Raw genomic sequence first — 57,671 nt, forward strand, 5'->3', positions numbered from 1 at the left:
TAGCACTCGCGTCAGCAACCAAGGTTACTTTGCCTGCTAAACGCTGTGTTAGCTTAGCAAGGAAAGCCTCAGCAACCGCTTCATGCACTAGCAGCGTATCCAATGAATTACACGCTGATGGACGTTGAACTTTCGAGTTTTCAACCACATCAACAGACTTCTCAAGATCAGCGCTCTCATCAACAAAGATATGGCTGATACCGAAACCACCGATGATAACTGGAATAGTACTATTCTCTTTACACATCTTGTGCAGACCAGCACCACCACGAGGAATGATCATATCCACGTAGTCATCCAGTTTAAGCAGTTGAGAGACAAGCTCACGATCGGGTTTCTCGATATACTGAACAGAAGCCGCAGGAAGTTCCGCTTTTTCTAATGCAGACTGGATTACTTTAACCAGCTCCATGTTTGAGAAGAATGTCTCTTTGCCGCCACGTAGGATGCTTGCGTTACCAGTTTTCAGACACAGTGCTGCAATATCGATAGTTACGTTTGGACGCGCTTCGTAGATAACACCCACCACACCAAGTGGTACGCGGCGGCGAGAGAGTGACATACCGTTTTCAAGTACCTTACTGTCAATTTCGCTGCCAACTGGGTCATTCAGGCTAATCACGTTACGCACATCGTTAGCGATACCGGTTAAGCGCTCTTCGTTAAGAAGTAGACGATCAAGCAGTGCATCAGTCAGACCCGCTTCACGGCCAAGTTCGATATCTTTCGCGTTCGCTTCTAAAATCGTTGCTGCGTTGGCTTCTAGCTCATCAGCGATAATCGCCAATGCTTTATTCTTTTGCGCCGTAGATGCGGTCGCTAGGTGGAAAGCAGCGTCTTTTGCTGCGATACCCATGTTAGTTAAATCCATGTTTAACTCTCCCTAAATTCTGTCTGTCTTTGGATGCAAAAAGGCGATTCGCCTTATCATCACGAGCTATTCTTGGATTACAACCATGTCGTCACGGTGAATGACTTCTGACCCGTAATCGTATCCAAGAATATCGCCAATATCTTTACTGTGCTTGCCTGCAATTTTTGCTAGGTCTTGGCTTGAATAACTGGCGATACCACGCGCCACTACCTTGCCTTTGCTGTCTGTGACTTGGGTAACTTCACCACGAGAGAACTCGCCTTTAACTCGAACAACCCCTTTCGCCAACAAGCTGCTGCCTTTAGTGTTGACTGCGTTTACTGCGCCGTCGTCGACCACAATGTCACCAGCTGAAGCAGGGCCCGCTAGAATCCAGCGTTTACGGTTTTCAAGCGCTTCCGCTAAAGGTAAGAAACGTGTGCCTTGTGGGTTGTCACTCAGTGAGTCAAACACCACATTTTCAGCACTGCCCGCAGCAATAATTACTTCGATGCCAGCGCGACGAGCAATATCAGCCGCCTGCAGTTTTGTCGCCATGCCGCCAGTACCTAACGTAGTACCACTGCCGCCTGCGATCTTGCGCAGTGTGTCATCAATAGTTTTCACTTCTTTGATGAGCTCAGCATTTGGATCTTTACGAGGGTCAGCCGTAAACAGGCCTTTTTGGTCCGTTAATAGCAAAAGCTTATCAGCACCGCACAAAATACCCACTAAGGCCGACAAGTTATCATTGTCGCCCACTTTAATTTCGTTGGTTGCTACTGCATCGTTTTCGTTTACTACCGGAATAATATCGTGCTCAACAAGCGCATTGATCGTGTCACGTGCATTAAGAAAACGCTCCCGATCATCGAGATCAGCACGAGTCAGTAGCATCTGGCCAATCTTAAGGCCATAGATAGCAAACAAAGACTCCCAAACTTGAATCAACTGACTTTGCCCAACTGCCGCAAGCAATTGTTTGCTTGCCATAGAGTTGGGAAGTGCGGGGTAACCAAGGTGCTCCCGTCCGGCTGCAATTGCGCCAGACGAAACCATAACCACAGAGTGGCCTTGTTTTTTTAATTCAGCACATTGACGAACCAGCTCAACCATATGAGCGCGGTCTAATGCCAATGTTCCACCAGTTAAGACACTGGTACCCAGTTTAACAACGACAGTTTTACGCTGTGTTGTTGTCCCGCTTTGATGATTTGTTGTCATGAAGTCTTTTATGGATAAAACAAATAAGAGGTGATGTTTTAGCAATCAAAAGGGGAATTCACAAGCAGAAAAGGTGCGAAATCGCACCTTTTTGCTTTATATAGAAGAGTAACCTTTAAAATCAGACGAATTCGACAGACTCTTCGTCTAACTGAACGCCGATTTCAAATTTCTTTTGAAGTTCATCAACCAGCTTTTGGTGAAAGGCTTCTTGAGTTCGAGAGACCTCAGCGATCGCCTTTTTAGGTAATGGCAAAGGATCCCAGTTACCATCGATGTTGTATTTACCCGTGTTGTACTTCGCCGAAAATCCTTCTTCCGACTTATCCAACTCCAACCACCAGCCCCAAAACTCACGTTCTTCTGGCGATTTTTTATCGTTCACACACACAGACAAGCAATCAAAAATATAGTGGCCTTCTTCTGATTGCGGCTCCCTTAAGTAAGGGCCTATAGCCTTTAAAACATTTAACAAGCGATAATGCGTAGGTTGTTGTGTCACTTCTGACATATTGAATCTCCATTTCAATGTTAAGAATGACGTTAATCAGAATGTTATACGTAGAAACTACGCAATTGGATTTTATAAATTATTTCTGAGTATCAGGTACTTACTTTGTACACTTTTCATGCTTAACTAATTTAGGAGAAATGTCATCTAAATAATTCATCCTCAAGCCACTTTATCGCCAATTCGAGGGATTGCTCATAACCTTGTGTAATTGATTTAGCTTTGATTTTCTTCGCTTTACCGTAATCACTGTAAATAGCAACAAGTTGGTTATCCATTGGAGGTGATACTGGGTCGCCCTCTAACGCTAATGCCAAGATAGGCACACTGGTTTTACTGTTTGACAGCAAACCTTGCACCTTGAGTGACCACGCCATCAATTGCCCAGAAAGACTATTGATATCAACAGCCCCTTTACCAAGACGCGAAGCTAACACATCTAAATGCATTTTAGGCATCTGTTTCAATTTGTCGGCATGAACAAAGATATCGTGAATTGGCGCGCCTAAAGAGATACACGCTTTAAGCTTATGCTGCTCAAGGAAAGATAATCTCACCATCGCATTGCCACCAAAGCGGAAGCCAAACAAGCCAACCTTGTGGTGATCGACCCACGGGATATTAGGCAGTTCATTCAAGACAGCTTGGTGAAGACAAGATGAGTCTTCTGTTAACGGCCAATGTGCACTGTGCCCTATCGATGGCATGTCTACCGTTAGCATGGCAATGTTCTTTGGTGCTAAGTAATCCCTAAACAAGCGCCACATATCGGTTTGCAAGCTATCTAGACCCGCGCTGACAATCACAACCGGTTGTGGTTTGTCTGTTTTGGTTAGATGCAAGTTCGCTTTGATCTTCTTGTTTTGGTATGGAATATCAATCTGTTTGACGATCAACTTCGTATGCTTAATTGCTTCAGAATAAGCTGCGTTGGCCAACACTTGAGCCTGAGCCGCCAAATTGTCGTTCTTGAGATGTGGGTAGCCCGCTATGCTGAAGCACAACGATGCTGAAAACAGCTCTTCAGCCATTTCTTCACCCTTCTTCTCGTTCGAGCGATTTTGATGCTGCATACCCAGTTTGGTCCATTCGTATGCCCAGTTACCACTTCGGTAACCCATGACCGTATCAAGCCACTCATCGGTTGTACGAGAGTTATCTGATGACGCGATGCGAGCCAATACCGCTTCTTGCTCAATGGGGTTAACGCCTTGCCATACCCACTGAAGACGTCTTAGGTTTCGGTACCATGATGAGTTTTGCTGTTCACGCTTCTCATCCAATAACGCTTCAGAGCTTGGCATGTATTGTGTAAGCATTGAGGTCTCTTTAGCCTGCTTGTGCTTTACAAACAAGGTTTCCGAAAGGTTTGAGCTCGTTTCTTCTGATTCAGACATTGGGATACTTAATAAGAAATGGTTGTTACTAATCATATAAAAAAAAATGACCCTATAAAGGGTCATTTCTCAAAAAACTAAGTTTACGCTTATTTTGACTTGCGATTTACCGGCTCAACGTAGCTTAGGCTAGTATCCCAAGGTTGCTCAATCCATGTGTCTTGAGCGATATCAACGATGTACTCGTCTAGCAAATCAGCACCAGATGGCTTTGCACACACAGCGATCAGTTTCGCTTTCGGGTACATTTCGCGAAGCTTGCGTGCAGTGTCACCACTATCAACAAGATCTTCAACGATTAGGAAGCCTTCGCCGTCACCTTCAGGTGCTTTAACGACTGTCATATCACGTTGGTGATCGTGGTCGTAGCTAGAAATACAAATCGTATCTACGTGACGAATACCTAGCTCACGAGCCAAGATTGCACCAGGAACCAAACCACCACGGCTCACTGCCCAGATGCCTTTCCACTGCTCTGCTGGCATTTGCTTTTCAGCAAGTTGACGGCAGTAAGTCTGCATGTTGTCCCAAGTGATAACGAATTTGTTGCTCATAGTATAAAACCTAATAATTTTGTCATGTTATTAGAGGCTATTTCAAACATAGCCTCTTCAGCGATTAAGCAGAAATCTAGACGATTAAGCGAAAGTATATTTAAGAATAAAGATAGCCGACATTACCCACACAGCAGGTGAAACATCGCGACCTTTACCACTTAGCAGCTTAATTGCAGCGTAAGCGATGAAGCCTAGTGAGATACCCTCAGCGATAGAGTATGTCAACGGCATAAGCAGACATGTTACCACGACTGGGGCTGCTTCCGTAAGATCACGCCAATCAATACCAACTAGGCCAGACATCATCAAAATTGCTACATAGAACAACGCACCTGATGTTGCGTAGGCTGGAATCATACCTGCAAGCGGTGAGAAGAAAAGAGCCAGTAGGAACAAGATACCAACAACAACCGCTGTTAGACCGGTACGGCCGCCTTCAGCGACACCCGCAACACTCTCAACGTAAGAGGTTGTATTTGATGTACCTAGCAGTGCACCAATTGATGTTGCTGTTGAGTCAGCAAGCAGTGCCTTGTTCAGACGAGGCAGTTTACCGTCTTCTTTGATTAGGTTTGCTTTCGTTGCAACACCAACCAGAGTGCCCGCTGTATCGAATAAATCGACGAACAAGAAAGCGAATACTACTGAAATCATACCGATTTCAAATACAGCAGAGAAATCAAGCTGCATGAATGTTGGTGCAAGACTTGGTGGCGTCGACATGATGCCGCCGTATTGAACGTCACCAATAGCAATACCGACAGCTGTGATAGCTAGAATCGCAATCATTACTGCGCCTTTCACGCCACGGTGAACAAGAGCAATCGTAAGGAAGAAACCAAGCGCACCTAGGATAGGAGCAATCGCGGTAATGTCACCCAGTGAAACTTTCGTTGCAGGGTTAGAAACAACGATGCCAGCATTGCTAAGAGCAATAAACGCTAGGAAAAGACCGATACCTGCAGAGATACCAACACGCAGAGACATTGGGATCGAGTTGATAATCCATTCACGGATCTTAAAGATGCTTAAGAAGATGAAGATCACGCCCGATACGAAAACCGCTGCCAGAGCAACTTGCCACGTATAACCCATCCCCATTACAACAGCGTAGGTAAAGAATGCATTCAAACCCATGCCTGGAGCTTGAGCAATTGGGTAGTTAGCAACAAAGCCCATGATGAAACAGCCAATAGCAGCTGCTAAACAGGTTGCTACAAATACAGCGCCATGGTCCATACCAGCATCAGCTAGAATCATTGGGTTTACAAAAATGATGTAAGCCATTGTTAGGAAGGTTGTTAGACCTGCGATGATTTCAGTGCGCACATTGGTGCCATTTTCACTGAGTTTGAATAGCTTTTCGAACATTATCGAATCCTATAAGGGTAAAAGTAAACGGTTGCGTAATCGATTGGCTGTGGATTATAAAGTTATCAAATAACAAATTCCAGATAGAATTAAGGCTCTAATCGATCTTTATCAGAATGCCGTATGAAACAGAGCGATTAAAAATAAAAGCATGAATGGGAAATTATTATTAAAAACAAGCAATTAAAATAAAAATGCTCAATATGATTAGTTGGTTGCTTTTTCTACCATCGGCTATTTTCATTGAGAATCTAGCTAATAAATTCCGAATTCAAACCCACAATAGTTATGTATTTTTCAACAGGATCAGTAATAAGGCGCAAATTGATATTTCGGCGTTTAAAAAACAACCACGCAGAACAGCAGGAAAAGTGATAAGCGAAAGCGGTTTGGAAAAGTAGCAGGCAAAAAAAACGCCACTCAAAACTGAGTGGCGGTAGAATCTGTCAACCAAAAGGGCTGTAAAATAATTCCAATATATAGGGGTGAACAAAACTGTTCGAGTTACATGCTTACGATATTAGTAACCAAAGCTTGTAGGGTATGCAAAGTTGCTAGTGTAAACAGAGCTGTTAATCCAGAACATTGCAGATGGTAAACCTTTCATAACTATCACCTTAATAAATCAATAAAAAACGAATTTGATTTCTCGGTTCCTTGGAGGCGATAAAACGGACTCATCCTTTGAGCATTTACTCTTCACTTCAGAAGTTGGTTATTAATATACCCCAAAGAAAAAAGATTACAAGTATTTTTTGCTATTCGTCACACTTTTAGCCACTTGCGGTTATTTTACAAACTTATTTCTGTAATTAAATTACAAAATAGAATTAAACAAACGTTTGCCCGCACCACTTATAAGCATCAATGCGCTTATTTATGATCAGATAGACAAGATCGCTTTCAAAATTTGAGCTATTTGAGGTTTAGAACCGCTACTCGTCAAAACGCTCAAGTGGTATGCTGTTGCCATCAAAACAGACCCATATTTTAGATTTTTGTTCTAGTTTTTTGCCATTACAAAACCTAAATATATGGTTATCAAATAAAAAAGGAGTCATCCGTGTCTGAATTCCATTCTGAGATCAGTAAATTGCCCCCTGCCCCTATTTGGCAGTTTTTCGATAAAATTTGTTCAATCCCGCACCCTTCGAAACATGAAGAAGAACTTGCTCAATACATTATTGCTTGGGCAACAGAGCAAGGCCTAGATGTACGTCGTGACCCAACGGGTAACGTATTCATCAAAAAGCCTGCAACGGCGGGTATGGAAAACAAAAAAGGTGTCGTGCTGCAAGCTCACATCGATATGGTTCCACAAAAGAACGAAGACACAGTTCATGACTTCGCTAAAGATCCAATCCAACCATACATTGATGGTGAGTGGGTTACAGCGAAAGGCACAACGCTTGGCGCTGATAACGGCATGGGCATGGCTTCTTGCCTAGCGGTTCTGGCTTCGAACGAAATCCAACACGGCCCTATCGAAGTTCTACTTACCGTAGATGAAGAAGCAGGCATGACTGGTGCTTTCGGTCTTGAAGCGGGTTGGTTAGAAGGCGATATCCTTCTTAACACAGATTCAGAGCAAGAAGGCGAAGTGTACATGGGTTGTGCTGGCGGTATCGACGGCGCAATGACATTTGAAATTGCACGTAACGCGATTCCAGCTGACTTCGTAACACGTAAGCTAACGCTAAAAGGCCTAAAAGGCGGTCACTCTGGTTGCGACATCCACACAGGTCGTGCAAACGCAAACAAACTGCTTGCTCGTTTCCTAGCGGGTCACGCAAAAGAGCTAGACCTTCGCATCGTCGAATTCAAAGGTGGTAGCCTTCGTAACGCTATTCCTCGTGAAGGTTTCGTAACGGTTGCTGTTCCTGCTGAAAACCAAGAGAAACTGGCTTCGCTATACAACTACTACACAGAGCTGCTTTCAACAGAGCTAGGTAAAGTAGAAGACAGCATCGTGACTTTCAACGAAGAAGCTTCTGTAGAAATGGGCGCACTTGCGTCAGCAGACCAAGCTCGCTTTATCGCGGCACTTAACGCATGTCCAAACGGCGTGATTCGTATGAGTGACGAGATTGAAGGTGTTGTTGAAACATCTCTAAACGTAGGTGTTATCACAACAGAAGAGAACTCAATCACAGTGCTTTGCCTGATCCGTTCTCTTATCGATTCAGGTCGTAGCCAAGTAGAAAGCATGCTTCACTCTGTTGCTGAACTAGCAGGCGCTAACATCGCGTTCTCTGGTGCTTACCCAGGTTGGAAGCCAGATGCAGATTCAGAAATCATGCACATCTTCCGCGACATGTACGAAGGTATCTACGGTCACAAACCAAACATCATGGTTATCCACGCTGGTCTTGAGTGTGGTCTATTCAAAGAACCTTACCCGAACATGGATATGGTTTCTTTCGGCCCAACCATCAAGTTCCCTCACTCTCCTGATGAGAAAGTGAAGATCGATACGGTTGAGCTATTCTGGAATCAAATGGTTGCACTGCTTGCAGCTATCCCAGAAAAAGCATAATTCGATAAACTATGTATGTTCAATAAATGGTGTTTCCAATAAATAGGGCTCTTCACTAAATAGCACTTTCAGTAAACACCGTTTATAGACACAAAATAAAACAGGTACTCAATGAGTACCTGTTTTTGTATCCAATCTTTGTAGCTATGTACTTGTGACTAAATAAACAATTAAGCGCGTGAAGCCGCGTAGCTTTCTAACTCATCAATTGAAGTTTGTGCCACTACTTCGCCGTCGATGAAGTATGTCACCATCTCACCATCACGAACTCCGATCAATGTCGCACGCTCACCAGACTGGTAAGTGATGTCCATTTGGATCGTGTTTTCGTCGATCTGCTGCATTTGACCTTTCTCAATCATATCAGCACTCGTAATCGGACCCACTGGTGCTTCAGTCAGTGACTTATCAAGCTGATGGTTGATATCAAGGTAAGTATCAATCTTAGTATCAAATATATGCGGTGCACCTGTTAGTGGGTTGCTGCCCGTCCAGAACTCTAGTGAGTTGAATACCAAGTAATCAGCTGCAACTGTTAGACCGTAAGCCGGTGCAAGCAATATGTTCAAACCACCACGAGCGTAACGGTTATCAACGGCTTTAAGGTTGAACTTCATTAGGTAACCCGTTACTGCATTGCTACCAACACAGCCAGATAAAGCAACAGATACCACCGCTAGTGCTACAACTTTTGAAATTGTTTTTTTCATTTTCATCTCGATATTTGAATTTGGCCGCCAAAAAATGGCGGTGGATAATAGCAACCAACCAAATGACAAATATCAGTGTACTGTCAGGAAAACCACAATTTGAAACACCCTATAATGAGTCAAATTAAAACTGGAAACTTATTTATAGACAGCTCCATAGAAAACTTTTGTCGTCACCGTAAACCGATTGATTCGTACTAAAAATCAACGATTGGTACATTCCGTGTTAACGAATTATCACCATGTTGAGAACAACCTAAATGGCAAGACTAAAACCTAATCAACCATTCGAATTACTTGGTTATACTGTTCAGCCAGGACAGCGAATGGAGATTGAACTGCAAGCGGCTCAGCTTTACACGCACTCTCCACTTTCGATTCCGATTGAAATTATTCACGGTCGCCAAGCAGGCCCAACACTGATGGTAAATGCGGCTATCCACGGCGATGAGCTAAACGGTGTTGAGATTGCACGACAACTGACCAATGCGATTGATCCAAAGAAACTGAAAGGTACCTTGATTGTTGTGCCTATCGTTAACGTGTTTGGCTTTATCCATAAATCTCGTTACCTACCAGACCGTCGTGACCTAAACCGTTGCTTCCCTGGCAGTGAGAAAGGATCGCTAACATCACGCATCGCTTACACTTTCTTTGAGAATGTGGCGAAGCACTGTGATTTTATTTTGGATCTACACACAGGTGCGATTCACCGTACTAACTTGCCCCAGATCCGTGCAAACCTGTCGAACCCAGAAACATTGCGCATTGCAAAAGCGTTCGCAACACCAGTGATCATTGATTCTCCACTGCGTGATGGGTCACTTCGTAGCGAAGCGGAAAAATTGGGTATCCCTGTATTAACTTACGAAGGTGGTGAAGCGTTGCGTTTTGATCACCTAGCGATTCGTGCGGGTTACCTTGGCGTGCATCAAGTGATGAAAGAAATCGGCATGCTGCGCCCAAACCGTAAAAAGTTGCCAGAGCCAGTGTTGAGCAAATCCACCAGCTGGATCCGCGCTGAGTCAGACGGTATTTTGCGTAACATGGTGAGACTTGGCGAACAAGTTGAAGCAGGACAAACTCTCGCTTACATAAGCTCTCCGTTAGGTCACCAAGAAGGCCAAGTGATCACAACCAAAGGCGGTATCGTGATTGGCCAACAAACTCTACCGTTGGTAAACGAAGGTGACGCAGTATTCCACATTGCTTACTTCAAACAAGATGACGATGAAGTGGGACAATCCGTTGAGAGCTATATTGAAGAAGTAGCGGAAGATGATTGGCTAACGGCGCTTAACAACTAATCAATGAATGACATGTAGTCACTAGCAAGAAGTGGCTACATTTTCGAAAATAAACTCCACAAACTAAAAAGCCCCAATACACTTTTGACTAGAAAGAAAAAAGTTATATTGGGGCTTTTTTTACTTGTCCCTTATCTTAAAATTAAGGAACCTGTAAATTAATTAAGCGCTAAATTACTCAGCGTCTTCTTGCTCTTCTTCACGAGCTTTTGCGCGTGCTTCACGTGCTTGCTCAGCTTTAAGTTCTTTAGTATGACGTAGTTCGTCACGCTCTTTACGCTGCTCTGATTTACGCTCGTTACGTTCAGCTTGGTTTGCGATGAAAGATGCTAGCTCTTTCTCTGCCCACTCTTGTGCTAGAGCTTCAGTTTCAAAACCAGACTCACGCTTAGATACTGTTGTGCTGCGAGACGTTACTTGACGAGTAATCTCGGCACACCAACCGTTGCGTTTTTCTGTAAGGCGGATATCAAATTTTTTGTTCTTAGACATGTTCTATTTTTTCCTAAGGGAGATCATTAAGGGATCGGTCAACTTTGATAACTCCATCTAAGTGAGCATCTTTTAACACCATCCCTTGGTAAGCGCGGTATTAGAGCACAAATCAATGAATATTGCTGCAAATATTTGCAGCGGATCACACTCCATTGCTGCAAATCGTTTGTGCCGGATTTCAATGGGTTCGTAACCCTCCGATTCACCATCAACTTCTATGCTATTTTATCGACAACAATGAAATGAACGGTTCTCAAACAGAGATAAATTAAAGCGATAACTAGCTGCGTTCAAAAAGAGAAGCTCATTGCTTCCCTTTAAAAATGTGTTAGAAAATCAATACGCTTACCCCGGATGACCATCCACTCTTGGTGTTAACAGCATCATGCCAAACTTCCAGATAAACAGACCAAACGCCAACGTCCATAAACCCGCGCTGATGTTGACCATCTCAAATAAGTAAGCAGGGAAGAAAGTGACACCTAAGCTACGAACTAATGCCGCGATAAAGATAGCCGAGAACGCCAGCGCCACACTTGGCCCTTTATAGATAGCACGGCCAGTGTGTCCCATGGTGACACGTGTGATCATCGCAAGAATGAGCCCACTCAAACCACCAATCGCAAACAGGTGCAGCATGTTATGGCTTGCAAATGGATTATCTAATAAGCCTCTTAGCAACAAACTCAAAGGAATACACAAATAAGCCGCATGCAGTGACCACACCAAAGGCTCAGACAACGTTGTCCAAGGCTTCCAACGAACAAAGCGAACCAACTGAGTCACACCTGCAAACACCATCAACTCATTGCCCACTTGAGCAAAGGTCAACGGGAAGAAGCTCAGCACAAACAATCCAACCAAAGGCAGGTTCGCTAGCCATTCCAACCAAACCAGTGGTTGTGCTTTTTCAAAGTCAAAACGACGGGCCGTGAAGAACGGGATAACTCGTCCACCCATTACGGATAATAGCAAGGTAAACCACCATAACATTGCGTGCCATACTGCAGACGATGGGAATGGAGGCATGCCTTTAATCGTCGCGTAACTAGCAAAGTTGGCGACGATAGCCAATATAAACAGCGGCACAAAAAACAAGTTCTTCCAGCCTTTCGATTTCACGACACGGAAACCAATCTCGTAAGCGGCAAAGATCAAGAACAACGCTTCAACCGATGAGATTAACCACAATGGCGCCGGTGTCCAAAATAGAATACGAGGTGCGAGCCACAAACCAACGAGCGCTGCTAATCGATAATGTTTAGTTCCGTTGACTCCCGTCCACGTTTGCACCGCAGTCAGAACAAAACCAACCACAATCGCCATAGAAAAACCAAACAGCATTTCATGTACATGCCACCAAAGCGCGGGGACTTTTAACACTTCAGGCTGACCATTTTGGAACATGACAACCCAAGCGACGATAGCAATCACGGCATAGAGACTGCCAAGAAAGAAGAAAGGTCTAAAACCTAAACGAAGATAAGCTGGAATCGCATCTTCTACGCTTTTATCTGTGATATTTAACAAACTCATTCCTCATTTCAGATAACAAGCCAAGTGTGGCTTATATTGAATTGCTACCAATAGCCAAATTCAAGGTGCAGTAATCATCACCGCAATATTGCCTAACACAATGCATGAAACGCGCCAAAGATATAAAACCAATAAAAACAAGCAACAAGGTGTATTTAGAGAACAAAAAAGTGTCAATTAAACACACCACAAAAAGTTATTTAGACTCGAATATGTGTAAAATAAAAACTACTGACATTTGATGAAGCCAAACATATAGTAAGACTAGTCTCAAATACAAAAGAACAGACAGGGAACGCGATGTATATTTTTGGTTATGGTAGCTTGATCAACTCCTCTTCTCGTCAACTCACAGGTCAAACAGGACAAGCTATTCCTGCGATAGTGCACGGCCTAGTGCGTCACTGGAGTAAAATCGACGACAGCTATGTTTTGTCACCGTTGATCGTCAATCTTGGTGAGGGACAAGTGAATGGTGTTTTGCTTGAGGTCGATGATGTTGCGTTGGCTGAATTTGATCGTCGTGAGCGTGGTTATCATCGAGTTGAGTTAAGAAACGATCAGATAGAGAGCCAAACCGAGTTTAAAGCGGATCAATCGATCTGGGTATACATCAGAGACGAAATCGAAGCGCCTTGTGAAAACAGCCCTATCGTTCAAACCTATGTTGATACTGTCATGGCAGGATGTTTAGAGGTGTCTGAAAGCTTTGCGGCGCACTTTGTGGAACATACACAAGGTTGGCACCATCCATTAGAAAATGATCGCCACCAGCCGAAATACGGCAACCTTGCTGGGGTTTCTGATCACCACCACAGTGTGATTGATGGCTTGATACTGACCGTTCGTAGCTAGTTGATACTCATAATTTGTCGGTCTACATAGCTTGTTGCACTTAGTCAGTGAGCTCGACCGTTAACTGTTCTAAATCGAGATTAAACAACTCAAACCTGTAAACACTTAAGGGGTTAGAGCTAACTTCGAACAAAAGAAAAAGCGCTAGGGGGAGCTAGCGCTTTTAAGACCAACTAAGTCCGTTTAGCCTGGTAGTTTTTTAAGCTATATCATTAGGATATAACCCATTTTTTTACTTAGGTAAATCAAAAAGCCTATTCTTTACGACTACTTTTAGTCGTAAATTAAGTATAGTCGGGTTGTGAAAAATAGAAGGTTTTATTTCGTTTATTTTTACCTTAGACACAAGGTTGAAAAGTAGAAAACCAGCTCAAATGAACTAACCTTTAATCATGATAGGAAATCTTGATGAAGGGCTATATGGATTCAGAGACGACCACCGCCAAATCCACTCCTCAAAAAGAACAATCAAACTTGTTATCGTCTTTACTTCATGAATTCAGAAGAAACAAACTGATTCTGTATTATGTTGCATTCATTGCCCCGTTTACCTTAATCATCAACATATTTGTTCCCGAGAATATGAAATATGACATCTATAGCTATATCGATGTTTTGATTACAATTTGCTCTGTCACTTTTACTGTTTGGGCTACGTATTACTATTGCTATTTAATGTTTAAACGAGAAAAAAAACCAACGATACGGTTAATAAAAAAAGTGAAATCGCTGCTATTTCCTATATCCAAGCCTATTTATTTTGTTTTGTTAATGCTCGTTTTAAACATCTCATTCTCGAGCTATACGTTTATAAAATCACTGATACCTCACTTCAATCCATACAATCTAGATCTTACCTTTTATCATTTAGATAAGTGGCTGCACTTCGGTGTATCCCCATGGGAAATAACACATTTTTTCCTGCCGAATGCGGCTTCAACTCTAGTGATTAATTTTCTATACAATTTATGGTTTTTTCTTATGTGGGGGATGTTACTTTTTTTCATTGTCTATCGGAAAAATGACCACCTGCGTAACCAATTTATCCTCACCTTTTTGATATCTTGGTTTCTCCTAGGTAACGTCATAGCGACGCTGTTGTCGTCTGCGGGACCCGCCTACTTTCACCACTTCTATGAACAAGATCTCTATCTTAGGTTAATGGAACGTCTACAAGCGCAAGACCTCCAGTTAAAGCAAGCGAATCTATTCCCACTTTGGATGCTATCCGCGCAGGATATGCTTTGGGATAGCTATGTGACAGGAATAAGAGGCAGAGGAACGGGCATATCCGCCATGCCAAGTTTGCATGTAACAATCGCAGTGTTAATGGCTATGACCACATTCCGGTTAAACAAAAACTGGGGATATATTGCGTGGGTTTACGCTTTCTTTGTCCAAGTTGGGTCCGTTCACTTAGCGTGGCACTACGCAATAGATGGGTATATAGGCGCTCTAATGGTAGTTGCTCTTTGGCACTTAATTGGTTATTTGCTAAAAAGAAACGCGTCATCAATCACTCAGCCGCAATGACAATCTCAACCGCTTGAGAGATCACTTTCCTCAAGTGAGTGTTTTTGTCATCTAATTGCTTTCCCTTACGATAAACCAGCTGTATATCAAAATCAGGAACATCTATCGGCGGAGCAACGGCTATCAGTGAACTGTCGACATTAGGGGCATTTCTAGCGACTAACTTAGGCACAATGCACAATAGCTTTCTGCCACTGATCAATCGTTTTACCGTTAAGAAGTTGCTTGAAGATATCGCCACTTTTCTGGTGTAGCCCAATTCAGACAATTTAGTATCAACTGCCGTTTTTAAGGCACCATTAGGAGACACTAAGGCGTGCTCCACAGAGACAAATGATTGTAATGACATAGGCAACTCAACATCCAAAACGGATGCATCAAGCAAGCAAACATGTTGCTCGGTATAGAGATGTTCAATGCCATATAGCTTAGGCACTTCACCAAAACTGCCTATCGCAATGTCTAGCTTAGCCTCTTCAAATACCTGCTGGTAATTGTTTCGATTAACGTTAAGAAATGCGACTTGAGAGTTTGGCGAAGCTTGTTTAATAAAATCGAAGATCATTGGGCCAAACATCTGTTCCGCGTAATCGGTAAGTCCGATCTTCCAGCTGCCTTTATAACTATCAACTTCGAACATTTTGGACAACAGAACTTCAGATTGAATAGTATTAAGCAACGCATCGACGGTGCTCGATAATTCAATGGCTCGGTCGGTCGCCTCCATCTTGCTACCGACACGCTCAAACAGAGGATCATCAAACAACTTTCGCAGTCTTTGTAAGCTATGACTCATCGCTGATTGGCTGACATAACAACGCTCAGCCGCTTTGCTCACACTGTTCGTTTTATACAGTGCCTGTAGTGCAATCAATAAGTTAAGATCAATTCCTTTCCAGTTAAAGTCAGCCACAAACCAATCCCATATCATTCATAATTATAATTAAAACAATTAATTTGAATCATAGTACAACTCCACCTAAATTACGCTAAACATTTATCTGGAATCGATCATGCTTTCAATTTTTAAAACCTTTTTCTGGCTTGGCTGGATTAGCTTTGGTGGACCAGCGGCACATATTGGCTACTTCCGTAAAACCTTTGTTGAGAAACTGAATTGGTTATCCGACGAAGAGTACGGGCAAATTGTCGCCCTCAGTCAATTTCTGCCGGGTCCAGGCTCAAGTCAGGTTGGCTTTGCGGTTGGTTACAAAAAAGGTGGCTTAACCGGTGCGATTGCCGCATTTGTAGGCTTCACCTCCCCTTCTGTCATCCTAATGTTGATATTGGCCTTAGTGAGCAACCAGTTGTTGGAAGCACCGCTTTTCATTTCAATCATCCACGGACTTAAGCTACTCGCAGTCGTGGTTGTAGCTGACGCCACTTTCGGCATGTACAAAAACTTTTGCCAATCAAAGGTAGCAACAGCACTGTGTGTAATCACCGCGATTGTTCTACTTTTGATTCCTGGGATCTGGCCTCAAGTCTTAGTGCTCCTATTTGCAGCGATGGTTGGCAGTAAGTTCTTAACCTCGCAAGACTCAAAAACAACGCCTTCGACACATAAGATATCCATAACACCGCTAGTGATTTTTGTAGCACTACTGATTGGTTTACCTCTGTTCAGTGCATACTCTCAAGGCATTGAAGTATTTGGTTTATTTTACCAAGCAGGTAGTTTGGTATTCGGTGGCGGGCACGTGGTTCTTCCATTGCTACAAAATGGTATTGGCGACCAACTGTCTCAAGATACCTTCCTAACAGGCTATGCCGCTGCGCAAGCTGTACCTGGCCCAATGTTTACATTAGCCACTTATCTAGGCTATGTGTTGATGCCATCGGCACCGATTACAGGTGCACTGCTCGCAACAGTTGCGGTGTTCTTACCGGGTTTCTTATTGCTACTGGCTGTACTGAAGAATTGGCAGGCGATTGCAAGCAAGCCTTTGGTGGCAGGTGCTCTTACCGGTGTGAATGCAGCAGTTGTTGGTCTATTGCTTGCGGCTCTATACCAACCCATCTTCACAAGCGCAGTGAGCAGCGGCATAGACTTCGCTCTGATCATTGTTGGTGTGTGGTTATTAAAAACCGTAAAGGTCCCGATTGTAGGGTTAGTGGGTGTGTTTATGTTGTTTGGCGCAATTACAGGTTTGGCGATCTAAGCTATCAATTAATAGACAGACAAATAAGAAGTGAGAGGTTTGATCGCTTACTTCTTGTTTTCCCGCTCTTCTTTCAAAAACTAAAAGCATCTTTCACTTCCTATAGTGGTTTAACCCCGTGGAAGTTGAAGAACAAATTGCAATCAATAAGCGGCACAAAGCTCAGCGGCCAAAATGATTTTTGGTGTTCAGGAAGGTAATACCTTAAGAAAGCGATTAAGTTATTGCATGGATTGACATGCTCTCTCGCCATAATGTAATCGTAATGCCACCCCTTCAGTAAGGCGTGTTTTCTTGTCGTCATATAGCGACCGATTTTCCAAGCGACCCCAGGATCGGTAGGAATCAAAATAGACAGAGTGCCTCCAGGCTTTAACACTCTTAACCACTCTTTAATCACCAAGTGAGGCTCGTATAAATGCTCCAATATATGGGTCGCGATAACACGATCGAAGCTATTAGTTTCAAAGTCTAATTGCCGAGCATTGGCCAAATTGAAAACAAGCTTACCGTTAGAACCAATATGATTGAGTTGCTCTTTTGCCACCTCAAGCGCCGCAGCATCGCCATCACTCACGATATACTCGTCAAAGGTGTGTTTGACGTGCAGCAAGTGTTCACCTGTACCGGAGCCCACTTCTAACACTCTCGAAAAGTGTTCACTTTCACCAAATGGCTTTTCACATGCTATATGACCAGCTCTCATCACATAACCCGTTGTATTGCCGTTATAAACTCGCTCATCATATTCGTCACTGAAACGAGATAAATAATCGATCCACTCTTTGTCTTCATCCTTGCTTGTTCTCATGCTTGATTCCTATTCAGATAGCGTTTTATCACTCGTTCGTAATATAGAAAGGATCCTCATCTCTCGCCTACCTCGTGATACGTTGTCGAGTATCAACCCACAGAAAAAAGACATCACCGCTATCAATGCAATTGAACTAGACAAAATAGCAGTAGGCACCCTTTCGACGAGCCCAGTATCGATGAAGTCGATGATAACGGGGATTCCTAAAACCAATGAAATGAAGCAAAGCAACATAGACAATACGCCAAAGAAGAACATTGGCTTTACATCTCTCAATAAGAACAAAATGAAATTGAGAATTTTGAGCCCATCACTAAAGGTATTCAATTTGCTGGCTGTGCCTTCAGGCCTTGATTGATATTGCGTCGAAACTTCTTTGATTGGCATATTATGATGTAGCGCATGAACGGTAAGCTCTGTTTCTATTTGGAAGCCATCACTGAAAATGGGTACGGTTTTGACAAATCGATGGCTCATAATTCGATAACCAGAAAACACATCACTCAATTGAGCATTGAATGCTAAATTAATCAGCGATGAAAACAGCTTATTTCCTAGGATATGCCCTTTGGGATAAGCCATTGAAGCTCGCTCTCGACTTCCAATAATCATATCGAGTTTTTCATTATCCAATTGTTCGATCAGCGCAGGGCATATTGACGCATCGTAAGTGTCATCACCATCAGCCATCACATAGATATCAGCATCAATATCAGAGAACATTCGCCTGACAACCTCTCCTTTACCTTGGCGAGGCTCATGTCGAACAATAGCCCCAGCTTGCAAGGCCTCGTTTACCGTGTTGTCGGTTGAGTTATTGTCATAAACATAAATAGATGCATCAGGTAAAGCCTGCTTAAAAGACATAACTGTCTTCCCAATAGCACCCGCTTCATTAAAACATGGGAGCAATACTGCTAATTTCTGCTTATTCATTCTCACCCCTCACTTTAAAAACTCGGTAACCATCCTTAACTCCGTCGTATGTCACCTCTAGCCAATCTGGAACATTATCCCCATGAAGCCTTTTAACTAGAGAATTATCGCTTCCCGACGCCTCCAGAAGAGATAAATGAGGGTCATTACCAATCAATATATAATCAACCCTTTTGTCTATTATTTCTTTTCTTGCTAAGAGCATGTCCTCTTCTAGCATCACTTCAATTAGGAATTGGTTGCCAGCAATATTTCGATGGTAAGGCGCTGCAATGATACTGTTGTTGGTTTTTGCTAGTACAGGAGCGCCGGTTTCTATCCCAGAAAGAATTGTATGTGAATTAATACCGTTATCTTTTAATACTTTAAATATATCTGGTGGGTTTTCTATATTATCAAAAACAGTGGTTACTTTTTCTTCTGGTGACAAAATAACAATAAAAAGTGCTAAAGCTAAAGGAGCACCAGAGAAGATAACAATAATTTTTAAAACTGAATATCTAACAACATCGGACAATTTTATAATAAAGTATGCTTGAAAAGGTGCAGCTAAAACAAAGCACAGCCTCATTATTCTAATCTGCCAAAATAGCGCAAGAAATAAATTAAACATAAAGATGATGTACAATATTATTGCATGGTGGTTTTTTAACTTAAATATCGGGGATAGAATTGCGGGAACCAATAGCAACGCATAGTTTTCAACAGAAAATAAACCATGGGTTGATATATAACTAGCAACAGATTTAGCTTCCGTGACTTGATCAAGCCAATACATCTTAAGTATTGGAGGGTAATCAATTAATAAAGCACTAGTAAGTGATGGGTAAACAATAAAAACAGGAAGTAAACACAACAAACCAAGAGTAATAAACAGGAAAGTCCTTTCAATTACACTCTTATCATTACTCGCCAACCTGTGATAAAAATGAACAAACAACCAACCACTAAAGAATAATATTATAATAATAAATGATACTTCATCATATTTTAAAACAAAAAACTCATCGTAAGGCCTATTCAATAAAACAGTAATAGATGACAAAAACGTACAAGTAGCGTATAGCTTGGAGATATAACTAAAGTATCCGTTATTAAAAAAACTGAAATAGACCGTATAAAGAAAAAAGAACGGAAAAAACAACAATAGATTATCCACACCCGTCCACAAAGATAAAGATAGGAAAGTGGATTGTATATAAACACGCCATGATTGATTGAGATTGCGAGTAGTAAGAGGTGTAACTGAAAGAAACAGTGCTGCTAATATAAGTTGAATATTATGGTGATCAATAGAACCTGGCAGGAAATGAATAATTGAAGGAGAGGAAATAGCAAACATCATACTTATGAAACGATATTTGCTCCCAAAGTATTGGTCACATAAATAGAAACATGATAATGCGTAAAGTAACAAGTAAAACAATGGCACAACAGAAATCGAGATTGAATAAGCAAGACTATCATCAATTATAAATAGCAATGGGAAAGCGACTATAGATAACATTAGATCAGGAAACCGAGACCAATGAATAATAATGCCATCGAGAGCATTGAAATTACTCATCGGTTCTAAGTACCAATGACCACTTTTCATCCACGCTTGGAACTGAACATAACGCATATAATCATCGTTATCATTTAGATTGAGTGCGGATACTGCTTCCCACTTGTAAAACAGTATCACTGATGCGCAGGCAAACCAAAAAATAGAGATTACAATGACATCTTTATTAAAACTTTCACGGTTAGGCAATATAAAGATCCTTTTCATTGCACTAAAACTGGCGCTAAGTAGTTATTGCTTCATCTCTCTTACCTCTGATAGCGCTCTATTCAGATTTTCATTGGCGATTTTGTAATAAGAGGGTTTCTTATCAATAGCTTGTTGAAGGTAAGGAACGGCTTCATCTGGTCGACCTTGAATAATTAAAAAATACCCTACATTGTTCAGAGCTTCAGGTGCATCCATATGACGCATAAACACATTTATCGCTTTTTTCACATCACCTGATGCCAAATAAATGAGCGCAAGGTTGTTTTGAGCCTTTTCATTGTTCGGTTCTATCTCTAAAGCCGAACGAGTATATTGATACGCTTCTTTGTAGTTACCGTACATGTAATGGGAATACCCCATATTCAGTAGAGCTTTCACTGATGTCTTATCGATAGTCAGCGATTTTTTAAAGTATTCTTGTGCGATTTGATGTTTTCCATCGACATCTTCCAGCACGCCAATACCCATAAAGGCTGATGCAGGAGACATACTGTCAACCTTCAAAGCGGCTACTTCACTTTGACTTAAGGCTTGGTAATTTGTAATCGTTTCACTACTTTTTAAACGAACTTGGTCTGCATTGATCGCCTTAAAGAAATAGCTTCTTCCCTCATCTGTACGACGCTGTTTGGTATATAAAACGCCTAACTGCTCCAGCACTTCCGTATGCGCCGGGTTAAAATCTAATGCCGCCAAATACGCTTTTTCTGCCAGTGCATAATTGCCTCTAGATGAATGAATCCGGCCGATAGTAAACAACGTTTTATCGTGAAACTCTTGCTCAGGAAAAGACAGAGAACGAATGTATTCGTAAAGAGCTAAATCGATATTGTTATCCCTTAAAGCTACATCACCGCGCATAATGGCTTCTTTTTCACTGACAGGGGGATCGTCACTGGTTAAGGTGTCAATTGGCTTCCCCGAATACAACTCGGCATCAAACTGATTGGTTGGTTCATCAGAAGAGGCACACCCTAAAATTAATAACGGCAGTAAAAGTAAAACCATTCTATTCATTAGCATCATAAACCGACTCCTGGCGCACTCAATGCGTCCATAACAATCATCATCCCAGGTCCTAGGGCAACAATAAAAAAACAAGGCCAAATAAATAACAACATAGGAAATAACATCTTAGTGGGTATTTTTGCTGCAATTTCTTCCGCAGCTTGTTGCCGCTTATCTCGAAAATCTTCGGTATAGTCTCGTAAAGTTTGCGCCAAGCTCCCCCCCATTCTTGAGGCATGAGACAGCAAGGATACGAGTCCGTCTAACTCATGAAGTCCCGTTCGTTCAACGAGCTGACTCAAAGCATCTGGCATGGTGACACCTGCTTGTATCTTGGCAAAAACAGTATCCAACTCATCGGCAAGTTCGGGCTGTGAAATGTATAGTTCGTTAGCAACTCGTCCTAGCGCAGCATTAAAACCAAGACCGGACTCTGTACAAACCACCAGCAGATCAAGAGCATCTGGTACACCATTCTTGATCTTTCTCTGTCTATCTTTTTGCATTTTACTCAATATAAAATTGGGTAAAAACGTACCGACAAAGATACAAGTCACGATCAATAAGTTGTTGTAACTGCCCCCTATCGCTAAATAAAACACCATAAATGCACAAACAAACCCGACAAGGGCTGACAGTACTTTGAAAGCATAAAAGACAGAAAGCGCACTTTTTTCATGGTATCCGGCATGCATGAGTTTTTCTGAGTAAGTTTCGTTGTCTTTTTTATTCCCTCGTCCAATAAATGGCGTTAACGACTCTAACGTATTGGTAAAATCGTAAGGTTTTCGACTACTCGTATGACGACCACTGGATATCTGCTTTAGCTTTTTATCCAACGGGGAGCGAGTGCCTACAAAAAGAAAACCAAGCGTGAGGGTCAGTAACATAGTGGTCAGCAAGATCATCCCGTACAGTAAGGCTTGGCTACTGATCCCGAACTCAGAGAGTGCTTGCTTCCATACATCTAAATCAAAGAATTCCATAATCTATATCTCGATATTTATTATTTTTCTTATCCACAACGCCCCAATAGCCAACAAAATAACCCCAATACTGACCATCGATATTCCTCTAGGGTCGGTATACAAAGGTTCTATGTATTCTGGGTTTACGAATTTAAGGCCGAAAAACAGAACAAAGGGAGAAAGAGTCAGTATCCAGGCAGAAAGCCGACTCTCAGCAGAGAGAGTTTTGATTTTTCTTTCTAGTTTAAAACGCGCTCTCAGTACTTCAGATACTTTTTGCAGATTCTCAGAGAGATTCCCCCCAGTCTCTTTCTGCAGCATGACTGCACTAGAAAAAGCCAACATCGAAACCGTGGGTGCTCTTTCTGTCATTTGCATAATAGCGAGCCTCAAATCGTAACCGTAGTTCAACAAGTTGTAGGTGTTCTTAAATTCAACGCCAATAGGTTCAGGCATCTCCTCACCCACCTCATTGAAAGACTGAACCAATGGCTGACCTGCTTGTAAAGCTCTCCTGATAATATCCAAAGCTTCTGGTAACTGTTCTTCGAATCGTGCCATTCTGTATGTCACTCTGTTTTGAACAAACAAGTAAGCAACAACCCAAGCAAAGACAAAAGCCGCTACACAAATGAACCACACTTGATTTGATACTAAAGCAACCAAAGCCAACAAAGTGGCGCACAAGAACACAATCAATAAGAAGCGACTTAAAGTGATCTTCAGCCCCGCTAATTCCAGCATACGTTTTAGGTCTGCAAAGAAAGGAATGACAATCAACTTCCGGTCAAGTGGTGATAGTTCTTTGTTGTAGTGATCTTTTAAGAGCGACAAACTCTCTTCATCAATATTTCTTTGTGTCTCTTTTAAGCGACGAGTCAACTCTTTGTGCTTAGCTTTTTTTCCGGCAGCTGGCAATAATAAGGCTTGTGAAATAAACAACACCGCAACAAACAATAGAACCAATGAAACTGTTACGCTATCCATAATCCGCTCCTCAGCTATGTGATTCGGTAAAGAGCTCAAACGGCAAATCAAGACCACGCTTCACCAATTGGTCATGAGACTGAGGCACCACACCGGTTGCTGTGTAATAACCTAAAATATTGCCATGCTCATCGACACCTTGACGCTGAAAGTGGAAGATCTCAGACATCGTGATGACCTCTCCTTCCATACCATTTATCTCTTGAATGCTCACCATACGGCGCTTACCATCTTCCTGCCGCTCCATCTGCACAACTAAATGGATAGCAGAAGCAATCTGCGCTCTGAGGTTTTTGGTAGAAATGTTCCAACCAGCCATCGAAAACATATTCTCAACACGGCTTAGAGCATCACGGGGGGTATTGGCGTGAATAGTGGCAAGAGATCCATCATGACCAGTATTCATAGCCGCTAACATATCGACAGCTTCGCTACCACGCACCTCACCAACCACAATTCGATCCGGTCGCATACGTAAGGTGTTTTTTACCAATTCTCTTTGACTAATCTCCCCTTTCCCTTCTAAATTAGCAGGGCGGGTTTCTAGGCGAATAACATGGGGTTGTTGAAGTTGTAACTCGGCAGAGTCTTCTATAGTAATGATTCGTTGGTCTCGAGGAATGAAACCAGAAAAGATATTCAGTGTGGTTGTTTTCCCTGACCCCGTCCCTCCTGAAATCAAGATATTAAGCTCACCTTTCACTGCAGCCTCCACAAACTTAGCCATTTGTGGAGAGGCTGATTTATACTCCAGTAAATTATCCATAGTTAAGCTATCCACAGCGAAACGTCGTATGGATACCGATGGGCCATCTAAAGCAAGAGGTGGGATAATCGCATTCACACGAGAACCGTCGGCCAATCGAGCATCCACCATTGGAGAAGCCTCATCAATTCGACGCCCCACTTGGCTAACAATACGGTCAATGATGTTTCTAAGGTGTCGGTCATCTAAGAAAGTATAGGGTGTCTTTTCTAATTTCCCCCCTCGCTCAACGAACACACTCTTAGGTCCATTCACGAGAATATCGGATACCGTTTTATCTGCTAATAACGGTTCTAACGGCCCCAGTCCAAACACTTCATCCTCGATTTGCTTGATAACTCTTTTTCGACCTTCAGCACTCAGGGCATGACTTTGATCGTCAGCCATTAGCTGAACAATCGCTTCATGGAGGTCGACTTTAGCACGCTCTTTATCAAGGCTAGAAAGCAAACCAAGGTCGAGTGTTTCTAAGAGCTGCTTATGGAAATAGTGTTTAATTGATAATTCTTGTTCTAAGACTTTTTTTGCTTCATTAACCGATTTTTCTTGTTCTTCTCTGGCATCTAGCCCTTTTAAAGCAACTGAATCACTAGCATCACCTTGAGGAAAGGCAGCAACGTTTTCGCTCTCCTGCTGCGAAAATTGTTCTGCTTTTTTTTCAAACTCCGGATTTATATTTTTTCGTTTAAAGAACATAACGATCCCTCATCTATATGCTTAGAACAAACAATCTATGAAAATATCTTTTTGAGCCAACTCTTCTCTTCTTGTTCCGGAGGAGAAAGGATGTGAGATAAATCGATGATCGACCGTGTAATCGAACTCTTCTTTTTTGACTCAACCAAAGGCTGACCTAAATTGGCACTCTCTAGTGCCACTTTAAAATCGTTAGGCATTAAATGGATATCATGCTTTCCAACGGTCTGTTCTATATCCGATAATTTAATGGTTTGTCGTTTCTCATAACGATTTACGATGATCTCTATTGCATCTTGTTGTAATCCGTACTCAAACTTCAGCGTTCTTACTAAACGGTTACTGTTTTTAACAGACACTAAGGTTTGTTGAGCAACAAGTAGCACCTTAGTCGCAGGGGAGATAGCCGAAGCAAAGATATGATCCAAGCCTCGAGAGAAATCAATGATAATGTAGCGATAGAAACGGCGTAGTACAGGTAATAACTTTCCAATTTTCTGGGCGTGCTCATAATCATCCGCGTTGTTTTCATGCTTGAAACTTAAAACATGCAACCCAGATGTATGCTTGTTCACTAAACTTCCTAACGACATTTCATCCAAATCATTAGAACTGTCGATGGCATCCGAAATACTGTAGGACGGCGTGATATTCAAATATTCTGGAATAACACCAAACTGGAGATCAATATCAAGCAACAGCACCTCATTCGGGTGATAACTTGCTATTTCTACGGCTGTATTGAGCGCTAAGGTTGTCGCCCCCATACCACCTTTAGTATTGATAAATAAAAACACTTCACCATAACTAGAGTTTTCAATTTTCTCCGCTGCAGTTTTCTTAAGTAGCGGTAAAAGACCTGAAATTGAAATGTCATGAGATAGAAAATCAGAAGCACCAAGTCTTAGCGCTATTTTCAATGAGCCGTTATCACTCTCATCACCAAACACAACTAAAGATAAATCATGCTCTTCTAACTGTAGGTTGTAGCTTTGAAGATCCACCATTTTCTGAGCCCAACCACCACTTGCTTCAACAAAAATAAGATCGGGAGCATCTATATTTTTCACATACTCTTCAGTCATACCTAGCAAAGAAAAAGAGTCGATATGAACATTTCGACAGCGTTTTAATTGCTGTCTCATATGTGCATGAAATTTTTCGTTGCTATAGATAAGCCATACATTCAAGTTGGTTTTAAGGCGAATCGCATCGTCTTCACTTGGTAAAATATCAATTGCTTCGCCCATACTACCCACCCTGTACTGGTTCCGGACACCTTGTCCTAGTATTTGTTTCAGCCTTTATCACACCCAAATTCTCAGCTGGTAAAATTGTCTCAAACGCAGGGGCAGTAAGAAAACCATTGGCCCCTAAAAAGCTTAGGTTACTGATCAGTTGAATGCCATAACCTATAGCTCTTGCTCTAACAAACTTGATCGCACTCAGGTTCGCTTCGAAATCAGAAGTAATTTCAACGCCAGAAGCATCTAAGTACGCGACCTCCAAATTACTATCACTAAAGCCTAGTAGTGGTATGTCTTCTACGACAACCCCCGCAATGTTATCGCGATCTAGCACGTAACAAACGGTCGCTAACCTAGCTGCTTTTCTGGTCGCCTCATTAACAATCTGCAATGAAAATACGTAAGCCCCTAAAGCTAGAATCAGAAAAATCAGCAAAAACACCAACCAAGAAACAATCGTAAATTCGATGATGGCTAAACCGCTATGTTTCTTGATTGACTCCATCAAAAAACCCTCATCACGGACGACACACTCAAGGGAATTGATAAACTTTCAGATGAAAATGGGACAGATAAGAAATGAGGAACATACTCATAATTCACCGTTATTCTCACATAACTGTCCGCAGTGGGAGGAGTAACAACCACATCAGAAGTTGCAAGACTAGAAAGTATGGCTGTACCTACCGTGTTTTTCCCGTAAACCACGATGTTTTGAATTTCCGCAGTCGGCGCCAATGCTCCACCTTGTGTTCCATAAACTTCGCTAACTGCGTATCGAGCCCCATTTTGAACCGATTTAGATATCACATTGTAATGAATTAGAATGTTTCCCAACTCAAGAACCAACACTAAGAAAAACAATAAAACTGGTGTTGCAATCATCATTTCAATAGCTGCGAGACCTTGCTGCTTGTTTAATTTCCTATTCATAACTAAGAGCCTCCCCCATCAGGGTCTTTATACAAAACAATTTTGTATGGACCTTCAGTTGATGATTCAGAACCACCAGAGCCACCAGCGACACTACAAGAATGTATAAACTCACCAAATACTGCTGGGGTTCCTGAATTGTTACTTGGTGCCTTTTGCAATAAGAAGAAACACCCTATTTTCTGCACGGTAAAACTGGTTACTCCACCACTTTTACCCGAACAATCGACCATCGGAATTGGAAGAATGCGTCGCCATGCTGTACCACCAGAAACACAACCCGAACCATTGTTTGTAATACATGCGTTTGTGTCTGACTCATATTGAGCATAGGTATAAGAGCCATCAAAATTAATGTCGCCCGTTTTTTTATCTATCTTAATTTGGGAGTTAGGCTCGGTAGTGACATAATCAGAAGGATAAGCTGAACTTGATAAACCACCACCATAATCACCAAAGCGAGTGTTCAACCCATCAGCAGTGGGGCCGACAGTTCCCCCGGGCTTGGTAGTGACACTATCGCCAATAGCTACGGAGTAGTCGTAATAACCAGCCAACGCCTCTTTTACTGTTTTTCCCCCAGACCCAAAGTCCAGCAAGTGATAGTTACCATTCCCCATTTGTGACAGTTTTTTATCACCCACTTTTAGAGCATGAACGGTTCCTACTTCATAGCCAAATACATTGGTAATTGCTTCACCGGTCGCATCATCATAGCCGTCTTCATTGATGTCATTATCTGAAGTTCCATCACCAATACATACTCCAATAGGTACAATGTTGTTGACGACTTGCAGTCCAGAACTAGGCCCAGCAACCGCTGTTGCCGATACATCTTTAGCTAAACCAAACATCTGAATGAAAAATTCATCCATATCCAGTGAACTAACATTAACGCGAACATAAACATCATCATCAGCACCAAACGTAGTTGTCCCCGCAAAACTTTGAGGGTCATTGGAGTATTCAACACTTACCACTGCTGTAGAAAAATTAAATTCATGATTACCAGAAGCTCCCGCCATAGCATTCAATGTTGATGTAACTTCTGCAGATACCGCAGCCTGGTCTTTGCTGTTATCCAATATAGTGGCTGCAGCCAATGCAGCGGAGTCAACCGCATTCTGTAAGCGCGTTTTATTCACTAGCATATGGTTGATGTCCACCGCCAAAGCAGACACCGCAAGGAATACGAGTAACGCAATGGTCACAAAGATGACCACCAAACCTCCCTGCTTCTTGGGACTATTTGATACTTGATACGACATAAAGTACCTCCACGCTAATTAAAGCTTTGTAAAACCTGGCTATTATTTCCGGAAAGATCCTCATCACCTTTGCCCACATAGCTGTCATAACTAGCTTGCATACGCTCACCAGTCCCATCAGGTAAAACTTCCAAGTTCTCTTGAGTCGCGTTCGGGTTGTACGTTTGTTCCACTTTCAACTGAACAACCGACTGCCCTAAAGGCGCGTCATTCGCACAACCAACTAATACCAGTGCGAGAAAGACCATCATTGTTCTAATCATATCTATCTCCTTACAAATCATGACCGAATGAACCTTCACTACCACCATCAGTTGGTGTGATAGGTTTAGAAGAACTTACATTACTGTTGTCTTCAGAATCAGAAGGCTCAGCAATATAAGCGCTTCTACCTAACAAGTAATATTCCAGGTCATTCGGGTCAACAAAGGCATCAGTTGGCAGTGTGACTTTGCTTCTGTCTACGGGTTTAGCGAGCCTAGGCGTAACAAGAATGACAAGCTCTGTTTCGCCAGATACATACTCTTGACTATTGAAGAGCTGACCTAAAATTGGCACATCCCCAATACCTGGCATTTTGTTACTGACGTCCCGCACGTTTTCACTCAGAAGCCCCGCAATACCAATAGTTTGTCCATCCGCAAGTTCAAGCGTAGAAGAGGCACTTCGACGTGTGATTGGAGGGATGAAATACGTCGCATTCGTCGAACCAGGGTCGATAGTCAATGAACTGCTGTTCGCAATTTCACTCACATCCACAGCCAAGTTTAGATTGATCTTTTTATCACTCAGAACCGTTGGGATAAATTTCAGACCGACCCCATACTCTTTATATTCAATCGTAATACCATCTTCATCTGGCACAGGGATAGGGAATTCACCACCCGCTAAAAACTCAGCCTTAGATCCACTTAATGCGGTTAAGTTAGGTTCAGCTAATACTTTCGCTACACCATTCTGTTTTGCTACATCCAGGGCGAATGTAAACAGGGTATTACTATCAATGAACGAGCCTAAAATCCCGTAATCAGTAGAGGTTGGAATATCAAAGACAGGCGTAGCCCCTAATACACCAGCAGGAACCGATGATGCACCCCATGAAAAGTTAGAGCCACTGGTCTGGAAGAAGTGGAAATTGGCATCGAACTTTCTCACTAAGCTTCGCTGAACCTCGGCGACCGTCACTTCTAACATGACTTGTTGAGCGCCACCAATCGACATTAAATTGATGACTCCGGTGGCAGCAACTTGCTCACTACCACTCTCTTTAGAGTCGTCTGCAGCTTGCCCTGCTGCGTAAGTTTCAGCAATTCGCATGGCAACATTCATCTTCTGTTGGTTGCTAATTTGCCCACTCAGTAACAAACGATTCTGCGCGCTGTGAACCTCTATAGTCTCATCAGGAAGAAACTCATACAGCTTGGACTTCAAACTATTTAAGTCATGAGTGACCTCGATATTAATCGACTCAATCAACTGTCCTCGTGAATCCCAAGCCATCAGATTTGTCGCACCTAACTTTTTACCAATCAAAAACACTTCGTTAGATTTTAAAATTACGATATCCAAAACATCAGGATCACCAAGTGAAACCTTGCTCGCTTTGCCGGATAACACCACATGTGTAGATTTATGGTGTGGAACCGTCACTGTTTTTCCCGTTTGCAATGCAGCAACACTTGCGGTCGAAAAACAAATCAGGCTCAAAAATAACGCTAATATAATTCTCATATCTCACCTCAATCCTTGACGCGCACACTGGATGTTTCCGTACCCTTGATAATGGTGACACTGGGTCTAGGCACGTATCGACGAACGACTTTTTTATCAACCTCATGAGGGTTTCTTAAGGTAAGCTGAATACTGCCTTTGCTCTTCGCCGTAAGAAGCTTCTCTGCATCTTTTGGGGTCACCTCAAGTGTTACCGCTCGAACTATGATAGGGCTGTTTTCTTTGGTTCTTGCTGTTTGGTCTACTGCTAACACTTTAATATCTTTCAACACTGTTCGAGTCGCCGCAGAGTTTTTGCCATAGGAAACGGTATTAAGAATATCGACCTTGTTTCCTGGTAATAGAAACCCTGCCACACCAATAACATCATCGACTCGAATAGTTACTGCTCGCTTATTTTCAGGAATCAACGCAGCGAGTGTTGAACCTTCACCAGGAACGGTAAAGCGCAACTTATGAAGCACCTCTCCTGCGTAGATAGTATTGGCGACAACTTTTCCAATTAGCTCGTTTTGATCTGAGTAATTATTTTCATTGATCCAATCCACTTCCATCAGCTTCGTCGTTAAGTACTGATCTTCAATTACGGTTCCAGCTTCAATTTCTTGAGATGCGACTACAACCGGGTGACGTTCAACCTCTTCAACTTCGATCGTCGGTTGAACTTGGTTATCCATCCATTGCTTAGCAAAAAATACAGCCGCTAAGCCGAATACTACGGACAGTAAAAACAATAGGAATACCTGACTCTTATTCATTATTTTCTTCCTCGTGTCCATCAGAGGTAAAATAGACTTCCCATGCCATGGAAAGAATATCGAAAGTAATAACGGGCGGGAGTTGCTCAAATGAAAGAATATCTTTGCTAATACCAGCGAGATCTTTAGGTAAGCAAGGGAAAAGCGGCACTTTGTATAGCGTGTGCATTTGAGACAATCGCTCAAAAAAACCATCTTGAAGTTCTACCCCTTTATCAGAAACGACACTCATCCATAAAGCTTCATAGTCTCGTTGGCAAAGAGGTTTAAATTCAATTTTATAACCCAACCGACGCAAGAACGCTGGGTCACTGATCTTATCCGGGTTTAAGTTGGTAGAGAAAGCGAGTGTGAGCACAAATGGCATCGTAACTTGCTGTCCATTCGGTAACGATAAGTAATCGAAGTAGTGCTCCATAGGTACAATCCAGCGATTAAGGAGGTTGTCCACTGGCATTGGTTGACGCCCGAGGTCATCAATAACCAAAATCCCATTATTTGCCATCACTTGTAAAGGCGCTAGCCAAACTCGGCTGTTCTCAGAATGATTAACTTCGAGCATATCCATGGTCAACTCTCCACCCACCTGGATATTGGGTCTTTCACAATTGAGCCAACGCTTGTCGTACTGATCTTTGAGAGAAACCAATGTTTCACTACCGTTACTGTCTAGCGGTTTATGATGTTGCGTAGAAAAAACTTTAATAATATTACCGAAGGCGTAAACGGCATAAGGGATAAACACCGAAGTATGCAAAGCATTGACGATACGTGTTGCTACAAACGTTTTCCCCGTACCAGCATGCCCATAAAGAAGTAGAGCCCTGCCGGAATTAATTGCAGGTCCCAACACTGATATCATTCTGTCGACTCCGTAGACGTCACTAAGAGCCGCTTCAACATGCGGTCGAGTAACCAATTCAGAGCGCAAATCTTGTTGATTCACAATATTGCTATATTGAGAGAGAGATACAGGAACAGGTCCTAAGTAAGCATCTCGAGTGAAAGCTAAATCCGCTTCTTCTATGCCTTTTTCAGACAGTGAATAACGGACATGGCTGTGTGAAGATGAGTCTAACGTTAAAGCTGAAGTTGGTTGAAAAACTTCAATGAATGATTTTTGTCTAAGTACCGCAAGTCCATTTTCTACAATATGTGTAACCACACATAAATAGTTAGATAGATCCAATACATCTGACTTAGGGTAAGCGGACAGGTGTTTGAGTAATAAATTTTCAATCACAACCTCAGGTACACCAAGCATTTCAATGGATGTAGGAACCACAGGAGCTGATATTTGAGGCTTTAAATTACTCGGGGACGGTATCCCACTAATATCCATATGTTCTCTCCAACACATCGAATAATGATTCAATTTAAATTACGTAAAATAGCTATACATCGCTAAGCCTATAACAACTGAAGGTGCGAAAGGCATCGTCACCTTATTTGAATACCGAGAATGAACCGTAGACACATTCTTTGTTCTGGTTGACATTCCACTAACTAACATTAGTTTTTCTTCAAAATAGTTTCTAACGGTCAGAGATTCACTGTTTGCACTATTATAGAGCAAGTAAAATGTAGCGATTATCCCTGCGGCAATGAGAATATAATAAGAAATATCAAGCAAATTACCCCAACCGACATACAGGCCTATCACACCCAATAGCTTTACATCACCAGCAGACATTGCTCGTAAAAAATATAAACAAAGCCCTGAAAAGAAAAAGGTTGCAGCGCCAACTAAAGAAGTCGTAAGTGAATCCCAAGAAATTCCGCCATTAATCAATAAAATAAAGTACAGTAATACAAATAAAATCAGAGCTTTATTTGGTATCCGATTTTCTTTCACATCGAAGACTGAAACAACAATTAATAGCACCCAAAAAACCAGAGATTCACTTATCATTCATTTATATACCTGACACAATTATTATGAATTTACTGAATAAGGCTGTAGCTATACCAGAGAATATGGCCCAAGCAAAAATGACAAGTAAAGCAGCACCGATAACGTACTCGACAATAGTTAGTCCTTTCTGCTTTCTAATTCCCTTTTTATTCATAGTGTCTACGGGGCTGTTGTCGTACTAATAGCATTAACAATAGCACTGAGTTTCGCTGACAATACATTACCAATTCCACTGAATATGGTTGTCAACCCTAACACGAGCATAGCAGCACCGATCACATATTCGATGACCGTTAAACCTTCTTCATCATTCATAAATTCTTTAATGTTTTTCAATAGGTTATTCATAAGAATCTCTCCTTGATTTACGTATCAGGTTTTATTTACCTGTAAACTAAATCTAGAGCTGAACGATATATTAGGTTAGGATTATTTTGCCATTTACTTGCACTTTCTTGTGGTACTTCTAATCTAATTACTATTACTTGTTATTCGGTTGTTTTTAGACAAAAAAACCGATATGAAACGAAGATTATATTAATATGAAAATAGTAACTCCGTTATTGTCGGACAAAGATAGTGATTTCAACTCCGTTATTATTAATAAAATAGGCCACTATTTTTCTATTAAAAACTTCAAACAAGACATATCTATAATCAGTAACTTAGATGTAAGATTGGTATTTTTCATATTGAATAGCGCAGATAAAATCCAACTACTTACCATGGCTTTATCTATTTGCGAAAATTTGAACAAAAGAATTGTCATTATTTGCTCTGACCCGTTACCTAATATCGTTCGAAATCATAAGAATATATTTTTCATCATAGAAACAAACAGTAATCATCTGACCAGTCAATTCGAAGAGCTTAAGGCCAAGACACAGCATATGTTCGAGTCCCACTTCGATATCGACAGAGACACAAACAACAACAACCAACTGCCTGTAAAGGTCTTCACATCCGAAGTTATTAACTTTGTGATGGACAACATCAACAAAGAAATCAGAGAAACAGAGATCGCCGAGAAATGTCACTGTTCAACCACCTATTTTTCTAAGAAGTTTCATCTACACTTTGGAGTAAGCTTTAGAGACTTCGTGTGCGATAAACGCATTCTACTTGCCAAAAAGTTAATCGAGGCAGATACCGAATCAAAAATTGCTGTCATTGCCTATCAATGTGGATACAAGGATGTGTCATATTTCTCGAGAATTTTTAAGAAACGGACTGGAGTAACGCCTGCAAGTTACAGGCGAGCCTGCACAGATAACGGAAAACAAAGAACATAAACGCTAATTTTACTCCCTAAAAGAAAAAACCATGGTACATTTAACATGATTTTAACAAAAATAACTTAGCGAAAAACATGGAGTTAGACAATGATTCAGCCTAACGAGTTTAGCCAAGAACAAGCAACAGCTCTCTCTACACCCAATGACATGATTTTAAAATGGGCAGAAGAACGCCCCGATGAGGTCTATTTAAAACAAATTATTAATCGCCAATTTGTCGAATTTACTTTTAAAGAAGTGGCCGACAAAGCACTGAAACTGGCGTCAGCATTAGAAGGACTCGGAGCCCAACCCGGTGATCGAGTCGCTCTCGTATCGAAAAACTGTGCGGAGTGGTTTATCTGCGATCTTGCCATGATGTTAGGAGATTTTGTCAGCGTCCCAATCTTTCCAACAGCGGGTGCCGATACCATACAGTACTGTATTGAACACAGTGAAAGTAAAATTGTGATTGCGGGTAAACTCGACGACCCTAAGGCCACTCAAAAAGTACTGGATGATAATCCAAACTTGGTGAGTATCTCACTTCCCTACGATAGCGCAGCGAAGTGCCAACATACTTTCGAACAACTCATCGATACCCATGAACCCTCAACCAAGCGTCCTCAGCATCACGATGATAAAGTAATGTCGCTTGTTTATACTTCGGGTACATCAGGGCTACCAAAAGGCGCGATGCTCACATACGGCGCCTTTACGTGGTCAGTTCAACGGTTGATCGATCATATTGGTATCCAACCCGGCGATCGCTTGTTCTCTTATCTACCGCTTGCCCATATTACAGAACGCGTTTACATCTTTGGCTCATCGGTAATGGGCGGTATAGTCACTGCTTTCCCGGAGTCTTTAGATACCTTTATTGATGATGTGAAAATGCATCGCCCTACTCTATTTATTTCAGTTCCTCGCTTATGGACTCTGTTCCAGCAACGAATCCAAGATAAGCTTCCGCAGAAGAAACTGAATTTATTACTTAAGATTCCGTTTATCAACAACATCATTAAGAAGAAACTGGCTGATGGCCTAGGGTTAGATCAAGCCCGCGTTTTGGGATGTGGTTCAGCTCCGGTATCACCGGCTCTACTCGCATGGTATGAGAGTGTTGGTCTACACATTACCGAGGCTTGGGGAATGACAGAGTCTTTCGCCTACAGCACGATTAATCACCCGTTTAGAGCCGACAAAATTGGTACTGTGGGTAATGCTGGTCCGGGCATCGAACTCAAAATTGCAGAAGATGAAGAAATTTTGGTTCGAAGCAAAGGTATGTTCTCTGGCTATTACAAAAATGACATAGCCACCCAAGAGTCTTTTAACTCTGAGGGATGGCTTCATACTGGCGATATTGGTGATATCGACAGCGAGGGCTACCTAACGATCCGGGGACGTAAAAAAGACACCTTTAAAACTGCGAAAGGTAAGTTTGTGGCTCCAGTGCCAATCGAAAACAAACTGTTTGAATACAGCCGCGTAGAAATGATGTGTTTGATCGGCTTAGGCTTACCTGGTCCTATCCTACTAGTGGTACCGCATGACTTCCCTAATTTTGATCGAGCTCGTTATGAAAGAACAAGTAAACGTGTCATTGAAAAAATGAACGAACTGTTAGCCTCGCATGAGAAGATCAAAGGGGTACTGATGATTAAGGAACCGTGGAGCATCGACAACGGTGTACTTACCCCGACTCTCAAGATAAAGCGACATATCCTTGAGCAGAAATACCATGAAATCGGTCATAACTGGCCGAAAGATAAATTGGTGGTTTGGGAAGAATAACCATTACTTGCACCTAACACTGAATAAAGAGTGCTACTAAACTGAAATTGGCACTAAGAGGGAGCTTAAGAGCTCCCTCTTTTTATGTAATTCTACTTCCTAATGACTGTTCTTCTTACTGACAGTCTTAACGCAAGCAATAACCCGCAGACAAGTATTACAAGGTTAACCTGATAATTACGTCTAACATCTCATCAAAACAAGGGCCTAATGCCTCTTCATCGATGGCATGGCAATACACCCCTTCAAGCTGAGCAGGATCATAGTCGGAACTCAGGTCCGGATCATCTAAAAGCGCGCTAGAGTTTGCCATTCGTAACAATAAGTCCTCACCAAACTCACTATCAGGTCCAGTTGCCGATGTTAGTGATGAGCCTAAACCCAACGTAAATACATATATGTCTTCCGTTCTAGCCTTTTCCGCGATGTCTTCAACTAGATTACGAGCAACCCGATTAACTCTGGTATACAGATCATTTGCTGAATGACTATCAGGGGCATATTGCGCTACTGGGCGCACCGCATGAGTCGGGTTCAAAATGTTGAACTCGGTGGCACTAGCATCATGAGTTGTATAATACTGAGGAATTTCGCTGATATAGTCATCAATATCTCTTCCCTCGTAACCGCCCGGTAACCTGGTAGCAATCGTATCATGTCTCCAAAGACCTCTAGGTCTGCCACTACTACCGTCGCTCGATCTTATAGCCCCTGTGTGAGTTCCACCACCTTCAAAATCAAACGTCGTAGCAAAAGTATTTGGCGCTCCATCAGTAAAGAATACAATCACTTTCAAGTTGGCAGGATCAGTCACAGTTCTGAGTTCATTCAGAGCTCGATACATCCCTTCTGATGCATTGGTATATTGGGCATTTGAAGTGCTACCAAAGTTAAAGCTATCAATTTCAGATTTTATGGTACTCCGGCTATGTCCACGGGTCGCATTGAACCCCACAGGGACTTCAGATCCAAAAGCAAACTTAACCAATGAAATTCGATCAAATCCCTCATGAAAATTTTCAATGAACGACTTAGACCGATCAATCACGTCTTGTGTCACGTCGCCAATACTCCCTAGTCTCAAGGAAGTAGTGTTATCAATCACTAACACCAAATCTACGGGGCGACGGATAGATTGTGCTGAAACTCCTGGGTTGAATGTATCTAACCCTATCAAGGGCAAAAAGATAGTAGGTACTTGCGCTGTAGCCGAAATATCTATGGAAATATTACCAAAAGAATCATATGCGAAGTTCACCGCACCTAAGCTCGGCGTTGCTGAATAAAAGTCGGCGGGGATATTAGCTGAAAAATATTTTTGAGCTGCAGCACGCCCTGCATCTTCGCCATTAGCGACCGCTCTTGCGGCTGCAATACTCGCAGCATCAACCGCCGCAAATAATTTAGACTTAACAATGTAAGCGCGTCCAGCATCCACTGAAAGTCCAACAACTAACAAAATAAAAGGCAGTGCGATGATTGACATCAAAGCCACTAACCCCCGACTGTAACGATATTTGATTGGGGTTCCCTTATCCATTTTAACCTCCCTACATATATGTTGTGTCACTCAAAATATATTGCTCGTCGAATACTCGACTAAAGATGGGTGAGTAGTCATAGAATACCTCTACGCTGTAAACGATCTCCCCGTCATCAAGTGCAACTGCGAGATTATTGATGAGCGGGGGATCATCTGAATCCACATCAGAACACTCCCCATCACTTGCCCAGTTACTGCAACTCGACCAAATAGCACTATTTTTACTTAATCCGTGTTGGTTCCATCGATATTGACTTTTAATGTAGGGGGAAGCACCTTCTTGACCAACCACCTCGGTAATGTAAATGACACCGTCTTGCGTCAAGTCCAATGTTCCCGATGTCGTCGCTATGATGTCCATCACTTCTTGAGGGGTATCAGTATTACTCCGAGAAATAATGTTCCCACCTTCTCGACTGATACTGATAATGATGTGATTGGCTTGAATGAGGTGCGTGATATCGACAGCAGCAACAATAAGCAACATGAACAATGGTGCTATTAAGGTCATTTCGATTGCCGCAAACCCTTTCTCTGCGGCTCTTTTGATCTTCAAAGGAAACATCCTGTTCCTCCTTAAAAAGCTTCGTTTTTCATTGCCGCACTAACGGTAAATTTAAACTTCCCGTCATCAAGCAAAACATACATATAAGGGTTTACAGATGGCCACTCACAATCAAGATGAATAGAAATAATGTCCCCTGAGCCACCAAAACCAGCGACGGCATTACCATAGACATCTTCAACACGTATGTTTTGAACATCCATCACTTTGTCGAGTAGACCACTCGAAGATTGGGAAATTTTTTCTAAGATTGCCGCTTCTCGATTACTCGATGCATCGGGATCGAGATCAGAACGACCTGTGATGGCATATCTTGCGCCCTCTCTTGCCGAATGTTGCATGGTCAATTTAACAAACCCATATATACCAAGATCAACAACCGTCAAAAAAAGCGCAAAAAACAGGCTCACCACGATCGTAAACTCGATAATAGCGATGCCTTTTATTTTGGATTTTAGACCGCTTCGATAGCGGTTACGTTCTGAACCTCTTGAAATAGATCTCATACAGCCCCCACCCTTTCGCCTTTCTATTCCCCATATATAGCCCAATAGAAAACCTAGGAGATACAGAAAAGCTCAACATTACAGATATAGAATTGATAAATGAGTTGTTCAAGTTTTATACGCGAGGGGTATTTGAAGGTAATACGATTGCTACCGCTATCAATATCGATAGTAATTAAAATATATTATTTTCAGTTGGTTAAATACGAAAATAACGTCCAATATAAAATAGAATCTAACTCCCAATTTATTCAGCACCCAAATAACTGTCTGTTTTATATCCATTAGATAAAGTAAGGATATAAATCAGACTGCTGTTGTTTCTATATAAATCACCACCACAGTCTCAAATATAAGACAACAAAAGTTCAAATTAAGCATTTAGTTTAGTAGCGAATAAAATAGAAATACTCTCAGTGTTTATTATGGAATAGTTAGATAGAGCTACCCCAAAGAGACCTTCCTCACAAAGAACCCTTGCGACTCCTTTAAGATAACAAAAGGTTATAAATATTTGGTGTAGTCTGAATCATTGTTGTTCTCGCTACTTAATCCTAAATCCTCTTTTACTCGATGACTTAACTGTTCTACACATAACACCTTATTAGATTTAGTCTCGTCAATCTTGACTCCCATTACCTTGTTTTTAAAGATTTTATAACCGAAAAAACTCTTCAAATTGATTAATAACTCCATAATTTCTCTCTTGTGCTCGCCATCGTTCTATCGCTATTATGAAAACAACCTGTTCGATAATCGAACAACCATTATTAACAAGAACTATAAGCTGAGATTATGGACAATAGACTGCGTCACCTTTCAGGTCTCCGTTACTTTGAAGTTGCGGCTCGCTTGAGCAATTACAGCAAAGCGGCTGAAGAGCTGTTCGTCACTCAAGCAGCCGTCAGCCAGAAGATTCGACAGTTAGAAGAACAGCTTGGATGTAAGCTCTTTATTCGTAAGGGGCGTGCAATGACTTTGACGCATGAAGGGCACACACTTTTTAGACATGTCTCTGATGGATTTCAAGAGGTTCTGCTGGGGTTAAACAAGATCCAATCAGAACCTATTCAAGGGCTGCTTGTTGTTAGAAGTCCCCCTTCTTTTGCTTCTCGTTGGTTACTACCTAGGCTGTGGAAGTTCTCGGTAAAGCACCCAGAGATCCCAATTAAGATACTAACAGGGTGTGATACCCCAAATTTAAAACATGGCGAGATTGATGTTGCTATTCGACAAGGCGAAGATCTATGCGTTGAAGAAGGCTTGACTCTTGAGATGCTAATCAACGAACCGGTTTACCCTTTTTGTTCCCCTGAACTCGCAAACTCTTTGAACTTCACATCACCTGAACAACTCCTCAAATGTTGGCTGATTCAGTTTGATAGCGGTTGTTTCCCGTGGGAGGAATGGTTTAGGCAAGCAAACATATCGACTCAAAGCAGCACCATTCAGTGGATGGAAGTCGGTACCTTTGATATGGGGTTAACGACTGTCATGGCGGGACATGGGGTTTGCTTGGCAACAGACAGCTTAGCTGGTGACTTCATCGAACGCGGCTTGCTAGTGAAGCCCTTTGATATAGGCATGACACCTGGGGTTCAAGTCAACCTATGCTTTGACCCTAACTCCCCGAGAGAAGAGCGTATTACCGCGTTCACCAATTGGTTGCACGAAGAAGTAAACGAGCTATTGGAGAGTTAAATATCATCTCCCACTTCTTTATATAAACCATAAACCTAACTCAACATAGAACGGTAACGTAAACCTCCCGACACCGACAAAACTATGTTGAGTTAAAGCAACGTCGAGTTAAAAGCTACGTTGCCTCGAATCACTCCCAAAATGACTTCTTCAGTTCTTTCTCGACTTGTTCCGACGTAATCCCGACATCTCTCAATAAATAATCGGGTAGCTCAGACAGCTGCTTTCTAGTTCTACGATTTTGAAAGTACAGGCCTAATTTAGAATAGAATTTCTTAATTGACAATGATGAAAAAAATGAATGGTTGGTATTTGCTGTTGCTGTGATCGTATTCATAGCCTTTCTCCTGTTGATCTTTTGTTTTGTTATGGTCGATAATTAATCAACAGAGCAACATCGACAAACGATAGATACTGGCATTCAGTTAAGGAAAACTAATGTGAGAGAACGAGCCCCACCATTCCAAGGGATCTACTATTTTTACACGGCGGCTGAAACTGGCAGTTTTAAAGTCGCCGCACAGAAACTATTTGTCACGGCAGCTGCCGTCAGCCAACAGATTCGCCAACTTGAAGAGTGGTTAGCTGCAGATCTGTTTATTCGCCAACACCGAAAAATAGTACTCACTCATGAAGGTGAAGTGCTTTACCTGCAAGCGAAGAAAGGCTTTGCTCATATTCAAGATGGGGTGAGACGAATCAACCAAGATCCTAACCCTACTCAACTGTCGATCTCTACCGTGCCTTCCTTTGCTCAGCATTGGCTCGTACCAAGAATTGGCGACTTTCGCGGTCGCCACCCTGATCTATCCATGCTAATTGAGCCGACCAATAAGCTAGTCACATTTGAAGATTCTAATGTCGATATCTGCGTTAGATACGGTCATGGAGACTACCCAAACATCGAATCACGTTGGTTGATGGACGAGGTCATTTACCCGGTTTGCCACCCTATTTATCAAGAGAAACATGGTATCTATGACATCGACGATCTGCATAAAGCGGAACTCATTGAAGACCGTTGGCCTGATATGGATTGGAATCTCTGGTTACAAGTCGCAGGAGTAAAAGCTGGCCGCACATCATTGCAATTTGATGGCTCTCATTTTGTGTTAGAAGGTGCACTATCCGTTCAAGGTGTCGCGCTTGTTAAGCACAGCTTGGTGTATCGCTATTTACAGGAAAAGAAATTGGTGCGAATCGGAAACATCGCGCTGAAGCCTAAATACAATTACTTTTTATGCGCGCCTCCAGGTTACTTCCATCGAGAAAAGATAAAACGTTTCGAAGAATGGATGCAGAATCAGGTTAAATTATTTGGTAATACAGGTAGAGAAGAGCTTTCGATTATCCACACCGACTACGAACTCAAATGGTCGGATAATTCATAAGGCGAAACTGGTATACTTAACTCAAATAAATGGCGAGAACATCTCATGACACAAGACAACAACCCACTTCACGGTATCACTCTACAGAAGCTGCTGACTGAATTGGTTGAACATTACGGTTGGGAAGAGTTGAGTTACATGGTAAATATCAACTGCTTCAAAAAAGATCCAAGCATTAAATCAAGTTTAAAATTTTTGCGTAAAACAGATTGGGCTCGTACCAAAGTAGAGCAAATCTATATCGATTTGAAACGCTAGTCCCTTCCTTTAACAAACGCACCATTTACGGTACTAAAGTATGAAACCATTGGTGCGCATTTTATTTTACCCCCTTATATTACTCGTAAAATCAATGATTAAAACGAATATCACATCAATTGCATTGAATAATACTTAATCAATACTAATATTATTTAACTAGACTCTGTGGGATAACTCCTCATTAACCTACCGATTATTAAAGATTTTTTGTATGAGTAAATAGAGAGGTCAATCATGGAAGTTGATTCTGAACTCGCGTTAGACATTCATGTTCTTACCCGCAATAATTCATACTATAGGGTGATAAAAGACCTACTTGCGGTATCTATTCCTAGTGCGCAAATCTCTCACTCCCAATGCTTTATGCAAGTACCGAAACTCGAACCTGAAACGGTTGTTTTATTTGATATTCAAACAATGCCATGCCCCAAAAGATACGGATTTATCCTACATGAAAGAAATGAATTTTGGTTAGCTGTCAATGTGAATGACAATACATCTACAGTATGGCTAGAAAAAGGTTTTTCGGGGCAAGTAGATCAGCACTTTGAGTTTATATCGAAAGCAATTTTATCTGTTTATCAAGAAGAGATATGGTTTCCAAGGTCAGTGTTAAATAAACTGGTTTCTTCTTATCAAAGCAATGAAACCAACTATGAATCAGCCTGTGAAAATATAGTTAATTATAAAGAGTTAACAAAAAAAGAAAGGGATACTTGCTCATTGATACTAAAAGGGCTGTCGAACTCTCAGATAGCATCTCAGCAACACGTCAGTATCAACACAGTGAAGACTCACTCATCAAACTTACTTCGTAAATTAAACTTACGATCCAGGTATGAACTTCTTGCTCAGGTAAAAAGCTTTAATTAGATTCGATATATAGCAAGGTCACAAGAAAATAGTAAGATCACAAGAAAATTGGAATATAACAAAACTCATTCTAAACTCACCCTATGTAAGCGATATTTTTCACTCTATGTGATGAGGTTTGGCACTTTGTTCCCTCGTAACCTTTAAAAGTGATGCACGGGTATGCATCTTAACTAACGAGGGATTGAACGATGAAAAAGTTACTTCTTGCTACCGCTGTAGCAGCCGCTTCACTTTCTTTTGGCGCTTCTGCGGTTCAGTTTAATAATGCTGTGGACTTTACAACACTGAGCAAAACGGACCAAAAGACGATTCGAATCGAAGGTCGAGTTCCAAAACGCTGTCTATTGCGAATCGGTAAAAAAGACGTGAAGAATAACGTTCTACGTAAAGCGAACAAAGTTCATACTGATTCGTGGAGCAATGGCTTCAACAACAAGAAAGTTTTAGTAGGTAACTTACGTGCTTGGTGTAATTACGGTGCTGATTTGGAATTTTCAGTTACAGCTTACCAATTAAACGGTGTAACCAAGCACAATATGGGTGAAAAAATTAACTATAAAGTAAGAATTGGTTCAGACATGGTGGCGAACACTGAAAACGACCATGCCATAGAAGTAACGGCACCACCAATTCCATCATTGGGCGAACACTTGGTGAACAAAATCAACAAGCATCCCATTTATGTGAAACCTGAAGATTCAGGATTTGCACGAGCAGGTAAATATAAAGGTAAAATCAAAGTGAGTCTTGCAGCAGCAGGTCCAGCAAGCTAATCACCGAACAACACTTTATGGACATTGTCTTATAGACAAACAAAACTTGGCTCGGTTATCGAGCCAAGTTATTTTATGGAGAAATATCTATGGTTAGGATTACCACTCTTCTATCTTCTTTGTTGTTTAGTTCTATTCTTTTCGCATACGAGGTAAGCCCCATCTATTTAGAACTTGATGATGTGGGCCGGAATTCTCAAGGTTTGTATAAAGTGACTAATGTTGAAGAAGAGCCGATTCTCCTAGAAGTAAACGTCTATCAAACTGATTTTTCTACTGGTGAAGAAATCTTAACCCCGTCAGAAGATGAATTTCTCATCCTACCACCTCAAGCAAAAATTGACGGCCAAAAGTCTCAGACTTTCCGCGTACGTTACATGCCAACAGGGCCAATAAAACAAACCGACACCTACCGTATTGTCTTTACGCAAATTGAGCTAGAAAATCAGATTGAGGAAAATGACGACAGTTCTATTTCCATGTTACTAGAGTTTGCAACTTTGGTTTTTGTATCTCCCACATCCAGTAAATCAATTCCAACCACTACACTTCAAAACCGCCAAGTTACTATCCGAAACGATGGTAAGCGAGTACTGAACATGAATGGTATGGAGTTTAATTTCTCTGGCGATAAAACAAACAAAACGGTCGATTGGGAAGTCCTAAGCAAAAAAACAAGCGCTTACTTGATGCCAGGAACGACCGTCAAATACACCTTACCAAGTGAACTGGGACAGCCAGAGAAAGTTTCTGTTAAAACAATAGACTAATGATGCTTTCATGAAGAGTCTCATTTTATACCTCACTCTAATAATGACTATACCAGCCGCGTTCGCTCAAAGTTGGTTATTCCCATTTCCTGTCACTTGGGGTGAAAACACAATCGGTGAAGTAAATGCATACTCTGACGGTATAAGTGTTGGATCTGTCAACGTAGATCAGATAGCTCAGTCGACTAAAAAATTGATTAACCCTGATACATTGGCTGCACTACGAGATTTTTCCGAAGAGTACATCACAGTCGAACAGTTGGATCGTATGGGTATCAATGCAACTTTTAACTCCTCCGAACAAAGCATAAATTTAGTGATTGATGAAACGGCTGCAGCTGAATTTTTGCTTTCGTTTGGTAGCAAATATGAACCCGCCCAATATTCAGAAAGCGCGTTTTGGACAGTACAAAATACACTGAATGCCAGTACGGATTACTCCTTATTCAACGACTCTAATGCAGAAGACACCCAAACTTGGCTTGGTGAATGGTTATTGAAATCCAATATTGGTGGCGTCCGAGGCGCTAATGTTGAAATATCTGGCTTTGTAACTGGTGGTAGCGATCTCAATTCCGACGTGTATCGAGGTGAAGCTCGCCTGTTCTTCGATGAACCAAATACCCCTTTTCGTCTAACCTTTGGTGATGTCACCCAAGCAAGTGCAGGGCACCTTCCTAGTACACCTCTCGGTGGCCTTGCTTTTGAACGTTTGTATCAAGACTTACAACCTACCCGAAACATCCAGAACGGAGGAACTCAACCGCTGGTATTGAATGAGAGTGCCGATGTGGAAATCTATATCAACGATGTTTTTCTCACCGAGATTCGATTACCCCCAGGTCGATATACACTTGATGATTTGCCTCTCGTTTCTGGTACCAATGACGTTCAGTTAGACATTAGTTATCAATCAGGCAGAACCGATACCATCGTTTATAGCCAGTTCTTTAACTCACGCTTATTAAGAGAAGGCATTTCTGATTTTGGCTTTTACTCTGGTTTAACGTCGACAATTGAAGATAACAACTTTAAGTATGACAACGAGCAATGGGTAACTTCTGGATATTACGACTATGGCATCAGCGATACCTTAACAGTCGGTGTAAATAGTTTGTACCACCCAGAAGGACAACAACTCGGTATGATTGCTACCGTTGGTTCCGATTGGGGTAATTTGGGGATTCGAGCCTCGGCACAAAACAACAAGCCCAATAATGAGACAGGTAGTATCTACAGCTTAGATTACTCTCATCAATTATGGGGAACTGACAGTTACGGCTCCCCAAACTTCCGTCTTGGTAGTGAATATCAAGAGAATTATTTCGCATTACCTTGGCAGATTACGGATGCGAATACTGGCCTCCGCGTCTTTTCAAACTACGTTTTCAGTATTACGGATAACCTGAGCTTAATCCTGAGCGGTGACTATCGTGATTTTGAAGAGGCAGAAGTACAATGGCAGGCCTCGACTGAAATTGCTTGGCAATTTTATAACGTGTCACTCTCTGCAGGTATCGAAAAAGAAGAAAACCCAAACGAAAACATTGACGAAACTCGCTTCACCTTTTCTGCTGATTGGGATTGGAACTCTGACGACGGCAAATACAATGCAAATGTATCTTACTCCAACGAACCAGACACCTATCGAGCTCAATTCCAACGTCCATCGGAGGATTATACTGGCAGCTATGGTTATGCGATGACGGCTGAAGGCGAGAGTGACTCTCAAACTTATTCAATCGAAGGTAATTATGTAGCAAACCGATTTATCACCGACGCTAAAGTTTCTCACCTAGCATTTGATAACTCAACAAACTACCAAACCGCTTCTTTACGAGCGAGTACTGCGTTTACTTTGGCTGACGGTAACTTGGCTTGGTCACGTCCAATCAATGGCCCTGTAGCAATCATCGCTGTCCATGACTCGTTAGATGCTGATGTAGAAATAAATGCGGTTGCAGACGATCCTGCAGAAGCAATATCTACCTATACTATAAGTAATGCAGTTCAGTTATCTGGAGGGCACCAATTATCCAGTATCTACATTGATGTACCGGATGCGCCAATAGGTTATAACTTCGGTGACCACGAATACAACATTACACCAGGTTCACAAACAGGCCATCTAATAAAAATTGGCTCGGCAGCATCGAAAACCATTATAGGTAAGATTGAGATCGGGCCAAAAACACCACTAAAACTTTTCCAAGGTCAGTTAGTTGGACAACAGAAAACATATGAATTTTTCACTAATCGATCAGGTAGGTTCGTTGTGGAAGGCGTTGCGCCGGGTGACTACACCATCGTCATAGATGGCTTTAGCCCAACAAAATTGAGCGTCCCAGAAATCAATGACAATCTGATTTATCTACCAACTTTACTTATTAAAGAGGGATAAACCATGAAACACTTACTTAAGTTCTCAGTGTTCGGTTTAGCCATGTTATCTCAACCGGTTTTGGCCGAATGCAGTGGCAAGTGGATACTTAACGTCGACAGAAGCAATGTTGAATTTAAGCGAGATTTAGCCGCTTATATTCCCGTTTATTTGGAGTTGTCGCGTGATATTCAGACCTGTCGATTCCCGACGGCCATAGTATCGGTCAACAATAAACAATCTAGCTATTTGAGTTCAATTGGAACAAATTTACCTCTGACTATTCTGGACAAAAACTTCCGCCAATTGAGCCACTTTCCTAGTAAAGGCTTTCAACTACCTCTGGATAACAGCCAAAGAACAAAGTTTTGGATAAAAGTGCCAGAGGCTAAAGTGGCCGCATCTGGTCATTATAACGGACTTCTTGAAGCCTCTATTTCCCTAGATAGAAAACAAGAGACAAAAAATGCCAAAGTGAAACTCAACGTACCAGCGTTTGTGGCTTTCAACTCAGTGCCTAACGCACCAAACCTTCAACGCTCAGGGAGCTCAGGTTATCGCTTCCAGCTTGGTGACCTTGAATCTAACCGAACCTATCGATCCGATTTTGATCTTCTTTCGAACTCGAATGTAAGATTGGTTGTAAAGCAGAGATATGGTGAGTTAAAACAGAAGTCGGAATCCAACGTCACGATCCCATATACATTGCGCTTTAATAACGCCTTAGTAAACCAGAAATCGGTCTATACCTTCTCAAACAATGAGGATACTAAGCGCTGGGGAGTTCCCCTTGAGGTGACGTTAGGTAACATCGAATTTGCGCGTGCTGGAAAATATCAAGATACGATCACGGTTGAAGTTAAAGCTATGCCTTAGAAATACGTACTTGAAAAGTCTGCCATTTATTTTTCGTTGGCCTTTTTAATTTCTTCTCTATGTTCTTCAATCAAAACCAAGATCATCCCATAAGCTCTTAAATATAGGCTTAAGATAATAGAACGACGCTCGCTGGTATCATTGATAATAAAAAGCCCCGCAAGCTTTCACTTGCGGGGCTTTTTTAGCTAATTTAGAAAAGGGCTAATTACTTACCAGCTTCTTTTTCTGCTTTAACTTTTGCAATCACTTCGTCAGCAACGTTAGTTGGACATGGTGCGTATTGTGCGAATTCCATAGAGAATTGGCCACGACCAGAAGTGATAGTACGTAGGTGACCGATGTAGCCGAACATCTCAGAAAGAGGTACGTCAGCTTTAATACGAACACCAGTAACGCCAGCTTGTTGATCTTTGATCATGCCACGACGACGGTTAAGGTCACCGATAACATCACCAACGTGATCGTCTGGAGTGAACACGTCAACGTTCATGATAGGCTCAAGAAGTTGCGCGCCAGCTTTAGGCATAGATTGACGGAATGCGCCTTTCGCTGCGATTTCAAATGCGATAGCAGATGAATCGACTGCGTGGAAACCACCATCGAAAAGTTCAACTTCAACGTCTAGCGTAGGGAAGCCAGCTAGTACGCCGTTATCCATCATGCCAGCAAAGCCTTTCTCAACTGCAGGCCAGAATTCTTTAGGAACGTTACCGCCCACAACTACTGAGTTGAACTTGAAGCCAGAACCTGCTTCACCTGGTTTGATACGGTAATCGATCTTACCGAATTGACCAGAACCACCAGACTGTTTCTTATGCGTGTAGCTATCTTCAATTGCTTGAGTGATAGTTTCACGGTAAGCAACTTGAGGAGCACCAACTGTTAGGTCAACGCCGTAAGTACGCTTAAGGATATCTACCTTGATGTCTAGGTGAAGCTCACCCATACCTTTAAGGATAGTTTCGCCAGTTTCTTCGTCAGTCTCAACTTGGAAAGATGGATCTTCAGCAACCATTTTACCGATCGCGATACCCATTTTCTCAGAACCGCCTTTATCTTTTGGAGATACAGCGATAGAGATTACTGGAGTTGGGAAAACCATTGGCTCAAGCGTTACTTGGTCTTTTGGATCACATAGAGTGTGACCAGTTTGAACGTTCTTCATACCAACGATCGCAATGATGTCACCAGCTTGTGCGCTAGTTAGTTCGTTACGGTCATCAGCTTGCATCTCAACCATACGGCCAACACGCTCAGTTTTACCTGTGAATGAGTTAAGGATCGTGTCACCTTTGTTCAATTTACCAGAGTAAATACGAACGAAAGTTAGAGCACCGAAACGGTCATCCATGATTTTGAACGCAAGCGCTTTGAAAGTTTCTTCAGTAGAAACGATAGCGTGGTTGCCTGTTTCTTCGCCGTTCTCATCCATTAGAGGTTGAGGATCAACTTCAGTTGGAGAAGGTAGGTAATCTACTACAGCATCAAGGATAACTTGCATGCCTTTGTTCTTGAACGCAGAACCACAGAACGTAGGGAAGAATGCGATATCACGAGTACCTTTACGGATACAACGTTTGATGTCTTCGATAGAAGGCTCTTCACCTTCCATGTAAGCTTCCATTAGGTCATCGTCTTGCTCTACAGCAGTTTCGATTAGCTCTTCACGGTATTGCTCAACGTCATCAACCATGTCCGCAGGAACATCAGTGATTTCGTAGTTTTCAGGAAGACCAGTGTCATCCCAAACGTATGCTTTACGGCTTAGAAGGTCTACAACACCCACGAATTCATCTTCGCGGCCGATTGGTAGAACCATAACTAGAGGAGTTGCACCTAGAACGTTTTTAACTTGGTCAACAACGTTGTAGAAATCTGCACCCATACGGTCTAGTTTGTTAACGAAGATCAGACGAGATACTTCTGATTCGTTAGCGTAGCGCCAGTTAGTTTCTGATTGTGGTTCAACACCACCAGAACCACAGAATACACCGATACCGCCATCAAGTACTTTAAGAGAACGGTATACTTCAACTGTGAAGTCAACGTGTCCAGGAGTATCGATAACGTTTAGACGGTGACCGTTCCAGAAACAGCTTACAGCTGCTGATTGGATAGTAATTCCGCGCTCAGCTTCCTGTTCCATGAAGTCAGTAGTTGATTCGCCATCATGTACTTCACCAGTCTTGTGGATCTGACCAGTTAGCTTAAGGATACGCTCAGTGGTAGTTGTTTTACCCGCATCAACGTGCGCGAAAATACCAATGTTTCTGTATTTCGATAAATCTGCCATTGTCTTACTCTGTTAATAGGATATAAAATGCGCGCAGAGTATATCACAATCTGTGAGGACTGATAGCTTTGCATGCATTTGGGACTAAAAAACTTTGCCTTTTTCTAACATATAGAAAAGGCAATCTGAAGAAACAATCTAAATGATTGTTAAGTTTAGTGCTAACTTAAAGCGAAAATAGCGTTTAAGTTAGACTGAATTTCTGCTGTATAGAGTAGCTGAAGTGAGCTCAATTACAACTCATCAAAAGCATTAATTGCTTCCGATAATTTTTTCACACCGTGGATCTGCATTCCTGGAATGCCACCTTTAGGCATGTTAGCCGCTGGTACAATGGCTCTCTTGAAGCCGTGTTTAAACGCCTCATTTAAGCGCTCTTGACCGCTCGGTACAGGTCGAATCTCACCAGCAAGGCCTACTTCGCCAAAAACCACCACATCTTTTGGCAATGCGCGGTCTCTGAAACTCGAAAGTAATGCCATTACCAATGCAAGATCAGCACTGGTTTCGGTTACTTTAACACCACCAACGACATTCACAAACACATCTTGGTCAGCCATTTGTAAGCCGCCGTGTTTATGCAGCACGGCTAATAACAATGACAGTCGATTTTGCTCGAGACCAACAGCGACACGACGCGGGTTAGCCAGCTGCGAATAATCCACCAGCGCTTGAATTTCGACAAGAAGTGGACGCGTCCCTTCCCAAACCACCATCACTGAACTGCCTGAGGTTTCTTCTTCACCACGAGACAGGAAAATAGCCGATGGATTGCTAACTTCTTTTAGTCCTTGCCCTGTCATGGCAAACACACCTAGCTCATTCACTGCACCAAAACGGTTCTTGTGGCTGCGCAAGGTTCTAAAACGACTGTCCGTTCCGCCATCTAACAACACCGAACAGTCAATAATGTGTTCAAGTACTTTTGGTCCCGCTAAGGTACCGTCTTTAGTTACGTGTCCCACTAGGAACACGGCAACGTTGTTCTGTTTCGCATAGCGCGTTAATGCGGTTGCCGATTCGCGCACCTGAGCAACACTGCCAGGAGACGATTGAACGTCAGCGACATGCATAACTTGGATTGAGTCGATAACCATGATCTTAGGCTGCTCTCTTTCTGCAACCTGACAGATTTTATCAACATTGGTTTCAGAGAGCATTTTGAGATGCTCTTTTGGTAACCCTAATCGAGATGCTCGCATCGCAACTTGTTGAAGAGATTCTTCGCCAGTGACATAAAGTGTCGGTAACTGGGAAGAAAGCTGACACATAGTCTGCAATAGCAGGGTTGATTTACCGGCACCAGGGTTACCACCAATAAGAATCGCAGCGCCAGGTACAACACCACCACCAAGTACACGATCAAGCTCTTTGAAGCCACTACTAAAGCGCGGGACCTCTTGCAAGTCGATTTCCGATAGCGTTTGAACCGAAGATTCAGTTGCACCACCAGCGTAACCACTTAGTCGTTCATTGCGCGCGACCTGAGGTGAAGCGGCTAACCTAACTTCTGTAATCGTGTTCCAAGCACCACATGCATTGCACTGCCCTTGCCAACGTGGAAAGTCAGCACCACAGTCATTACACACATAAGCTCGCTTTGCCTTAGCCATAAAACCTCAATAATTTGCTTAGTAACGGGTAAATGTTGCTATTTTGTGACCCCGTTGACCGTACAGGTGAAAATAAAAGTTGCAGTAGGGCCACGAATACCTAAAGATCAAATACAACTCGTCGATAACAATAACGCACCATCCATTCTAACAAGAAAAGTATGCAGCAATCTGAAATTCTATCTGTAGCAGAACGACTTATTCCGGCCTACCATGCCGAAGATTTCGAATTCCTTCTTTCTCAAATGACAGAAGGCGAATCACCGTCTCTAAAACTGCTCGTTAAAATGGAACTGAATCGTATCATGGCTCCGTGCACAAAGAGCATTGATTTACGCGGGCGTATTGATAATGAATGTCATCAATTCACGCTAGACGAGCGTAAACATTGGCTTGATGACATAGCTTTGAACGCGTATCAACGTGGTACTAAAAAATTTAAAGGTTATACCGAGGGCGTGTGGGAGTTAGTGATGACACCTCGCATTCAACCTCTTCGTAATATTGTTAAAACATCCTCTCAAGATGACCACGATATCACTAACGCTGATAGCCCCTATGAAGCAGAAGCCATTAACCTCGGTTACGATTTAAAACGCAAAGAAAACAGGCTCAAGATTAGCTCACAGGTTGAAATCACCACGCCTAAAGGACAAAGCCTACATGGTGTGACAGTTGATATTTCTCCGTCGGGTGCAAAGTTCAAGGTACCAAGGGCGTTTAAATACAACCTAGGGGAAATCATCAGTGTTAAATTCACTGAGCTTGTTGAGAAGTCACTAGAAGCCGATGTTAATGAGGCGGTTGAATTTCGTATTCTGGGTATTGATGAATCCTACGAGAACAATGCAGTCAAATTTTTAAGATGCATGAGAATCAGCGATACAACGAGTGTGGCTCGTTTACTCGATGAATCTCTAAATAGTGTCAGCAAGAAAACCAGCCATGAGAATCAAGATAGGCTCATTCGAACGCGAACTCGCGGTATTGAACACACCTATCTAAAGTACACCTGTAATCTCCCTCTATTCTTCAGTGGTAGTGAGTTGAAGCTCGCGCTGCTCACGGATAACAATCATCCCCAATGGCAATACTGGCATGATGAGCGTAACCAACAGGCTCTGGGTACTTTGTTCAACGAACAACGTATGAACTTACTCGCTAAGCCTGGCGTGAAGGGAACCAGTAACGTTATCTACTCTTTTACCCATGAACATAAAAATAAGACCTTGTTCTACTCGATGATGCTGCCTGAAGCTTCTCGTGAAGAGAGGCAACTGTTCTGGCACATCGGCGGTAAACGTAAAAGTTGGAAGGCGTTCAAATTCTCGGTTTTCGAATTATCCGACGCTGAGCGACAAGCCTTAGCTGAGCATTCAGATACGCTTGCTCAAAGCTCTGCGCAACTGACTCATTGCGGTATCTTGCAAGAGATCGGTGATCACGAAAGTGCTGCCGATTACCTATTAAGTGAAAAACCACGCATTCCAAGCAGTGACCTTAATCGCTTTCGCCATCCTCGAACGGTGGTGGGGAACATTCAAAGTATCTACTTTGATTCCCAAAGTCGTCGTAAAGAACCGAGATATAGCTTTAAATCGCCAATTCAACTCACATCACAAGATAGCCCAACAATAAATGGACACACTGTAGACATATCAAAACGTGGCCTAAGCATTACCCTTGAACACCCAATGGTACTCAAGATTGATGATCCGGTTGTGGTGAATTTTAATGAACTGCAACTCTATGATAAAAACTTGCCATTAAGCACAGTGCCTTACCATGTAATTCGTGTAAGCCCGAACGGTTGCAATGTTCAATTGGTTATCACCGAGAATGCAAAAACAATGCGTACCATCGCCTTCCTCAATGGGCTTATCGATCAGAACCAAAGTAAGCTAAATAAGAAGCAAGAAATACTGCCCACCGATTCACTGCTTAAATCACTGCACACTGTTTTGCTTAACAAAATGGTCAGTAATCCAATTTTCATTGATAAGCCGGGCTCAACGTTGCGTTGTAAGCTCATTGGTGTGAACTTCCCGCTGAACAAGCATCTAGCGTTACTCGCTAAACTTGGGCACAACCAAAAGTTTTCACTGGAACCGATTTTCAAAGGTCACTCTAATTCACTATTAGCTGAGCCACTGAAAAGAATTGAAGGTGCAGAGCCAAAACATCATGACGTATACATTGCTGCGATAAAGTTTGGTAACAAGATTCAATCTGTACATACGAAGTTGGTGAAAGACTTTGCATCTACGAAAGAACGTATCTCGTTCATTAAGAAGGCACAAGATCTGGGTGATGTGTATGTACTGCGAGTCACTACCGCCCCTATCTTTAATCCATTAACAAGTTTGTTCCAATCAGACTTAGCCGAGCTTTCGCGCATCAGTATGCACCAAGCGAAGAAGTTAGAGAGTGAGGTCACCGCTTTTATTGGTTATGGTGAGATAGAAGACATTACCGATGAAGTATTGATTCGATTAGAACTCTCGCACTAAATAACCAGATCAACTTACCGGTTTGTCGACTTATCGGATTTAAAAATAGAAAAAGCAGGCTCATCACCTGCTTTTTTGTATCCGTTATACCGCCCTAAATATGACTAAGGCTTCGCTTGCCAGCTAATTTTTTGCTGCTTAGCTAATACACCTGACAAGATACAAAGCACCCCACCTAAGCCAGCATAACGCACAGCAGTTTGAGCTTGTTGTTCAACTTTCGGTTTTGCATGGTAAGCAATCCCTAAACCGGCAGAACCCATCATAACCAAGTCATTGGCACCATCACCCACGGCAACGGTGTTATGCAGTTCCAGTTCATACTCTTCAGCAAGTTCTACCAAGATATCCGCTTTGGTCTGTGCGGAAACAACATCGCCTAATACTTCACCCGTCAATTTACCATTGACGATCTCTAGCGTGTTTGACTGAGCGTGGTCAAGATCAAGCGTATCTTTCAGGTAGTCTGAGAAATAAGTAAAACCACCCGATGCAATCGCCGTCTTCCAGCCAAGTTTATTCAGAGTATTCACTAGCTCAACCAAGTCTGGCATGAATGGTAATGACTGGCGCACTTGCTCCAGTATCGACTCATCCGCACCTTTCAGTGCCCCAACGCGTTGGCGTAGGCTCTGTTCAAAGTCGAGCTCGCCTTGCATCGCACGCTCTGTTATTTCAGAAACTAACTCTCCGACTCCTGCGAGCTTTGCTATCTCATCGATGCATTCAATTTGAATTGCTGTGGAGTCCATATCCATCACGATCAAACCTGGCTTAGATAAGTCTGGGACCTCGCTAAGGCAAGCATAATCAAGCTTCAGTGCTTGTAAAATTTCTTCGTGTGCCGGGGTTAAGTTCCCTGACATCAGTGCCACTTCGTAATGTCCCACCTTCCACGTATTGAGGATGGTGTTGTAGGTACCAGTGAAAAAGTCGATGTCATCAAATGATTGTGGAGATAAGTACTCACCGAACACAATCCAATTGGCTTTAGATTTTGCGAGTTGAGAAGCGAAACGTGTCTCGGGGAGTCGGGTTAATAATGTCGTATGCCTTTTAATCGGCAGATATTTCTGAGCGTCCATGTGTATGATTCCTAATTAACTATGCTAAACGTTAACCTATTGCAATTTGAAAACGCAAGTCTCAATATGTCTTAATCATAACATTTGTTTATTTCAGGCTTCGTGAAACATGAATGAATCATTGTTCTCAATACGTAACGCTTTACGAGTACTAGCCCTAATTCTGTTGGCTGCTATGTTCGTGGTAACCATTAAAAACACAGTAGTGATCAGTAAAGGTAATGAGAAGATCCAAGCAAAACAGTTGGAAACGCTGACCAAACTACTGATCTCACAGGCATCACTTTCAGCCAGTAAGATGATCACTCAGCAAGACCAAGAGCGCCTGCTAGAGCTCACTAACCAACTCTCTCAGGATCGATTGGTATTTGATACCACCATCTACGATGCAGAAGGGATTCGACTGGCTTCGAGTGAAAAAGCGCTCTCGGTACGCGAAGTTCTTGGCTTAGACACACCTCTTTCAACGGCAAGTATCGGCAGGCAGCAACTCGTTGAACCTATTTACTCTCCAGAGAGTACGATCATTGGCTTTATCCGCGTGACTTTTGAGACAGGAAAAATGACAGCTATTTCTGATCATCACTACCGTAAGAGCGATCGCTACATGATCGGTATGGTCTTAATGGGATTTGTCAGTGGCGTGTTGTTCATCATGCTTATTCGTAAAAGAAAGGCTAAGTCTGGGGAAAACTGGCTGCTTAAAAATGTCAGCTCTTAACGGCTTAGTTTAACAAATCCAATAAAAAGCCCCGAAGCTCAGGCAGCAACGGGGCTTTTGTTATCTATTAAACTTTGCGGTATCTATTAAGCTTTTTGAAATCTATTAGCAGATTAGTCTTGGTCACCAAGCAGCACAGAGTCGAGTGCGATAACCATCATGTCGTTGAAAGTCGTTTGACGTTCATCTGATGTGGTTTGCTCACCAGTTTTGATGTGATCAGAAACAGTACAAATAGTCAGAGCTTTTGCACCGTATTCAGCACATACACCATAGATACCCGCCGCTTCCATCTCTACGCCGACAATGCCGTACTTGTCCATGACTTCGAACATTTCAGGATCTGGCGTGTAGAACAACTCAGCCGAGAATAGGTTGCCAACCTTTACGTCTACACCACGCGCTTTGGCTGCATCTTCTGCCGCACGCACCATTTTGTAATCCGCAATAGCCGCAAAGTCATGACCTTTAAAGCGAATACGATTCACTTTTGAGTCGGTACACGCACCCATGCCGATAACCACATCGCGTACTTTGATATCTTCGCTCACTGCACCACAACTGCCGACACGAATGATCTTTTTCACACCAAAGTCTTTGATCAGCTCAGTCGCGTAAATAGAACAAGATGGAATGCCCATACCATGCCCCATTACCGAAACCTTACGGCCTTTGTAAGTACCCGTGTAACCAAACATGTTACGAACATCGCACACTTGAACCACTTCTTCTAGGAAGGTTTCAGCGATGTATTTTGCACGTAGCGGATCGCCGGGCATTAGAACTACGTCAGCGAAATCACCCATTTCAGCATTAATATGTGGAGTAGCCATTGAAAATATCCTTAATCTCAAAACAAAAAAAAGAGAGAGGTTTCCCTCTCCCTTCGTTAACTATTATAGAAAGCTTGTACCGTGTCCCATTGGCGATGTGCCAAAGTAAGACGCTAAGCTTTGACCGATATCAGCGAAGGTATCGCGACGGCCAAGAGAGCCAGCAGGAACCTTGTTTCCGTAAACAATCACAGGGATATGTTCACGAGTATGGTCAGTACCTGGCCATGTCGGATCACAACCGTGGTCAGCAGTTAAGATAAGTACATCATCTTCTTTCATCATATCGATGATTTCATTGATACGGCCATCGAAGTACTCAAGTGCCGCTGCGTAACCTGCAACATCACGGCGGTGACCGTAAGCTGAGTCGAAATCAACGAAGTTAGTGAACACGATAGTGTTGTCACCCGCTTCATTGATCGCTTCTTTAGTCGCTTCAAATAACGCAGGGATACCTGTTGCTTTGGTTTTCTGAGTAATACCACAACCCGCGTAGATATCAGAGATCTTACCGATTGAGTGAACATTACCGCCCTTCTCATCAACCAACTTCTGAAGAACTGTTGCCGCTGGCGGCTCAACAGAAAGGTCACGACGGTTACCAGTACGTTCGAACTGACCTTTACCTGGGCCAATGAACGGGCGCGCAATAACACGGCCGATGTTGTAGTCTTCTAGCTCTTCACGAGCAATCTGACAAAGGTCTAATAAGTTCTGTAGACCGAATGTCTCTTCATGACATGCGATTTGGAAAACAGAGTCTGCTGAAGTATAGAAGATTGGCAAGCCACTCTTCATGTGTTCTTCACCTAGGTTATCTAGGATTTCTGTACCCGATGAGTGACAGTTACCTAAGAAGCCAGATAGACCTGCACGCTCAAGGATGCGATCAGTCAGTTCTTTTGGAAAGCTGTTTTCTTTGTCGGTGAAGTAGCCCCAGTCAAACAATACCGGTACACCTGCGATTTCCCAGTGACCTGATGGCGTGTCTTTACCAGAAGACAGCTCAGCAGCGTGACCGTACGCGCCAATGATTTCAGCATCTG

53 protein-coding genes (2 of these 53 cut by a window edge) are annotated in these 57,671 nt (G+C 42.3%); 17 read left to right on the plus strand and 36 right to left on the minus strand.

Going from position 1 to position 57,671, the window contains the following annotated elements:
- The 6 genes from AB4513_RS03435 to AB4513_RS03460 all read right to left on the minus strand — a co-directional run.
- On the minus strand, positions 1–871 hold the 5' portion of the coding sequence (locus AB4513_RS03435) for a glutamate-5-semialdehyde dehydrogenase (protein ID WP_102257772.1). 380 nt of this gene lie to the left of the window's left edge; the window shows 871 of its 1,251 coding nt (coding positions 1–871); it begins with the start codon at positions 869–871; the stop codon falls past the left edge of the window.
- 66 nt (positions 872–937) lie between these two features.
- Positions 938–2,122: a glutamate 5-kinase gene (gene proB, locus AB4513_RS03440; RefSeq protein ID WP_170962708.1), complete on the minus strand. Its 1,185-nt coding sequence runs from the start codon at positions 2,120–2,122 to the stop codon at positions 938–940.
- A gap of 76 nt (positions 2,123–2,198) precedes the next feature.
- A complete protein-coding gene (gene crl, locus AB4513_RS03445; RefSeq protein WP_009847473.1) occupies positions 2,199–2,588 on the minus strand; it encodes a sigma factor-binding protein Crl in 390 nt (129 codons plus the stop codon).
- 143 nt (positions 2,589–2,731) lie between these two features.
- A complete protein-coding gene (gene frsA, locus AB4513_RS03450; protein ID WP_009847474.1) occupies positions 2,732–3,985 on the minus strand; it encodes an esterase FrsA in 1,254 nt (417 codons plus the stop codon).
- Positions 3,986–4,074: 89 nt separating this feature from the next.
- Entirely contained in the window at positions 4,075–4,539 is a 465-nt protein-coding gene (gene tet(34), locus AB4513_RS03455; protein WP_009847475.1) for an oxytetracycline resistance phosphoribosyltransferase domain-containing protein Tet(34), read from the minus strand.
- An 84-nt stretch (positions 4,540–4,623) separates the two neighbouring features.
- Positions 4,624–5,913 carry an NCS2 family permease gene (locus AB4513_RS03460; RefSeq protein ID WP_012604654.1) on the minus strand — a complete coding sequence of 430 codons (1,290 nt, stop codon included), beginning with the start codon at positions 5,911–5,913 and terminating at the stop codon, positions 4,624–4,626.
- A gap of 1,063 nt (positions 5,914–6,976) precedes the next feature.
- Between AB4513_RS03460 and AB4513_RS03465 the strand changes: the two genes are divergently transcribed.
- Entirely contained in the window at positions 6,977–8,449 is a 1,473-nt protein-coding gene (locus AB4513_RS03465; protein ID WP_009847477.1) for an aminoacyl-histidine dipeptidase, read from the plus strand.
- A 170-nt stretch (positions 8,450–8,619) separates the two neighbouring features.
- Here AB4513_RS03465 and AB4513_RS03470 read toward each other — a convergent pair whose 3' ends face one another.
- The gene (locus tag AB4513_RS03470) at positions 8,620–9,159 is read right to left on the minus strand and encodes a DUF3332 domain-containing protein (protein WP_041472888.1); all 540 of its coding nucleotides are present in this window, start codon (positions 9,157–9,159) and stop codon (positions 8,620–8,622) included.
- Between the two features lie 260 nt (positions 9,160–9,419).
- On the opposite strand from AB4513_RS03470, the gene AB4513_RS03475 reads away from it, so the two are divergent.
- A complete protein-coding gene (locus AB4513_RS03475) occupies positions 9,420–10,466 on the plus strand; it encodes a succinylglutamate desuccinylase/aspartoacylase family protein (protein ID WP_012604657.1) in 1,047 nt (348 codons plus the stop codon).
- 174 nt (positions 10,467–10,640) lie between these two features.
- On the opposite strand, the gene AB4513_RS03480 is transcribed toward AB4513_RS03475, so the two are convergent.
- Positions 10,641–10,958, minus strand: coding sequence for a DUF3622 domain-containing protein (locus AB4513_RS03480; RefSeq protein ID WP_009847480.1), 318 nt, complete (start codon positions 10,956–10,958; stop codon positions 10,641–10,643).
- Between the two features lie 348 nt (positions 10,959–11,306).
- A complete protein-coding gene (locus tag AB4513_RS03485; protein WP_102257859.1) occupies positions 11,307–12,491 on the minus strand; it encodes an NnrS family protein in 1,185 nt (394 codons plus the stop codon).
- A gap of 306 nt (positions 12,492–12,797) precedes the next feature.
- On the opposite strand from AB4513_RS03485, the gene AB4513_RS03490 reads away from it, so the two are divergent.
- Together AB4513_RS03490 and AB4513_RS03495 are read left to right on the plus strand one after the other, a co-directional pair.
- Entirely contained in the window at positions 12,798–13,352 is a 555-nt protein-coding gene (locus tag AB4513_RS03490; protein ID WP_102257769.1) for a gamma-glutamylcyclotransferase family protein, read from the plus strand.
- 408 nt (positions 13,353–13,760) lie between these two features.
- A complete protein-coding gene (locus tag AB4513_RS03495) occupies positions 13,761–14,885 on the plus strand; it encodes a phosphatase PAP2 family protein (protein WP_170962707.1) in 1,125 nt (374 codons plus the stop codon).
- On the opposite strand, the gene AB4513_RS03500 is transcribed toward AB4513_RS03495, so the two are convergent.
- Positions 14,869–15,798, minus strand: coding sequence for a LysR family transcriptional regulator (locus AB4513_RS03500; RefSeq protein WP_102257768.1), 930 nt, complete (start codon positions 15,796–15,798; stop codon positions 14,869–14,871). The genes AB4513_RS03495 and AB4513_RS03500 overlap by 17 nt on opposite strands.
- A 100-nt stretch (positions 15,799–15,898) precedes the next feature.
- Here AB4513_RS03500 and chrA point away from each other — a divergent pair, with 100 nt between their 5' ends.
- Positions 15,899–17,047 (plus strand): chromate efflux transporter, encoded by a 1,149-nt coding sequence (gene chrA, locus AB4513_RS03505; RefSeq protein ID WP_009847485.1) that lies wholly within the window; start codon positions 15,899–15,901, stop codon positions 17,045–17,047.
- A 100-nt stretch (positions 17,048–17,147) separates the two neighbouring features.
- Here chrA and AB4513_RS03510 read toward each other — a convergent pair whose 3' ends face one another.
- From AB4513_RS03510 to AB4513_RS03590, 17 genes are all read right to left on the minus strand, one after another.
- The gene (locus AB4513_RS03510) at positions 17,148–17,858 is read right to left on the minus strand and encodes a class I SAM-dependent methyltransferase (RefSeq protein ID WP_102257767.1); all 711 of its coding nucleotides are present in this window, start codon (positions 17,856–17,858) and stop codon (positions 17,148–17,150) included.
- A 9-nt stretch (positions 17,859–17,867) separates the two neighbouring features.
- Positions 17,868–18,797: a glycosyltransferase family 2 protein gene (locus AB4513_RS03515; RefSeq protein ID WP_086048858.1), complete on the minus strand. Its 930-nt coding sequence runs from the start codon at positions 18,795–18,797 to the stop codon at positions 17,868–17,870.
- A complete protein-coding gene (locus tag AB4513_RS03520) occupies positions 18,790–20,571 on the minus strand; it encodes a hypothetical protein (protein WP_102257766.1) in 1,782 nt (593 codons plus the stop codon). Before AB4513_RS03520 ends, AB4513_RS03515 begins: the two co-directional genes overlap by 8 nt.
- A gap of 24 nt (positions 20,572–20,595) precedes the next feature.
- Complete coding sequence (locus AB4513_RS03525) at positions 20,596–21,600, minus strand: lipopolysaccharide assembly protein LapB (RefSeq protein ID WP_009847489.1); 1,005 nt, start codon at positions 21,598–21,600, stop codon at positions 20,596–20,598.
- Positions 21,597–22,568, minus strand: a complete 972-nt coding sequence (locus AB4513_RS03530) for a type II secretion system F family protein (RefSeq protein ID WP_009847490.1) — start codon at positions 22,566–22,568, stop codon at positions 21,597–21,599. The genes AB4513_RS03525 and AB4513_RS03530 overlap by 4 nt, the downstream gene beginning before the upstream one ends.
- Before the next feature lie 3 nt (positions 22,569–22,571).
- Complete coding sequence (locus tag AB4513_RS03535; RefSeq protein ID WP_009847491.1) at positions 22,572–23,537, minus strand: type II secretion system F family protein; 966 nt, start codon at positions 23,535–23,537, stop codon at positions 22,572–22,574.
- 10 nt (positions 23,538–23,547) lie between these two features.
- Positions 23,548–24,999, minus strand: coding sequence for a CpaF family protein (locus AB4513_RS03540; protein ID WP_009847492.1), 1,452 nt, complete (start codon positions 24,997–24,999; stop codon positions 23,548–23,550).
- Positions 25,000–25,034: 35 nt separating this feature from the next.
- Positions 25,035–26,249, minus strand: coding sequence for an AAA family ATPase (locus AB4513_RS03545; protein WP_009847493.1), 1,215 nt, complete (start codon positions 26,247–26,249; stop codon positions 25,035–25,037).
- 1 nt (position 26,250) lies between these two features.
- On the minus strand, positions 26,251–26,751 hold the full coding sequence (locus tag AB4513_RS03550) for a TadE/TadG family type IV pilus assembly protein (RefSeq protein ID WP_009847494.1): 501 nt from the start codon (positions 26,749–26,751) through the stop codon (positions 26,251–26,253).
- Positions 26,751–27,179, minus strand: a complete 429-nt coding sequence (locus AB4513_RS03555; protein WP_009847495.1) for a TadE/TadG family type IV pilus assembly protein — start codon at positions 27,177–27,179, stop codon at positions 26,751–26,753. Before AB4513_RS03555 ends, AB4513_RS03550 begins: the two co-directional genes overlap by 1 nt.
- Before the next feature lie 2 nt (positions 27,180–27,181).
- The gene (locus AB4513_RS03560; RefSeq protein ID WP_009847496.1) at positions 27,182–28,447 is read right to left on the minus strand and encodes a Tad domain-containing protein; all 1,266 of its coding nucleotides are present in this window, start codon (positions 28,445–28,447) and stop codon (positions 27,182–27,184) included.
- Positions 28,448–28,461: 14 nt separating this feature from the next.
- Positions 28,462–28,731: a hypothetical protein gene (locus tag AB4513_RS03565; protein WP_032555265.1), complete on the minus strand. Its 270-nt coding sequence runs from the start codon at positions 28,729–28,731 to the stop codon at positions 28,462–28,464.
- The gene (locus AB4513_RS03570; RefSeq protein ID WP_102257765.1) at positions 28,721–30,178 is read right to left on the minus strand and encodes a type II and III secretion system protein family protein; all 1,458 of its coding nucleotides are present in this window, start codon (positions 30,176–30,178) and stop codon (positions 28,721–28,723) included. Before AB4513_RS03570 ends, AB4513_RS03565 begins: the two co-directional genes overlap by 11 nt.
- An 8-nt stretch (positions 30,179–30,186) precedes the next feature.
- Positions 30,187–30,936 (minus strand): Flp pilus assembly protein CpaB, encoded by a 750-nt coding sequence (gene cpaB, locus AB4513_RS03575; RefSeq protein WP_009847499.1) that lies wholly within the window; start codon positions 30,934–30,936, stop codon positions 30,187–30,189.
- Complete coding sequence (locus tag AB4513_RS03580) at positions 30,929–32,278, minus strand: ATP-binding protein (protein WP_102257764.1); 1,350 nt, start codon at positions 32,276–32,278, stop codon at positions 30,929–30,931. The genes cpaB and AB4513_RS03580 overlap by 8 nt, the downstream gene beginning before the upstream one ends.
- Positions 32,279–32,317: 39 nt before the next feature.
- On the minus strand, positions 32,318–32,848 hold the full coding sequence (locus tag AB4513_RS03585; RefSeq protein WP_102257763.1) for a prepilin peptidase: 531 nt from the start codon (positions 32,846–32,848) through the stop codon (positions 32,318–32,320).
- Between the two features lie 162 nt (positions 32,849–33,010).
- The gene (locus AB4513_RS03590) at positions 33,011–33,199 is read right to left on the minus strand and encodes a Flp family type IVb pilin (RefSeq protein ID WP_009847502.1); all 189 of its coding nucleotides are present in this window, start codon (positions 33,197–33,199) and stop codon (positions 33,011–33,013) included.
- 194 nt (positions 33,200–33,393) lie between these two features.
- On the opposite strand from AB4513_RS03590, the gene AB4513_RS03595 reads away from it, so the two are divergent.
- Both AB4513_RS03595 and AB4513_RS03600 read left to right on the plus strand, forming a co-directional pair.
- Entirely contained in the window at positions 33,394–34,143 is a 750-nt protein-coding gene (locus tag AB4513_RS03595; RefSeq protein ID WP_102257762.1) for an AraC family transcriptional regulator, read from the plus strand.
- 90 nt (positions 34,144–34,233) lie between these two features.
- Complete coding sequence (locus AB4513_RS03600; RefSeq protein ID WP_102257761.1) at positions 34,234–35,922, plus strand: AMP-binding protein; 1,689 nt, start codon at positions 34,234–34,236, stop codon at positions 35,920–35,922.
- A gap of 157 nt (positions 35,923–36,079) precedes the next feature.
- On the opposite strand, the gene AB4513_RS03605 is transcribed toward AB4513_RS03600, so the two are convergent.
- The 3 genes from AB4513_RS03605 to AB4513_RS03615 are packed head-to-tail and all read right to left on the minus strand — an operon-like array spanning position 36,080 to position 38,536.
- A complete protein-coding gene (locus AB4513_RS03605; RefSeq protein ID WP_102257760.1) occupies positions 36,080–37,462 on the minus strand; it encodes a vWA domain-containing protein in 1,383 nt (460 codons plus the stop codon).
- Between the two features lie 10 nt (positions 37,463–37,472).
- Positions 37,473–38,030, minus strand: coding sequence for a TadE/TadG family type IV pilus assembly protein (locus AB4513_RS03610; protein ID WP_009847506.1), 558 nt, complete (start codon positions 38,028–38,030; stop codon positions 37,473–37,475).
- Between the two features lie 11 nt (positions 38,031–38,041).
- Positions 38,042–38,536, minus strand: coding sequence for a TadE family protein (locus AB4513_RS03615; RefSeq protein WP_102257759.1), 495 nt, complete (start codon positions 38,534–38,536; stop codon positions 38,042–38,044).
- A 795-nt stretch (positions 38,537–39,331) separates the two neighbouring features.
- Between AB4513_RS03615 and AB4513_RS03620 the strand changes: the two genes are divergently transcribed.
- Complete coding sequence (locus tag AB4513_RS03620; RefSeq protein WP_102257757.1) at positions 39,332–40,237, plus strand: LysR substrate-binding domain-containing protein; 906 nt, start codon at positions 39,332–39,334, stop codon at positions 40,235–40,237.
- Positions 40,238–40,367: 130 nt separating this feature from the next.
- Here AB4513_RS03620 and AB4513_RS03625 read toward each other — a convergent pair whose 3' ends face one another.
- Positions 40,368–40,574: a DUF1127 domain-containing protein gene (locus tag AB4513_RS03625; protein WP_017060829.1), complete on the minus strand. Its 207-nt coding sequence runs from the start codon at positions 40,572–40,574 to the stop codon at positions 40,368–40,370.
- A 103-nt stretch (positions 40,575–40,677) separates the two neighbouring features.
- On the opposite strand from AB4513_RS03625, the gene AB4513_RS03630 reads away from it, so the two are divergent.
- From AB4513_RS03630 to AB4513_RS03660, 7 genes are all read left to right on the plus strand, one after another.
- On the plus strand, positions 40,678–41,628 hold the full coding sequence (locus tag AB4513_RS03630; RefSeq protein ID WP_102257756.1) for a LysR substrate-binding domain-containing protein: 951 nt from the start codon (positions 40,678–40,680) through the stop codon (positions 41,626–41,628).
- A gap of 45 nt (positions 41,629–41,673) precedes the next feature.
- Complete coding sequence (locus AB4513_RS03635; protein WP_012604684.1) at positions 41,674–41,886, plus strand: VF530 family DNA-binding protein; 213 nt, start codon at positions 41,674–41,676, stop codon at positions 41,884–41,886.
- A 237-nt stretch (positions 41,887–42,123) separates the two neighbouring features.
- A complete protein-coding gene (locus AB4513_RS03640) occupies positions 42,124–42,762 on the plus strand; it encodes a helix-turn-helix transcriptional regulator (protein ID WP_102257755.1) in 639 nt (212 codons plus the stop codon).
- 191 nt (positions 42,763–42,953) lie between these two features.
- Complete coding sequence (locus AB4513_RS03645; protein ID WP_086048837.1) at positions 42,954–43,538, plus strand: hypothetical protein; 585 nt, start codon at positions 42,954–42,956, stop codon at positions 43,536–43,538.
- A gap of 89 nt (positions 43,539–43,627) precedes the next feature.
- Complete coding sequence (locus tag AB4513_RS03650; protein WP_102257754.1) at positions 43,628–44,308, plus strand: molecular chaperone; 681 nt, start codon at positions 43,628–43,630, stop codon at positions 44,306–44,308.
- A 10-nt stretch (positions 44,309–44,318) separates the two neighbouring features.
- Positions 44,319–46,709, plus strand: coding sequence for a fimbria/pilus outer membrane usher protein (locus AB4513_RS03655; protein ID WP_102257753.1), 2,391 nt, complete (start codon positions 44,319–44,321; stop codon positions 46,707–46,709).
- A gap of 3 nt (positions 46,710–46,712) precedes the next feature.
- Positions 46,713–47,564 (plus strand): hypothetical protein, encoded by an 852-nt coding sequence (locus AB4513_RS03660; RefSeq protein WP_102257752.1) that lies wholly within the window; start codon positions 46,713–46,715, stop codon positions 47,562–47,564.
- A 208-nt stretch (positions 47,565–47,772) separates the two neighbouring features.
- Here the strand turns inward: AB4513_RS03660 and fusA are convergent, their stop codons facing one another.
- Entirely contained in the window at positions 47,773–49,860 is a 2,088-nt protein-coding gene (gene fusA, locus AB4513_RS03665; RefSeq protein ID WP_009847514.1) for an elongation factor G, read from the minus strand.
- Between the two features lie 233 nt (positions 49,861–50,093).
- Positions 50,094–51,473 (minus strand): DNA repair protein RadA, encoded by a 1,380-nt coding sequence (radA, locus tag AB4513_RS03670; RefSeq protein WP_009847515.1) that lies wholly within the window; start codon positions 51,471–51,473, stop codon positions 50,094–50,096.
- A gap of 161 nt (positions 51,474–51,634) precedes the next feature.
- Between radA and AB4513_RS03675 the strand changes: the two genes are divergently transcribed.
- A complete protein-coding gene (locus tag AB4513_RS03675) occupies positions 51,635–53,983 on the plus strand; it encodes a PilZ domain-containing protein (RefSeq protein WP_012604687.1) in 2,349 nt (782 codons plus the stop codon).
- A gap of 104 nt (positions 53,984–54,087) precedes the next feature.
- On the opposite strand, the gene serB is transcribed toward AB4513_RS03675, so the two are convergent.
- Complete coding sequence (gene serB, locus AB4513_RS03680; protein WP_009847517.1) at positions 54,088–55,068, minus strand: phosphoserine phosphatase; 981 nt, start codon at positions 55,066–55,068, stop codon at positions 54,088–54,090.
- A gap of 109 nt (positions 55,069–55,177) precedes the next feature.
- On the opposite strand from serB, the gene AB4513_RS03685 reads away from it, so the two are divergent.
- A complete protein-coding gene (locus AB4513_RS03685) occupies positions 55,178–55,789 on the plus strand; it encodes a YtjB family periplasmic protein (RefSeq protein WP_009847518.1) in 612 nt (203 codons plus the stop codon).
- Positions 55,790–55,902: 113 nt separating this feature from the next.
- On the opposite strand, the gene deoD is transcribed toward AB4513_RS03685, so the two are convergent.
- The gene (gene deoD, locus AB4513_RS03690) at positions 55,903–56,622 is read right to left on the minus strand and encodes a purine-nucleoside phosphorylase (protein ID WP_009847519.1); all 720 of its coding nucleotides are present in this window, start codon (positions 56,620–56,622) and stop codon (positions 55,903–55,905) included.
- A 63-nt stretch (positions 56,623–56,685) separates the two neighbouring features.
- On the minus strand, positions 56,686–57,671 hold the 3' portion of the coding sequence (locus AB4513_RS03695; protein ID WP_102257751.1) for a phosphopentomutase. The gene runs 235 nt beyond the window's last position; 986 of the gene's 1,221 nt are visible here — the last part of the coding sequence; its start codon lies beyond the right edge, outside the window; the stop codon is at positions 56,686–56,688.

This window comes from Vibrio sp. 10N.222.54.E6 (assembly GCF_041473955.1).
Classification (GTDB): domain Bacteria; phylum Pseudomonadota; class Gammaproteobacteria; order Enterobacterales; family Vibrionaceae; genus Vibrio; species Vibrio tasmaniensis_A.

Excerpts from the sequence above, each read along its gene's own strand:
- crl (WP_009847473.1), bottom strand. The coding sequence starts at position 2,588 with ATGTCAGAAGTGACACAACAACCTACGCATTATCGCTTGTTAAATGTT.
- frsA (WP_009847474.1), bottom strand. The coding sequence starts at position 3,985 with ATGTCTGAATCAGAAGAAACGAGCTCAAACCTTTCGGAAACCTTGTTT.
- AB4513_RS03460 (WP_012604654.1), bottom strand. The coding sequence starts at position 5,913 with ATGTTCGAAAAGCTATTCAAACTCAGTGAAAATGGCACCAATGTGCGC.
- AB4513_RS03470 (WP_041472888.1), bottom strand. The coding sequence starts at position 9,159 with ATGAAAAAAACAATTTCAAAAGTTGTAGCACTAGCGGTGGTATCTGTT.
- AB4513_RS03475 (WP_012604657.1), top strand. The coding sequence starts at position 9,420 with ATGGCAAGACTAAAACCTAATCAACCATTCGAATTACTTGGTTATACT.
- AB4513_RS03480 (WP_009847480.1), bottom strand. The coding sequence starts at position 10,958 with ATGTCTAAGAACAAAAAATTTGATATCCGCCTTACAGAAAAACGCAAC.
- AB4513_RS03490 (WP_102257769.1), top strand. The coding sequence starts at position 12,798 with ATGTATATTTTTGGTTATGGTAGCTTGATCAACTCCTCTTCTCGTCAA.
- AB4513_RS03495 (WP_170962707.1), top strand. The coding sequence starts at position 13,761 with ATGAAGGGCTATATGGATTCAGAGACGACCACCGCCAAATCCACTCCT.
- chrA (WP_009847485.1), top strand. The coding sequence starts at position 15,899 with ATGCTTTCAATTTTTAAAACCTTTTTCTGGCTTGGCTGGATTAGCTTT.
- AB4513_RS03510 (WP_102257767.1), bottom strand. The coding sequence starts at position 17,858 with ATGAGAACAAGCAAGGATGAAGACAAAGAGTGGATCGATTATTTATCT.
- AB4513_RS03515 (WP_086048858.1), bottom strand. The coding sequence starts at position 18,797 with ATGAATAAGCAGAAATTAGCAGTATTGCTCCCATGTTTTAATGAAGCG.
- AB4513_RS03520 (WP_102257766.1), bottom strand. The coding sequence starts at position 20,571 with ATGAAAAGGATCTTTATATTGCCTAACCGTGAAAGTTTTAATAAAGAT.
- AB4513_RS03525 (WP_009847489.1), bottom strand. The coding sequence starts at position 21,600 with ATGATGCTAATGAATAGAATGGTTTTACTTTTACTGCCGTTATTAATT.
- AB4513_RS03530 (WP_009847490.1), bottom strand. The coding sequence starts at position 22,568 with ATGGAATTCTTTGATTTAGATGTATGGAAGCAAGCACTCTCTGAGTTC.
- AB4513_RS03535 (WP_009847491.1), bottom strand. The coding sequence starts at position 23,537 with ATGGATAGCGTAACAGTTTCATTGGTTCTATTGTTTGTTGCGGTGTTG.
- AB4513_RS03540 (WP_009847492.1), bottom strand. The coding sequence starts at position 24,999 with ATGTTCTTTAAACGAAAAAATATAAATCCGGAGTTTGAAAAAAAAGCA.
- AB4513_RS03545 (WP_009847493.1), bottom strand. The coding sequence starts at position 26,249 with ATGGGCGAAGCAATTGATATTTTACCAAGTGAAGACGATGCGATTCGC.
- AB4513_RS03550 (WP_009847494.1), bottom strand. The coding sequence starts at position 26,751 with ATGGAGTCAATCAAGAAACATAGCGGTTTAGCCATCATCGAATTTACG.
- AB4513_RS03555 (WP_009847495.1), bottom strand. The coding sequence starts at position 27,179 with ATGAATAGGAAATTAAACAAGCAGCAAGGTCTCGCAGCTATTGAAATG.
- AB4513_RS03560 (WP_009847496.1), bottom strand. The coding sequence starts at position 28,447 with ATGTCGTATCAAGTATCAAATAGTCCCAAGAAGCAGGGAGGTTTGGTG.
- AB4513_RS03565 (WP_032555265.1), bottom strand. The coding sequence starts at position 28,731 with ATGATTTGTAAGGAGATAGATATGATTAGAACAATGATGGTCTTTCTC.
- AB4513_RS03570 (WP_102257765.1), bottom strand. The coding sequence starts at position 30,178 with ATGAGAATTATATTAGCGTTATTTTTGAGCCTGATTTGTTTTTCGACC.
- cpaB (WP_009847499.1), bottom strand. The coding sequence starts at position 30,936 with ATGAATAAGAGTCAGGTATTCCTATTGTTTTTACTGTCCGTAGTATTC.
- AB4513_RS03580 (WP_102257764.1), bottom strand. The coding sequence starts at position 32,278 with ATGGATATTAGTGGGATACCGTCCCCGAGTAATTTAAAGCCTCAAATA.
- AB4513_RS03585 (WP_102257763.1), bottom strand. The coding sequence starts at position 32,848 with ATGATAAGTGAATCTCTGGTTTTTTGGGTGCTATTAATTGTTGTTTCA.
- AB4513_RS03590 (WP_009847502.1), bottom strand. The coding sequence starts at position 33,199 with ATGAATAACCTATTGAAAAACATTAAAGAATTTATGAATGATGAAGAA.
- AB4513_RS03595 (WP_102257762.1), top strand. The coding sequence starts at position 33,394 with ATGAAAATAGTAACTCCGTTATTGTCGGACAAAGATAGTGATTTCAAC.
- AB4513_RS03600 (WP_102257761.1), top strand. The coding sequence starts at position 34,234 with ATGATTCAGCCTAACGAGTTTAGCCAAGAACAAGCAACAGCTCTCTCT.
- AB4513_RS03605 (WP_102257760.1), bottom strand. The coding sequence starts at position 37,462 with ATGGATAAGGGAACCCCAATCAAATATCGTTACAGTCGGGGGTTAGTG.
- AB4513_RS03610 (WP_009847506.1), bottom strand. The coding sequence starts at position 38,030 with ATGTTTCCTTTGAAGATCAAAAGAGCCGCAGAGAAAGGGTTTGCGGCA.
- AB4513_RS03615 (WP_102257759.1), bottom strand. The coding sequence starts at position 38,536 with ATGAGATCTATTTCAAGAGGTTCAGAACGTAACCGCTATCGAAGCGGT.
- AB4513_RS03620 (WP_102257757.1), top strand. The coding sequence starts at position 39,332 with ATGGACAATAGACTGCGTCACCTTTCAGGTCTCCGTTACTTTGAAGTT.
- AB4513_RS03625 (WP_017060829.1), bottom strand. The coding sequence starts at position 40,574 with ATGAATACGATCACAGCAACAGCAAATACCAACCATTCATTTTTTTCA.
- AB4513_RS03635 (WP_012604684.1), top strand. The coding sequence starts at position 41,674 with ATGACACAAGACAACAACCCACTTCACGGTATCACTCTACAGAAGCTG.
- AB4513_RS03640 (WP_102257755.1), top strand. The coding sequence starts at position 42,124 with ATGGAAGTTGATTCTGAACTCGCGTTAGACATTCATGTTCTTACCCGC.
- AB4513_RS03645 (WP_086048837.1), top strand. The coding sequence starts at position 42,954 with ATGAAAAAGTTACTTCTTGCTACCGCTGTAGCAGCCGCTTCACTTTCT.
- AB4513_RS03650 (WP_102257754.1), top strand. The coding sequence starts at position 43,628 with ATGGTTAGGATTACCACTCTTCTATCTTCTTTGTTGTTTAGTTCTATT.
- AB4513_RS03655 (WP_102257753.1), top strand. The coding sequence starts at position 44,319 with ATGAAGAGTCTCATTTTATACCTCACTCTAATAATGACTATACCAGCC.
- AB4513_RS03660 (WP_102257752.1), top strand. The coding sequence starts at position 46,713 with ATGAAACACTTACTTAAGTTCTCAGTGTTCGGTTTAGCCATGTTATCT.
- fusA (WP_009847514.1), bottom strand. The coding sequence starts at position 49,860 with ATGGCAGATTTATCGAAATACAGAAACATTGGTATTTTCGCGCACGTT.
- radA (WP_009847515.1), bottom strand. The coding sequence starts at position 51,473 with ATGGCTAAGGCAAAGCGAGCTTATGTGTGTAATGACTGTGGTGCTGAC.
- AB4513_RS03675 (WP_012604687.1), top strand. The coding sequence starts at position 51,635 with ATGCAGCAATCTGAAATTCTATCTGTAGCAGAACGACTTATTCCGGCC.
- serB (WP_009847517.1), bottom strand. The coding sequence starts at position 55,068 with ATGGACGCTCAGAAATATCTGCCGATTAAAAGGCATACGACATTATTA.
- AB4513_RS03685 (WP_009847518.1), top strand. The coding sequence starts at position 55,178 with ATGAATGAATCATTGTTCTCAATACGTAACGCTTTACGAGTACTAGCC.
- deoD (WP_009847519.1), bottom strand. The coding sequence starts at position 56,622 with ATGGCTACTCCACATATTAATGCTGAAATGGGTGATTTCGCTGACGTA.